We start from the raw sequence: 56,247 nt of genomic DNA on the forward strand, positions 1-56,247 counted from the left end.
AGCGCAACGGCAGCGCATTGATCAGGCGGTTGGCGAAGGTGACGGGCTGATGCGCAGGCAACTGGCGGCGGATTTCTTCGCCAATGTCGCCGCTGATGCACAAGACCTGGTTGCTGCCGTCGGTGGTATCGTTGATGTACTGCAGGAACAGGCGTTCGACGCCGCCCATTTTACCCAGGTTGATAATGTGCAGTTTTTTCATGCTATAACCTTTTGCAACGCCTGCCATGCCGTATCGGCGTCGATTGTCGCCATGCTTTTTTCCGGCGAAATCAACGAGTGCTGATTTTGCCCGTAGCCGCCGATCAGGCCGGGATCGGTCGGCCCGAACAGCGTGATGTTCGGTTTGTCGAGCGCGGCGGTCAAATGGCTGAGCCCGGTGTCGACCGAGACCACGCCCTTGGCGCCGGCCAGCACCTCGGCCACCTGCTGCAGGCTGAGCTTCGGCAGCACTTCGACATGTGAAAAACCTTCCGCCAAGCGCAGCGCGCGCTGATGTTCATGCTCTGCACCCCACGGCAGTTTGATCTTCAACCCGCTGTCCGCCGTCAGCGCGATCAGCTCGCGCCAGTTTTGCTCCGGCCAGTGCTTGTCGTCACGCGTCGTCGCGTGCAAAAACACCAAATACCGCCCGGCATCGGCCGGCGGGCTGCTGAGAAAGCGCGCGGCGATTGCGTAATCGCCGTAGCTGCCCGGTTTATCGTAGCCAAGGCTTTTGGCGAACAGTTCGCGCGTGCGTTCCACCGCGTGCTGCTGCTTGTCTATCTCATGGCGCACGTTGTAGAACCAGCTGGCGAACGGCTCGCGCGCGCTCTTGCAGTCCAGGCCATGTTTATTGCCTTTGGCGATGCGCGTGATCAGCGCGGCGCTTTTGATCAGGCCCTGCGCGTCGATCACTACGTCATAACGGCGTTCTTGCAGCGCGCGCTTGAAGTCGCAGCGCTGTTGCCGGGTGTCGTTGCCGAACCAGTTCTTGCGCCAGCGGCGAATGGCCACCGGGATCACGCGATCCACCGCCGGGTGCCAGGTCGGGATTTGGCTGAAACCTTCTTCCACCACCCAGTCGAAGCGGATATCGGGAATGGCCTGCAGCGCGTCGGTCAGGGCGGGCAGCGTATGCAGTACGTCCCCCATTGAGGAGGTTTTTACGATTAACACCTGCATGACTATTCCTCGCTGGCGACAAGTAGCGGCGTCAGCGCGTCCAACACTTGCTGCGGCTGAATATCGATCAAACTTTGGTGGTATCCCTGCTCGGCATCGCCCTTACGCACCTTGTGGTAGCCGCTGATCAGGCGAATTACCCGCGCCTTGTCCGAGAGCGGCGGCGTGAAGTCGGGGCTGCTTGGGCCGTACAAGGCTATCAGCGGTTTGTTCAACGCTGCGGCAACGTGCATTAAACCGGAGTCGTTGCTGACCACCGCCCGGCAGGCCGCGATCAGGATCACCGCCTGCTCCAGCTGGGTTTTTCCGGCCAGGTTAAGGCAGAAATCGCGGGCGTCTTCCTGCAGCGCGGCGCGGATCTGTTCGCCGGCCTCGTGATCTTTCGCCGAGCCGAACAGCGCGATCTGATAGCCGTTCTCGATCAGCCGCTGAGCCAGCGTCGCGTAGTGATAGTGCGGCCAGCGTTTGGCGGGGCCGAACTCCGCGCCCGGGCAGAAGCCGACGATCGGCCGGCTGTCGGTCAGGTTGAAGGCTGCGGTGGTGTCGGCGATCTCTTCGTCGCTCACCTGCAGCTGTGGCCACAGCAGCGGCTGCGGCAGATCGTCGGCGCGCTGAATGCGGCCTTTGTCATAGGCCAGCGCCACGTAGCGTTGCACCATCAGCGGGAAGGCCGCCTTGTCGAGCACGCGGACGTCGTTCAGCAGGCCGTAACGCATTTCGCCCCGCCAGCCGGTGCGCTGCGGGATATCGGCGAAGAAGGGCACCAGCGCGGATTTGAACGAGTTGGGTAGAACGTAAGCGCGATCGTAACGGTTGGCGCGCAGGGTGCGCCCCAGGCGGCGGCGCTCGCCGAGCCCCAGCGCGCCGTGGCCCAGCGGCATCGCCAGCGCCTGATTGACTTCCGGCATGCGCGCCAGCAGCGGGCGGCACCAGGCCGGCGCCATCACATCGATCTCCGCCGACGGGTATTCGGCCTTCAGGGTGCGATAGAGACTTTGCGACATCATCATGTCGCCAACCCAAGAAGGGCCGATAACCAGTATTTTCATACCCAGCGTTAATTCCTTCAGCTTATGCGGTGCGGTTCAACCAGGCCATATACTCTTTCACCCCTTCGGCGACCGTTTTGAACGGTGCGTCGTAGCCGGCGGCGCGCAGCTTGGTCAGATCGGCCTGGGTGTACGCCTGATAGCGGCCCTTCAGCTTCTCCGGGAACTCGATGTATTCCACCGCGCCCTTCTGGTGGAAGTCCACCACCGCGTCGGCCACCGCCTGGAAGGTTTCCGCCCGGCCGGTGCCGCAGTTGAAGATGCCGGATTTGCCGGTTTCCCAGAACCACAGGTTAACCGCCGCCACGTCGCCGACGTAGATGAAGTCACGCTTGAAGTTTTCGCTGCCGGCGAACAGTTTCGGGTTTTCGCCGCGGTTGATCTGGGTATTCAGGTGGAAGGCGACGCTGGCCATGCTGCCTTTGTGGCCTTCGCGCGGGCCGTAAACGTTGAAGTAGCGGAAGCCGCAGATCTGCGAGTCCGCTTCCGGCAGGATCTCGCGCACGTACTGATCGAACAGGAATTTGGAGTAGCCGTACACGTTGAGCGGCGCTTCATACTCACGCTCTTCGATGAACTCTTCGCGGCCGCCGTAAGTGGCGGCGGAGGAGGCGTACAGGAACGGGATTTCGCGATCCAGGCAGTAGTGCAGCAGGTCTTTGGAGTACTGATAGTTATTGTCCATCATGTACTTGCCGTCCCACTCGGTGGTCGCGGAGCAGGCGCCTTCGTGGAAGACCGCTTCGATATCGCCCAGATCGTCACCGGCCACGATGCTGGCGATAAAGTCTTCTTTATCGATATAGTCGGCGATGTCCAGATCGACCAGGTTGACGAACTTGGTGCCGTCTTTCAGGTTATCCACCACCAGGATATCGCGATATCCCTTGTCGTTCAGTGCCTTAATGATGTTGCTGCCGATCATGCCGGCGCCGCCTGTGACGATAATCATTGGGTTACCCCTGCTAAGCTGCCTGGCGGGGCACAATGCCCCACGCTCAATGGCGGTTATAATAGCATTTCATGCCGCGGCAAACAGCGGAAGGGCTCCGAATATCCCGCATTGCCATTGAAGTCCGCTTTTTGCCGTGATATCTGCTGCAATTTTAATATTCTCTCCCGCGCATTCTCGTCAGTTTGGTTACAAATCAGTAAAATATGCCGCAAATAGCCCAATCCTGGAGATAACCGAATGTCAGCGTCTTTTTATCAGCAGTTGGAACAACAGCTTGCCGCCACTCGCAGTGAAGGGCTGTTCAAGGAGGAACGCATCATCACCTCCGCGCAACAGGCGGATATCGCCGTCGCCGACGGCAGCCATGTGATCAACTTCTGCGCCAATAACTACCTGGGCCTGGCCAACCATCCGGCGCTGATCGCCGCCGCCAAGTCGGGCATGGACAGCCACGGTTTCGGCATGGCGTCGGTGCGCTTCATCTGCGGCACCCAGGACAGCCACAAGCAGCTGGAACAGAAACTGGCGGCCTTCTTGGGCATGGAAGACGCGATCCTCTACTCCTCCTGCTTCGATGCCAACGGCGGGCTGTTCGAAACCCTGCTCGGCCCGGAAGACGCCATTATCTCCGATGCGCTGAACCACGCGTCGATCATCGACGGCGTGCGCCTGTGCAAGGCCAAGCGCTATCGCTACGCCAATAACGACATGGCCGAGCTGGCCGCGCAGCTGAAGCAGGCCAAAGCCGACGGCGCGCGCCACATCCTGATCGCCACCGACGGCGTCTTCTCGATGGACGGCGTGATCGCCAACCTGAAAGGGGTGTGCGATCTGGCGGACGAATACCAGGCGCTGGTGATGGTGGATGACTCCCACGCGGTGGGCTTTGTCGGCGCCAACGGGCGCGGCACCCATGAATACTGTGAAGTGATGGGTCGCGTCGATATCATCACCGGTACGTTAGGCAAAGCGCTGGGCGGCGCGTCCGGCGGCTACACCGCCGCCAGGAAAGAAGTGGTGGAGTGGCTGCGTCAGCGTTCGCGCCCGTACCTGTTCTCCAACTCGCTGGCGCCGGCGATCGTCGCCGCGTCGATCAAAGTGCTGGAACTGCTGGAAGAGGGCGATGCCCTGCGCGATCGCCTGTGGGCCAACGCGCGTCTGTTCCGCGAAAAAATGACCGCCGCCGGCTTCACGTTGGCCGGCGCCGATCATGCCATCATCCCGGTGATGCTGGGTGAGGCGAAGCTGGCGCAGGAATTCGCCAATGCGTTGCTCAAGGAAGGCATCTATGTGACCGGTTTCTTCTATCCGGTGGTGCCGAAAGGCCAGGCGCGCATCCGTACCCAGATGTCTGCCGACCACACCCCGGAGCAAATCGAACGCGCAGTGGCGGCGTTTACACGTATCGGTAAGGATCTTGGCGTTATTGCATAAGGTAAAACCATGAAAGCACTGTCAAAACTGAAAGCGGAAGAAGGGATTTGGATGACCGACGTGCCTCAGCCGGAGCTGGGCCACAATGACATCATGATCAAAATCCGCAAAACCGCGATCTGCGGCACCGATGTGCATATCTACAACTGGGACGAGTGGTCGCAAAAAACCATTCCGGTTCCGATGGTGGTCGGCCATGAATACGTCGGCGAAGTGGTGGCGATCGGTCAGGAAGTCAAAGGCTTCAGCATCGGCGATCGCGTGTCCGGCGAAGGCCACATCACCTGCGGCCATTGCCGCAACTGCCGCGGCGGCCGCACGCACCTGTGCCGCAACACCGTCGGCGTGGGCGTGAACCGTCCGGGCAGCTTTGCGGAATACCTGGTGATCCCGGCGTTCAACGCCTTCAAGATCCCGGATAACATCTCCGACGAACTGGCTTCGATCTTCGATCCGTTCGGCAACGCGGTGCACACCGCGCTGTCGTTCGATCTGGTTGGGGAAGACGTGCTGGTGTCCGGCGCCGGCCCGATCGGCATCATGGCGGCGGCGGTGTGCAAACACGTCGGCGCTCGCCATGTGGTGATCACCGACGTTAACGAATACCGCCTGGAACTGGCGCGCAAGATGGGTGTGACCCGCGCGGTGAACGTCAGCAAGGAAAACCTCAGCGACGTGATGGCCGAGCTGGGCATGACCGAAGGGTTCGACGTCGGTCTGGAAATGTCCGGCGCGCCGCCGGCGTTCCGCACGCTGCTCAATGCGATGAACCACGGCGGACGCATCGCCATGCTGGGCATTCCGCCTTCGGATATGTCGATCGACTGGAACCAGGTCATCTTCAAAGGGCTGTTTATCAAAGGGATTTACGGCCGCGAAATGTTCGAAACCTGGTACAAGATGGCGGCGCTGATCCAGTCCGGTCTGGATTTGAGCCCGATCATCACCCACCGATTCTCGATCGACGAGTTCCAGCAGGGCTTCGACGCCATGCGCTCCGGCAAGTCGGGTAAAGTGGTGCTGAGCTGGGATTAATCTCGGCAGACGTGACAAGGGCCGGAATTCCGGCCCTTTTTTTACGCTTGCGGTTTGGCTTGCGTCCAGTGCTGCCAATGACGCTTGATGAAGGTCACCGGCGGCGAGGTGGCGATGCTGTCGGCGATGACGCCCAACGCGGTGCCGGCGTTGGTTTTTTCCTTCGGCGGTTTGACCTTGCACTGCTTGATGCCGCCGCTGAACGGGTTCTTTGGCTGCGGTTTTTGCGGTTTGACCGCCGGTGGGACGTAGCCGCCGTTGCCCTGCGGTTCGTTCAGCAGCGCGCTTGGCTTGACCAGCACGATATCGGCGGGCAGCGACGGCAGCATCTGCTGCAGCACCTTCACCGTCGCCGGGCGCGGGTGGCCGATGGCGATGGCGGAGCCGTTGCGCCGCGCCAATTCGACCGCGCGGTTGAACTGGCGGCGGATGTCGGCTTCGTTCGCGGTATCGTCGAGGAACACCTTGCGTTTGATCACCTTCACGCCGGTGCCGGCCGCGGCGCGGGTCGCCTGGCTGCTGCCGATGGTCATGCTGTCGAGGAAATACAGTCGGTAGCTTTCGAGCGCCTGCATCACTTTCTGCATGCCCGGCAGGCTGGAGGTCATGGCGCTGCCCATGTGGTTGTTCATGCCGACCGCGTAGGGCACGTTGTTCACCGCGTTGCGGATGATGCGCTGGATCTCGTCGCTGCTCATGGAAGGCTGCAGGGTATCGCGCTCCAGCGGCTGCTTGCTGAGCGGCGCCATCGGCATGTGGATCAAGACTTCGCGGCCCTGGCTGTGGGCGCGGGTGGCCATCAGGCGGGCATGCGGCGCGTTGGGCAACACCGCGACCGAGATCGCCGTCGGCATTTGCAGCACCGCGTTTTCTTCGTGAGGGCGGTAGCCCACGTCATCGATGACGATGGAGAGTTTTCCTGCCTGCGCAGCGTAAACCTGCAGCAGACAGCCTATTAACAGAGCTGTACGGGTTTTGACATAGCGCAAATCTATCTTCCCAACCACGGCAGTGGGTTAACCGCCTGTCCCTGACGACGGATTTCGAAATAGAGCGACGGCGTTCCCTGGCCGCCGCTGGTGCCGACCAGAGCGATCGGCTGGCCGGCGCGCACCTGCGCCCCGACGTTGACCAACGCGCTCTGGTTGTAGCCGTACACGCTCATGTCGCCTTTACCGTGTTCGACCACCACCATCAGGCCATAGCCTTGCAGCCAGTCGGCCAGCAGCACGCGGCCATCGGCGACGGCTTTCACTTCGCTGCCTTCGCGGGCTTCGATCACCATGCCTTTCCAGCGTAGCTCGCCCTGCTGCTGTTCGCCAAAGCCGTGCAGCGTGCGCCCGCGCACCGGCCACATCAGCTGGCCGGCCGGACGACCGAGGCCGCCGGTTCGTGCCATCAGCGAGCGATCGGCTTCGCTAGGTTTGTAGGTGGTGCCGGTTTTCTTCGCCTGCTGCTCCTTGATGCGCACCTGTTCGCGCACCTTGGCCGCTTCACGCGCTTCGCGTTCGGCGCGCGCACGGGCTTCGCGCTCCGCCCGGGCGATCTTGTCGCGCATGCGGGCTTCGTTCTGGCGCAGTTCCACCAGGCGTTGTTGGTCTTTTTCCAGCGAGGCTTCCAGCGCGGTCAGCGTTTTCTTGCGGGCGCCGCGCGCCTGCTCCAGCTTCTGCTGCTGCGTCTGTTGCTCGCTCAGTAAGGATTTTTGCTGGCCCTGTTTGGCCACCAGCGTGGTTTTTTGCTTCGCCAGCTCGGCGCGGGTCTGCTTCAGCTCTTCGATGGTTTTCTGACGCGCTTCGTTCAGATAGCCGAAATAGGCCAGAATACGTTCGCTGCGCTGGCTTTCTTCACCGCTGAGGATCAGCTGCACGGCGCTGTGCTGCCCTTGCCGGAAGGCGGCGTCGAGCTGTTTGGCGAGGAGATTTTGTTGGGTTGATTGCTGCTTTTGCAGTTTGGCTATCGAGGCGTTCAGGCCGGCAATGTCCTTGCCCAACTGGGTGAGCGTGCTCTGGGTGTCGCGCAGCTGGCGGCTGGCCTGGGCGATGGTTTTTTCCTGCTGACGCAGCTGATCCTGCAGCGAGCTGCGCTGCTGTTGCTGCTGCTTCACCGCCTTTTCTTTCTCGGCGATGCTCTGCTGGATGTCTTTCAGCTGGGATTTATTGTCCTCCGCCGCCTGGCCGGCGAGCGGCAACAGCAAGACGCCAGCGCAAAATACGCTGGCGCACATGGCGGTGAACGTCCTTGGCGCGGTGCGTTCAGGCAGCGGCCGGCTGCCTGCGTTTGCGCTTCGGGTTACCCTTGATAGTGCAAAAAACGCCTTCTCCCTCATGGAGAAGGATTATTCCACGATGAACAGCGGCTTACCAGTCATCTCTTGCGGGATTTCCATTCCCATCAGCGTTAACAGGGTTGGCGCGATGTCCGAAAGCTTGCCGCCTTCGACCGCCCGCGCCGGTTTACCGACGTAAATCAGCGGCACCGGCAGGCTGGTGTGGGCGGTGTGCGCCTGGCCGGTGGCCGGATCGCGCATCTGCTCGGCGTTGCCGTGATCGGCGGTGATCAGCAGCTGACCGTCGACGTCGCGCACCGCATCAACCACCTGGGCGATGCAGGCGTCCAGCGTTTCCACCGCTTTGACCGCCGCTTCATACACGCCGGTATGCCCCACCATGTCGCCGTTCGGGTAGTTGCAGATAATGGCGTCGTATTTGCCGCTGCGGATGGCGCTCAGCAGCTTGTCGGTCAGCTCGGCGGCGCTCATCTCCGGCTGCAGATCGTAGGTGGCGACCTTCGGCGAGTTGACCAGCACGCGGTCTTCGCCCTTGAACGGCGCTTCCACGCCGCCGTTATAGAAGAAGGTGACGTGGGCGTATTTTTCGGTTTCCGAGATGCGCAGCTGGGTTTTGTCGTGCTTCATCAGCCATTCGCCGAAGGTGTTGGCCAGCGACGCCGGCGGATAGGCGCAGGCGGTCGCGATGTCGGCGGCGTATTCGGTCAGCATCACGAAATCGCCGAACTGCACCTGTTTGGCGCGCGGGAAACCGTCGAAATCCGCGTTCACGAAGGCGCGGGTGATCTGGCGCGCGCGATCGGCGCGGAAGTTCATGAAGATCAACGCGTCGCCGTCCTGCATCGCGGCATCGGCCTCACCGGCGGCGCGGATCACGGTCGGTCTGACGAACTCGTCGTTTTCACCGCGCTGATAAGCGGCCTGCAGCCCGGCGATCGCATCCTCGGCCACGGCCTCGCCTTTGGCCGCGGTCAGCAGGTCATAGGCCAGCTGCACGCGATCCCAGCGGTTGTCGCGGTCCATCGCGTAGTAGCGGCCGATCAGCGAGGCGATGCGCCCGACGCCCAATGCGGCGAAGGCGTCGCGGCAGCGTTGCAGCGGGGCTTCGGCGCTGCGCGGCGGCGTGTCGCGCCCGTCGAGGAAGGCATGCAGATAAACGGCTTGGGCACCGCGTTGGGCGGCCAGCTTGATCATGGCCAGAATGTGCTCGTCGTGGCTGTGCACGCCGCCCGGCGACAGCAGGCCCATGATGTGCACCGCCTTGCCGGCCGCTACGGCCTTATCGACCGCGGCGGTCAGCACCGGGTTGGCGAAGAAGTCGCCGTCGGCGATCGCTTTGTCCAGCCGGGTCAGATCCTGGTACACGATGCGCCCGGCGCCCAGGTTGACGTGGCCGACTTCGGAGTTGCCCATTTGCCCATCGGGCAGGCCGACATCCAGCCCGGAGGCGGCGATCAGCGTATGCGGCTGCTCCCGCCACAGGCGATCCATCACCGGAGTGCCGGCGTTCAGGATCGCGTTGTCCTGCCGCTCTTCACGGTGGCCGTAACCGTCCAGGATCACCAGAACCATCGGTTTTTTGTTGCTCGACATTGCATTGACCTCTTATGAACTTTTTAAGCTGCGAATAGCCATGCGCCCGCCGCAAGCATGGCTATTCACCCTCGAAAAACCGGCTGATTTTACATCGCCGCCGGCGATAAATAGCCCAAAGAGATCAAGGTTGCGGCGAATCGCGCGGGCTTTTATGCTCTGACGTCGGGAATTTCTCAGCGCAGCCCGCAGTTTCTGCAATCGCGCTTGCTTATTGGCTGTATTTGCCGCACTCGGCAGGTATACTCTGGAACCTTGACTTATTTATCCCTTAACTGACGGGAGTTGTTACACCCCATGCTGCAAGAAATTATGCCATTCGTAAGCAGACACCCTATTCTGAGCCTGGCTTGGATCGCTCTGCTGGTCGCCGTGATCGTCATGACCTTCAAAAGCCGTTTCTCCAAGGTCAAAGAGATCGCCCGCGGTGAAGCTATTCGTCTGATCAACAAAGAAGAAGCCGTGGTGGTCGACACCCGCAGCCGCGACGATTTTCGCCGTGGTCACCTGGCCAACGCCATCAACCTGACCGCCAGCGAAATCAAAAGCGGCAGCCTGGGCGAGCTGGAAAAACACAAAGCGCAGCCGATCATCGTCGTGTGCGCCAACGGCACCGCCTCCCGCGAGCCGGCGGAGAACCTGAGCAAGGCCGGTTTTGAAAAGGTGACTATGCTGAAAGACGGCATTTCCGGCTGGAGTGGAGAAAACCTGCCGCTGGTGCGCGGTAAGTAACCGTTTAACCTATTTGAGGTGGCAATCCATGGCTAACATTGATATCTACACCAAAGCGACCTGTCCGTTCTGCCATCGCGCCAAGGCGCTGTTGAACAGCAAGGGCGCGGCGTTTAACGAGATCGCCATCGACGGCGATAACGCCAAGCGTGAAGTGATGATCGAGCGCAGCGGGCGCACCACCGTGCCGCAGATTTTCATCGATGGCCGGCATATCGGCGGCTGCGATGATTTATATGAACTCGATGCTCGCGGCGGCCTGGATCCACTGCTTTAAGCAGCTTGCCGGTTCACCGAGTGTCAATAAGGACGTTTAACCAAGGGTATTACTCACATGTCAGAACAAAACAGCACCGAAATGGCTTTCCAGATCCAACGTATTTATACCAAGGACATCTCTTTCGAAGCGCCGAATGCGCCGCAGGTTTTCCAGCAGGAATGGCAGCCGGAAGTTAAACTTGATCTGGATACCGCGTCCAGCCAGCTGGCTGACGAAGTGTATGAAGTGGTACTGCGCGTAACCGTGACGGCGACCCTGGGCGAAGAGACCGCGTTCCTGTGCGAAGTGCAACAGGCGGGCATCTTCTCGGTAGCAGGCATCGAAGGCACGCAGCTGGCGCATTGCCTGGGCGCATACTGCCCGAACATCCTGTTCCCGTATGCGCGCGAGTGCATCACCAGCCTGGTTTCCCGCGGTACGTTCCCGCAGCTGAACCTGGCACCGGTCAACTTTGACGCGCTGTTCATGAACTATCTGCAGCAGCAGGCGGAAGGCGAAGGTGCCGCACCACATCAGGATGCCTGATGAACACCGTCAATGCTTCAATGACTGTCATCGGTGCCGGCTCGTACGGCACCGCATTGGCCATTACGCTGGCGCGTAACGGCCACACCGTGGTGCTGTGGGGGCATAACCCCGCGCAAGTTCAAACGTTGCAGCAAGATCGCTGCAATCAGGCGTTTCTGCCCGACGTTCCCTTCCCCGATACCCTGCTGCTTGAAGCCGATTTGGCGCGGGCGCTGGCGGCCAGCCGCGACGTGCTGGTGGTGGTGCCGAGCCACGTGTTCGGCGACGTGCTGCGCCAGCTGAAGCCGCATCTGCGCCCGGACGCCCGCATCGTGTGGGCTACCAAGGGGCTGGAAGCGGAAACCGGCCGGTTGCTGCAGGACGTGGCGCGTGAGGCGTTGGGCGAGGCGATCCCGCTGGCGGTGCTCTCCGGGCCGACGTTCGCCAAAGAGCTGGCCGCCGGCCTGCCGACGGCGATCGCGCTGGCGGCGACCGATGCGCAGTTCGCCGACGATCTGCAACAGCTGTTGCACTGCGGCAAGAGCTTCCGCGTCTACAGCAATCCCGATTTCATCGGCGTGCAGCTTGGCGGCGCGGTGAAGAACGTGATCGCTATCGGCGCCGGCATGTCCGACGGCATCGGTTTTGGCGCCAACGCCCGCACCGCGTTGATTACACGCGGGCTGGCGGAAATGAGCCGTCTGGGTTCTGCGCTGGGCGCCGATCCTTCGACGTTCATGGGCATGGCGGGGCTGGGGGATCTGGTGCTAACCTGCACGGACAACCAATCGCGCAACCGCCGCTTCGGCATTATGCTGGGGCAGGGCAAAGGCGTGCAGGAAGCGCAGGACAGCATCGGTCAGGTGGTCGAGGGCTATCGCAATACCAAAGAGGTGTTGGCGCTGGCGCAGCGGCACGGTGTGGAAATGCCGATCACCGAACAGATTTATCAGGTGCTTTACTGCCATAAAGACGCCCGCGAAGCGGCGCTGAGCCTGCTGGGGCGAGCCCGAAAGGACGAAAAACCCAGCGCGTGACATAAAACGATATGTCGGGGCAGCATGCTGACCCCGCTAATGACCTGGGCCGCTTCGCGCTACCGTGTGAAGCGGCCCGTTTGGCAAGGCAGAGAGGAATGTGATGTCGTCAGAAGAGTTGGAACAGGTCTGGAACAGCATTAAATCAGAAGCGCGAGCACTGGCTGATTGTGAACCGATGCTGGCCAGCTTTTTCCATGCGACGTTGCTCAAGCACGAGAACCTGGGCAGCGCGCTCAGCTATATGCTGGCCAACAAGCTGGCGACGCCGATCATGCCCGCCATCGCGGTGCGCGAGGTGGTGGAAGAGGCCTACAAGTCCGACAACCAGATGATCGTGTCGGCGGCGCGCGATATCCTCGCGGTACGGCTGCGCGACCCGGCGGTCGATAAATACTCCACGCCGCTGCTTTACCTGAAAGGGTTCCATGCGCTGCAGGCTTACCGCATCGGTCACTGGCTGTGGCAGCAAGGGCGGCAAGCGCTGGCTATCTACCTGCAAAATCAAATTTCCGTCGCCTTCGGCGTGGACATCCACCCGGCGGCGACCATCGGCTGCGGCATCATGCTCGACCACGCCACCGGCATCGTGATCGGTGAAACGGCGGTGGTGGAGAACAATGTCTCTATCCTGCAGTCGGTCACCCTGGGCGGTACCGGTAAAACCAGCGGCGACCGTCACCCGAAAATCCGCGAAGGGGTGATGATTGGCGCCGGCGCCAAAATTCTCGGCAATATCGAAGTGGGCAAGGGCGCGAAGATCGGCGCGGGCTCGGTGGTCTTGCAGGCGATACCGCCGCACACCACCGCCGCCGGCGTGCCGGCGCGCATCGTCGGGCGGCCGGAGAGCGATACGCCGTCGATGGATATGGACCAATACTTTAACGGCACCAATCACGGCTTCGAGTACGGCGACGGTATTTGAGCGCCGTCTGTGCAGCCATTCAGGGGGAGCTTCGGCTCCCCCTGTGTTTTCCAGGCGGCGGTCAGCCCTGTTTCGGGAAGTTGGTGATATCGGTGACGATGTCGTCGATCGCCGCCTTGACGTCATCCGCCGTGACCGGCGTGCTGTCGTTGTTGACGGTTTTACCGTAGGCCTTACGTACCACTTCCATCACCGTTTTACCGGTATCCTGGTCGATCAGCTCGCCTTCGATATACAGCGCGGTATTTTGCGTCCGGTGCCCGGTAGCAGCCATGGTGCTGGCGACCACGGCGGCGACCGGCACCACCTCATAGAATTTCATGTCTTCATTTTCGGCGGAAACGGCGGTGATGGCGAGCTTGGCCACCAGCACGCGCGAGCCCGTCGGGCTTGGCAGAATGGTGAAGCGGTTCTGCAGCGCGGTTTTGATCCGCTGGGTCGCGTAGGTCTTAATCTTGTTCAGCGTGTCCTGGCTGACGCGCGCCGTGGGTTTCTCCGCCGGGAAATAGACCACCGGTTGGAAATAGAGGCCGCGATAGTTGGATTCCTTGTAGCTTGGATCTATCCAGCGCAGCGTTTTATGGCCGCTTGGCGAGGTGGTTTCCTGCAGTTTGCTGTAATCGGACAAGAAGCCCGAATACTGCGACGTTTGGGTGACTTTGGACGAACAACCCGCCAGCAACAGGCCCGCTGCCAGAATCGCCATGGCAACGCTCAAGCGTTGTTTCTTCATATGGTTTCCTATGATGAGTGGTGATTACCCTTACAAAACATAGCGCATTATCTACGCCTCATCGGGCATTTTCGGGGCCGGGCGTGCCCTGCCGCGGCCTTTTTTCAGGATCGTGATGCGCCGCCGGTTTTCGCCGCCAGCGCCGATGATAAGGCGGCGAGCAAGTCGTCCGCCTTGGCCAGGGTCTGGCGTTGCTCAGCTTGCCACCGGGGCAACAAGGGCCAGAGATCCGCCTGATGTTCTGCCTGCAGGCACCAGACCTCACGATCGTGCCAGTCGCCGAGGGCGCTTTGCGCCGCCTTGAGGCCCGCCATCGCGGCGGGAGAGAGGGGAAGGCGTTGCGGATAGGCTTCGGCCGCGTAGCGCAGGCGCTTTATCAGCAGCCGCAGGCGGTGGCGATCGTAGCCGGTATCGGCCAATGCCCGGCGCAATTGCTGTTGCTGGCGCTGCAGGCGTCGGTTCAGGCGGTGTTTGGCGGTGCGTCGCGCCGTGCGGCGGAAGCGGCGCGGCCAGGCGTGCAACAGCGAGGGAAAGTCGATGATCTGCGGATGGGCGAGCAGTTGACGGTAGCGGGCCTGAAGATCGCTCTGGCGCACGTTGGCCTGCCAATCCAGGCGATGGCGCGCCAGTTCGGCGATCAGCACCTCGAGATCGCGCAGCGGCGTCGTGAGCCTGCCCAACTCGGCGGCGGCCCGATCGAGCCGCGTTGCGCCGGGGCAGCCGCGCAACGGGCGCAGCAGGCTGCGAATGCGGCGCAGACAGACGCGCAAGTCGTGCAGCGCTTCGGTGTCTTGCGCCTGTTGCAGCCGCAACAGCGCCTCGTTCAGCGCCGGCTCAAGCCGGCGAAGCTGGGTGACAATATCTGCGACGAAAGCCATGTGCCGTGCTCTGGAGAGGATGACCCTTTCAGTATGGCGCGTCGCCGCGGATTACGCCTTGATCAGCGCGCCGGCATAGTCCAGCTGCCGCCAGGCCTCATACACGACCACCGAGACGGCATTCGACAGGTTCATGCTGCGGCTTTGCGCCTGCATCGGGATGCGGATTTTTTGCTGCGCAGGCAGCGCATCGAGGATATCGGCGGGTAACCCGCGCGTTTCCGGGCCGAACAGCAGGTAGTCGCCGGCCTGATAGCTGACGGCGCTGTGCGCCGGCGTGCCTTTGGTTGTGAGGGCAAACAGCCGTTGCGGCTTTTCGGCGGCGAGAAAGGCGGCGTAATCGGCATGACGGCTGACGCGGGTGAACTCATGGTAGTCCAGCCCGGCGCGGCGCAGGCGCTTGTCGTCCCACGGGAAACCCAGCGGTTCGATCAGGTGCAGGTTAAAGCCGGTATTGGCGCACAGGCGGATGATATTGCCGGTGTTGGGTGGAATTTCGGGTTCAAATAAAACGATGTTCAGCATGTTGCAGGCCCCTCGTGAACGAGGGGCGCAGGATAGCAAACTCTTACTGTTCTGTCTTAGTCGACAGACGTTGATGATGCAGCGGCAGCCACAGCACCAACCGCAGGCCGCCAAGCGGACTGTCTTCGGCCTTCACCCAGCCGCGATGCTGGTTGATAGCCGCCTCGACTATTGCCAGGCCGAGGCCGGTGCCGCCGGATTCGCGGTCGCGCGCCTCGTCGGTGCGATAGAACGGACGGAAGATCTGCTCGCGGTCTTCGGCGCTGACGCCGGGGCCGTCGTCGTCAACCTGGATGGTCACGCCCTGATTATCGGCGCTGAACGCCACGGCGATGCGGGTGTGCGAATAACGCAGGGCGTTGCGCACGATGTTTTCCAACGCGCTGTCCAGCGCGCTCGCGTTGCCAAACAGCGTCCATGGGCCGGGCGGCGCGGTGATCTCCAACTGCTTGCCCATCTGTTCCGCTTCGAAACGGGCGTTGTCCAGCACGTCGGCCCACAGTTCGTTGGCCTTCAGCTGCTCGCGCGCCAGCTCGCTCTTCTGCTGACCGCGCGACAGCGCCAGCAGATCGTTGATCATCGAATCCAGCCGCTGCGCTTCGGTTTCGATGCGCGCCAGTTCGTGGCCTTCGCCGTGGCGGCGGCGCATCAGCGCGGTGGCCAGCTGCAGGCGCGTCAGCGGCGTGCGCAGCTCGTGCGAGATGTCCGATATCAGGCGTTGCTGAGCATTCATCATGCGTTCCAGCGCGCTGACCATCTGGTTGAAGCTGGCGCCGGTGGCCAGGAATTCCTGCGGGCCGGCCTCCAGTTCCGGATGCTGCTTCAGGTTGCCGCGCGCTACTTCATCGGCGGCGTTTTTCAGTTTGCGCGCCGGTTTCGCCAGGCTCCAGGCCAGCCACAGCAGCAGCGGGGCGCTGATCAGCATGGTGACGATCAGCAGCAGCAGCGGCCGGTCGAACATCAGGTTGATGAAATCGGATTGCGGGCTGTTGGCGGGACGGATCAGGTACAGCTGGTAGTTGTCTTCGCCGTCGCGCACCGCGAACGGCCCTACCAGCTCGACGCGGCCGTACTTTTTCTTCTTCGGATGATCCGAGTTGTCGGATTGGCCGATGAAGTTGCGGACGATCTGCATTTCATTGCGCTGCGCGCCGATCACCCGGCCTTCGCTGGTGACCAGCAGCAGGCGTTGGCCCGGCGGCGCCCATTTGTCGATGGCGCGGAACAGGCGGCGCCACCACATCAAATCGTTGGCCGGATCGTTTTGCAACTCGGCCTCGACGTGCTGTTCCAGCATCAACCCCTGCCGCTGTTCGCTGTCGAGCAGCGAGGTCATTTGGCGGGAGTCAAGCTTGGGCACCATCAACACCAACATTAGCACCAGGGCTAACGTGAACCAGAAAATGGCGAAGATGCGTGCCGTCAAACTGTTGATCATGTTGCAGATACCATCAAATAACCACGCCCGCGCAGGGTTTTGAACCACGGATGCCCGTCTTTGCGATCCGGCAGCTTACGCCGCAGGTTGGAGATGTGCATGTCGATGGCGCGATCGAACGGGGTCAGGCGTTTGCCCAGCACTTCTTGGCTCAGCAGTTCGCGCGACACCACCTGGCCGAGATGCTGCGCCAGCAGGTAAAGCAGGGTGAATTCGGTGCCGGTCAGATCCAGCACCTGGCCGTCGAAGCTGGCCTCCTGGCGACCGGGGTTCAGCTGCAGGCCATCGACATCCAGCGTCGGGGCGCCGCTGTCGACCTGCTGCTGCTGTTCGCTCCAGTTGGAACGGCGCAGAATGGCGCGAATGCGCGCGACCAGTTCGCGATCGTTAAAGGGTTTCGGCAGGTAATCATCGGCACCCAGCTCTAGGCCCAGCACGCGGTCCAGTTCGCTGCCGCGCGCGGTCAGCATGATGACCGGCGTCTGGTGATGTTGGCGCAGTTCTTTCAGCGTATCGATGCCGTTTTTCTTCGGCATCATGATGTCGAGCAGCAGCAGATCGACGGAGCTGTCCAGCAGCGACAACGCCTGCTCGCCATCGTGCGCGACGACGATATTAAAACCTTCCATTTCAAGCAGTTCTTTTAACAGCGAGGTCAACTCGCGGTCGTCGTCAACTAACAGAATCTTGTTCATTATGATTTACCTCCAGACGCAAAATACGTCATCAACTGTTGCCATTCCATGACTTTACGTAGTTTTACATGCACTGACGCAGGTTTTCAGGTGTAGCGGTACACTGCTCCTCGTTGATTCGCAAAGTGAGAAAGCTTGAGGAGTTGAAATGCGTAAGGTGACCGCATTAGTTATGGCATCACTGCTGGCAATTGGTTCGACCGCTGCCTTCGCTGCCGACACTATACCGGACACAGCCCAATCTCCCGGCAACGACGCGATGACCCGAATACCCGGCCAACACCATATGTTCGACGGTGTCAGCCTCAGCGAACAGCAGCGCCAGCAAATGCGCGATTTGATGCGCCAGGCCCGGCACGATCTGCCTGGTGTCAATGTAGCTGAAATGGAAGCCATGCATAAACTGGTGACCGCAGAGAAATTTGACGAAGCCGCCGTGTATGCCCAGGCGGAAAAGATGGCCCAACAGCAGGTCAAGCGCCAGGTCGAAATGGCCCGGGTGCGCAACCAAATGTATAACCTGCTGACGCCAGAGCAAAAAAGTGTTTTAGACCAGAAACATCAGCAGCGTATGCAGCAGATGGAGCAACAAATTTCTGGTTTGCAGCAAGCTTCTGCCCAGAAGTGAAGTACGACTGAGTAGTCCCCTGTTTTTCCTTGCCATAGACACCATCCCTGTCTTCCCCGCCATGATGGCGGGGTTTTTTTTATCCGACATTTCGCTATATTGAGCGCCACACCTTTTGACCGGGATCCCTTGATGGAACAGCGCTATGCACGCCTGGTAAAGTCCGCTGCGTTGGCCGCTACCGCGCTGGCGTCGTCACTGCTGTTGATCAAAATCGTCGCCTGGTACCACACCGGTTCGGTCAGCCTGCTGGCGGCGCTGGTAGATTCGCTGGTCGATATTGCCGCCTCGCTGACCAACCTTCTGGTGGTGCGTTATTCGCTGCAGCCGGCCGATGCCGAGCATACCTTTGGCCACGGCAAAGCGGAGTCGCTGGCAGCGCTGGCGCAAAGCATGTTTATTTCCGGTTCCGCCCTGTTTTTGTTTCTCACCGGCTTCCAGCATTTGTATGCGCCGCAAACGCTGCGCGATCCCGGCGTTGGGGTGGTCGTGACGGTGATCGCGTTGATCAGCACTCTGATTCTGGTCACCTATCAACGTTGGGTGGTCAGAAAAACGCGCAGCCAGGCGGTGCGTGCAGATATGCTGCATTATCAGTCAGATGTCATGATGAATGGTGCTATTCTTATCGCTCTTGGGCTAAGCTGGTATGGCTTCCGGCGGGCAGACGCGCTGTTCGCGCTGGGCATCGGCGTTTACATCCTGTATAGCGCGCTGCGCATGGGCTACGAAGCGGTGCAGTCGCTGCTTGATCGGGCGTTGCCGGATGACGAACGCCAGGCGATTATCGAGGTGGTTTCCTCCTGGCCCGGGGTGAAAGGCGCGCACGATCTGCGCACGCGGCAGTCGGGGCCGACGCGTTTCATCCAACTGCATCTGGAGATGGAAGACACGCTGCCGCTGCGCGAGGCGCACCGGTTGGCCGATCAGGTGGAACAGGCGCTGCGGCACCGTTTTGCGGGGGCGGACGTCATCATTCACCTGGATCCGTGTTCCGTGGTGCCGCCGGGTAGGCAGGGGCATTGGGAGCTATAATCAGATAGAGGCACAGATCGAAGTATTATCATGAATATCTGAGTTAGCTCAGCGTGCCATGCGGTATTTTTACCGTTATATTGCGTGACTTGAATCAATTCAGCTGGGTGTTTTTGATATAATATCCAGCAATAAGCCGTAAAGCTGGTTTTCTGCAGCCGGAGAGGTTTCAAGACGATCGGCGGAGACAGAATTCTTAAGAAATTGCATCTACACAGTTCAGAGGTAGTCATGATCAAGAAAATCGGTGTACTGACGAGCGGCGGTGATTCGCCGGGTATGAACGCTGCAATCCGCGGCGTTGTGCGTTCTGCGCTTTCAGAAGGTCTGGAAGTTTTTGGTATTTACGATGGCTACCTTGGCTTGTACGAAGATCGCATGGAGCAGCTGGACCGCTATAGCGTGTCCGACATGATCAACCGTGGCGGCACCTTCCTCGGCTCTGCCCGCTTCCCGGAGTTCAGGGATGAAAACGTGCGCGCCAAGGCGATTGAAAACCTGAAGAATCGCGGCATCGACGCGCTGGTGGTGATCGGCGGCGACGGTTCCTACATGGGCGCCAAACGCCTGACGGAAGAAGGCTTCCCGTGCATCGGTCTGCCGGGCACCATCGATAACGACGTTGCCGGCACCGACTACACCATCGGTTACTTCACCGCGCTGGAAACCGTGGTGGAAGCGATTGACCGCCTGCGCGATACCTCCTCTTCGCACCAGCGTATCTCCATCGTGGAAGTGATGGGCCGTTACTGCGGCGATCTGACGCTGGCGGCGGCGATTGCCGGCGGCTGCGAATTCATCGTGCTGCCTGAAATCGAATTCAACCGCGAAGACCTGGTGTGCGAAATCAAGGCCGGTATTGCCAAGGGTAAAAAACACGCCATCGTGGCGATCACCGAGCACATCTGCGACATCGATGAGCTGGCGCGCCACATCGAGCAGGAAACCAAGCGTGAAACCCGCGCCACCGTGCTGGGCCACATTCAACGCGGCGGTTCACCGGTTGCCTACGACCGCATCCTGGCCTCGCGCATGGGCGCCTACGCCATCGAGCTGCTGCTGCAGGGCTACGGCGGCCGCTGCGTCGGTATCCAGAACGAAAAAATGGTGCACCACGACATCATCGACGCGATCGAAAACATGAAGCGTCCGTTCAAGGGCGACTGGCTGGAAACGGCGAAAAAACTGTACTGATACGCCGCTCACCGCACGACAAAAGAGCCTCCGCTTGCGGGGGCTTTTTGATGCCCGCCGGCGATATATTCCGTAATCATCTATCCCAAAATTTTTTATTCTTTAATTGCCGGGAAAGTTTCTGGCAGGCTCTGATGCTAAACCAACCGATTGAGGTTGCGCTTAATTTTCTGGGAGAGCCTGTCGATGCGTAAATGGGGTGTAGGTCTGACATTGGTGCTGTTGGCGTCCGGCGCCATGGCGAAGGATATTCAGTTGCTGAACGTGTCATACGATCCGACGCGTGAGTTCTATCAGGCTTACAACACGGCATTCAGCAAGCACTATCAGGCGGAAACCGGCGACAAGGTGACGGTGCGCCAGTCGCATGGCGGATCCGGCAAGCAGGCGACCTCGGTGATCAACGGCATCGAGGCCGACGTGGTGACGCTGGCGTTAGCTTATGACGTCGACGCCATCGCCGAACGCGGGCGCATCGAGAAAGACTGGATCAAGCGCCTGCCGGACAACTCGGCGCCTTACACCTCGACCATCGTCTTCCTGGTGCGCAAAGGCAACCCGAAACAAATTCACGACTGGCCCGATTTGATCAAGCCGGGCGTGTCGGTGATCACCCCGAACCCGAAAACCTCCGGCGGCGCCCGCTGGAACTACCTGGCCGCCTGGGGCTACGCGTTGCACCACAACAACAACGATAAGGCCAAGGCGCAGGACTTCGTCAAAAACTTGTACAAGAACGTCGAAGTGCTGGATTCCGGCGCGCGCGGCGCGACCAACACCTTCGTTGAGCGCGGCATCGGCGATGTGCTGATCGCCTGGGAAAACGAAGCGCTGCTGGCGGAGAAAGAGCTCGGCAAAGACAAGTTCGAGATTATTACGCCGAGCGAATCGATCCTGGCCGAACCGACGGTGTCGGTGGTGGATAAGGTGGTCGATAAACGCGGTACCCGCGACGTGGCGACCGCCTACCTGAAGTATCTGTATTCGCCGGAAGGGCAGACCATCGCGGCGCAGCACTATTACCGTCCGCGCGATGCGGCGGTGGCGGCCAAGTTTGCCGGGCAGTTCCCGCAGCTGAAGCTGTTCACCGTGGATGACACCTTCGGCGGCTGGACCGAAGCGCAGAAGGTGCACTTCGCCACCGGCGGCGTGTTCGATGAGATCAGCAAACGCTGATGCCGGTTGAGCGGCAATAAAAAACCCCGGCAAGCCGGGGTTTTTTTATGGCAGGCCTAAGGGAATCAGGCTTTTTTCGCTGCGGCAGCGGCTTTGACGATCACGGCGAAAGCGTCGGCTTTCAGCGAGGCGCCGCCAACCAGCGCGCCGTCGATGTCCGGCTGAGAGAACAGCTCCGCGGCGTTCTTGTCGTTCACCGAACCGCCGTACTGGATGATGATTTCAGCGGCAACCGCGGCATCGTGCTTGGCGATGTGGTCACGGATAAATTTGTGCACGGCCTGCGCCTGCGCAGGGGTAGCGGATTTGCCGGTGCCGATGGCCCAGACCGGCTCATAGGCGATCACGGTGCCTTTCATCGCCGGTGCGCCCAGCGTTTTCAGCACGGCGTCGATCTGGCGCGCGCACACTTCTTCGGTTTTGCCCGCGGCGTTTTCCGCTTCGGTTTCACCGATGCACAGCACCGGGATCAGGCCGGCTTCTTTCAGCACGGCGAATTTCTCGGCGATGACTTCGTCGCTTTCTTTGTGGTAGGTGCGGCGCTCGGAGTGGCCGATGATGATGTACTGGGCACCGACGTCTTTCAGCATGTTGGCGGAAACTTCACCGGTGAAGGCGCCGGACAGGTTAACGTCCACGTTCTGCGCGCCCAGCGCGATGCGGCTGCCGGCCAGCGCGTGCTTGGCCTGATCCAGATACATCACCGGCGGGGCGATGGCGACGCCACAGCCGTCAACGCTGCTCAGCTCATTGCGCAGGCCGGCGATCAGTTCGTTGACCATGTGGGTGCTGCCGTTAAGCTTCCAGTTACCCATAACTAATGGATGACGCATGTTTTTTCCTCCAACTAGGGAACGCGAGAGTCGAAATGACAACTGCCGGACCGGCAGTTTACCTGCCCAACAGTATAGAGATCATTAAGCGCGAAGGCTTTGCTTTTCGTCATTAAATGCCGCGCCGTTACGGCTCGGAAAGCGCCAGCTTAATCGGTTCAACCGCGAAGGTTACGCCTTTATCGCCGTTGTCCGAAACGACATAGCGAATGGCGCCGACCTGCTGTTGGTAAAAGCGCGATCCTTTGCCTTTTTCCAGCAGGCTGTTCACCTTGTTCTGGCTCTGTTCCACCGTCAACGCCGGTTCGAACTGGCGCATCAGCGCCGCCATGTAGCTGATGGCGATGGCGCGCGCGGCTTTTTCTTCATTGGCCTGCTGCAGCGGCAGGTGAGTGATCTGCAACGTTTTGATTTTACCGGTGCCTTTCTCCAGCGCGGTGGAGGCGTACAGGTTTTCGTTGAGTTTGCTGGCGGCGCGCGTCAGCAGCGGCGAATCGTCTTCGGCGGCGGGAATGGCGCGGAATTCGCCAATCGGCAGCTTCGGGTTGTCGCGGTTGTATTTTTCGCGGAATTTGACCACCGTCAGATCGAACGTCGGCGCCCCGGCCAGCAGGTAAGGTGCGGCGGGCGTCGCTTCGGTGGGCGGCGGATCGGCCCAGGCGCTGGCGGCCGCCTGCAGCAGGCAGGCGATGACGAGGGTTTTTCTCAGCATGGCGTATGGCATCAAGGACAAAGATGGCTCCGATTAAAGCGATAACCCGCGGGGCTTGTCAAAGATCCCACGCCATTATCGGTTCGCTGACGAGAAAGCTGTGCGGCGCACCGCGTTATGCAAGGCGGAAAACTCGGCCCGGCAGCGCCTATGTTACACTGCGGCGCAGAATATGGGCAGGCTTAGAGCGCAGGAATCGATGACGTTACAACAGTGGTGTTTTTCTTTTAAGGGCCGCATCGGGCGGCGCGACTTCTGGATTTGGATGGGGCTGTGGTTGGCGCTGATGGCGGCGGCGTTTACGCTGGCCAATTATCAGCTGATCGCCATCCAATCCATCGCCTTCTTTATCGTGGCGTTGCTGTGGCCGACGGCGGCGGTGCTGGTCAAGCGCCTGCACGATCGCAACAAGGCCGGCTGGTGGGCGCTGCTGCTGATCCTGGCGTGGATGCTGGCGGCGGGGAACTGGCAGATGCTGGCGCCGATCTGGCAATGGGGCGTCGGGCGTTTCATTCCGACGCTGATTATCGTGATGATGATGATCGATCTGGGTGCCTTCGTCGGTACGCCGGGGGATAACCGGTTCGGCCCGGAAGCCGAACCGGTGAAGTTCCGCTGATCCCCTTCGGGTTACCAGTAGTGTTCGCTGGTGATGTGGCCCGGCTTGCGGCGCAGGTGCTTGCGCATCTGGCGGTGGTCTTTCAGCGTTTGCTGGGTGTCCCGCACCATTTGTGGGTTGCCGCACAGCATCACGTGGCTGGTTTCGGCGTCGATGGTCAAGCCGATCGCCGCTTCCAACCGGCCGTCCTCGATCAGCGCCGGTACGCGGCCGGTCAATGAACCGGGCGCCTCTTCGCGGCTGACGACAGTCTGGATGCGCAGCTTGCCGTTGTAGCGCTGCTGCAGTTGCTGCATCAGCGGCAGGTAGCTCAGGTCACGCGCAAAGCGCGCGGCGTGCACCAGCACCAGGTTGTTGAAGCGCTCCAGCCCGATGCCCTGCTGCAGAATCGATAAATAGGGGCCGATGGCGGTGCCGGTCGCCAGCATCCACAGCGTGTCGCAGTCGGGCACCTCGTCCAGCACGAAGAAGCCGGCGGCTTCTTTGGTTACCATCACGTCCGAGCCCGGCTGCAGTTGATTGAGGCGCGGGCTCAGTTTGCCTTCCGGCACGGTGACCAGATAGAACTCCAGATTGGCGTCGTCGGGGGCATTGACGTAGGAGTAGGCGCGCTGCACCCGTTCGCCGTCGATCTCCAGCGCCAGCTTGGCGAATTGCCCGGCGGTGAAAGGATCGATGGGGGCATTGACCACCAGGCTGAACAGCCCGTCGGTCCATTGTTTTACCTGCGTAACCTTGCCGTTTACCCATTCAGCCATACTCTAAAGCTCCCGTGGTCGAATCAAATAAGCACAATGTCGTGAGCCGGAAATGGCGTGCGCGGTGCACTCTACCCGGTAGTCGTTGCCGAACAGGCGGTGAAACAGCTGCAGCTCGGAATTGCACAGGCTGCTGCAGCTGGAGCTGGCCACGCCGATCGGGCAGTGGTTTTCCACCAGCAGCGCGCCGAGCGGGTGGTCGAGCAATTCAGCCATGTAACCGTCATGTTGCCGCAGGCGCACCAGTCGGGCTAACCGATCTTGGTGGCTACGCTCGGCGGACAGCTCTTCGGCATAACGCAGATAAAGCTGCTCTTCGCGCGCGCTGAGCAACGGTTCCACCCCGGCGCCGCCAAACAGCTGCAGCGCGGATGCCCGCAACCGCTCCTGGTCGGCGGCCGTAAAGGCATGCCCTCGCTCGGTCAGCGACCAGTAGCGCGTCGGGCGGCCGACCTTGCTGCGCGCTTCTTCGTAACAAACCAACTCACGTTTTTCCAGGGATTGCAGATGTTGTCGGATGCCCATCGGCGTGATGTCCAGACGCTCCGCCAGCATTTTGGCCGAGTGCGGGCCGAGAGCCTTTAACTGCAATAAAATCAGCTCAGGTGTTTTCATGAACCAAATCCCTATGGTGTTATTTTATTTCAAGTTGATGAAAATAATTATCGATTAAATGCTAAAGCGCAGCTACTGCAAGGGCGCTATTTTTAACTCCAAAGCGTTAGACGTACAGTTTAATTTACGAGCCTGGTCGGGTTTGCTGCCAGTGTGACCTGGATCAATATCTGCCTGAAACTCGCTAAAAAAATCAGATTTGATTAGTTTATGCCGCCATAGAGGGCTGCTCGCCGTTCTGGCTGCTGCAACGGCCATTCCGGGACGCTGTGACGAGTTGAAACGTTAACGAAGATAATGAGAAAACTAGAGAATTTTCACCTGCTGGTGATGCTTATCCTGTTGGTCGCCGTCGGCCAGATGGCGCAAACCATTTATGTTCCCGTTATTGCTGATATCGCCCACGATCTGTCGGTTCGCACCGGCGCCGTGCAACGGGTGATGGCGGCGTATCTGCTGACCTACGGTTTCTCCCAGCTGATTTACGGGCCGATATCGGATCGTATCGGGCGTCGTCCGGTGATCCTGACCGGCATGATGATCTTCCTGATCGGCGCGCTGGGCGCGCTGCTGTCCACCAACCTGACGATGCTGGTCGCCGCCAGCGCGATTCAGGGCATGGGCACCGGCGTGGCGGGCGTGATGGCGCGCACCATGCCGCGCGATCTGTATGCCGGCACCGCGCTGCGCTATGCCAACAGCCTGCTGAATATGGGGATTTTGGTCAGCCCGCTGCTGGCGCCGGTGATCGGCGGCGCATTGGCGATGGTGTTCGGCTGGCGTGCCAGCTACGCCTTCCTGCTGGCGCTGTGCGCCTGCGTCGCTTTCGCCATGTTCCGCTGGCTGCCGGAAACCCGCCCGGTGCAAACGGAAAAACGCCGCATGCTGGCCAGTTTCCGCCAACTGCTGGCTGACAGCACCTTCAGTTGCTATCTGGTGATGCTGATCGGCGCGCTGGCGGGCATTGCGGTATTCGAGGCCAGCTGCGGCGTGTTGATGGGCGGCGTGTTGGGGCTGAGTGGCCTGACCGTCAGCATCCTGTTCATTCTGCCGATCCCGGCGGCGTTTTTCGGTGCCTGGTACGCCGGGCGCGACGGCAAGACCTTCCACACGCTGATGTGGCATTCGGTGATTAGCTGCCTGTTGGCGGGGGCGATGATGTGGATCCCGGGCTGGTTCGGCGTGATGAACATCTGGACGCTGATCGTGCCGGCCGCACTGTTCTTCTTCGGCGCCGGCATGCTGTTCCCGCTGGCGACCACCGGGGCGATGGAGCCGTTCCCTTACCTGGCCGGCGCGGCGGGCGCATTGGTGGGCGGCATGCAGAATATGGGATCGGGGCTTGCGACCTGGCTTTCCGCCATGCTGCCGCAAACCGGGCAGTTCAGCCTCGGATTGCTGATGTTCGCGATGGCGCTGTTGATCTTGCTGTGCTGGTGGCCGCTGTCCAACCGGATGCAACATCAGGGGCATACCGCATAACGACAGGGCGCCATTCGGCGCCCTCATGCAGTTGACAAAGGGGGAAAAAGCGTGATTTTTCCCCCTTTGTGGTTTTCAGCCGAAAATCAATAAATTGATTTTCCTGGTTTTCTATTCGTTGCTCTCTGCCAACCCGGCAAGGTCATGAGGTTTGTCATCAATCATCAGGGCGCCATTCGGCGCCCTGTTTCGTTACAGCAAAAACTCGTGCAGCGCCGGGTCTTTACGATCCAGATAGTGGGTTGAACGGATGCGGCGGATGGTGCGCGACTTGCCGCGGATCAGCAACGTTTCGGTCGTGGCCATATTGCCCTGGCGGCTGATGCCCTCCAGCAGATCGCCCTTGGTGATGCCGGTGGCGGAGAAGATCACGTTGTCGTTGCGCGCCATCTGATCCAGACGCAGCGCCTGACCGGCTTCGATACCCATCTCCCGGCAGCGCGCCAGCTCCTGTTCGCCGATGCGGCGGTTCTCGGCACTGTCGCCTTTCACCTCATGGCGCGGCAGCAAACGCGCCTGCATGTCGCCGTCCAGCGCGCGGATCACCGCGGCTGAGATCACTCCTTCCGGCGCGCCGCCGATGCCGTACATCACATCGACCTCGCTTTCCGGCATGCAGGTGAGAATGGAGGCCGCCACGTCGCCGTCAGGAATGGCGAACACCCGCACGCCGAGCTGCTGCATCTGCGCGATGACGCCGTCGTGGCGCGGTTTGGCCAAAACGATCACCGTCAGCTGCGACAGCGGTTTGCCCAGCCGGGCGGCGACGTTCTGCAGATTCTCCGCCAGCGGCAGGTTGAGATCGATGGCGCCGCGCGCCGCCGGGCCGACCACCAGCTTCTCCATGTACATGTCCGGCGCGTGCAGGAAGGTGCCGCGATCGCCCACCGCCAATACCGCCAGCGCATTGGACTGGCCCATGGCGGTCATGCGGGTGCCTTCGATCGGATCGACCGCGATGTCGACCGCGTCGCCCTGGCCGGTGCCGACCTGTTCGCCGATATACAGCATCGGCGCTTCGTCGATCTCGCCTTCGCCGATCACGATGCGCCCATCGATATCCACGTTGTTAAGCATGATGCGCATGGCGTGGACCGCCGCGCCGTCGGCGGCGTTCTTGTCGCCGCGTCCCAGCCATTTGTAGCCCGCCAGCGCGGCGGCTTCGGTAACGCGGGAAAATTCGATGGCTAATTCACGTTTCATGGCAAACCTGTCTGTGAGAAAGGGAAGAAAATATCGGCAAAGTCTATCACAGCGCGGCGGCGGCGGGGCGGGGCAAAAAAAAGCGCCGCCCGCAGGCAGCGCTTGTTGGTGAAACGGCAGCTTCGGGATTACTCGTGATCTTCCCACGCCTGAGCGCGCGCCACCGCTTTTTTCCAGCCGCCGTAGCGGTAGTTGCGTTCGGTGGTTTCGATGCTTGGGCGGAATTCGCGTTCAATCACCGCTTTGCTCTTCACTTCATCCAGATCGTTCCAGTAGCCGATGGCCAGGCCCGCCAGGAACGCGGCGCCCAGCGCCGTCGATTCACGCACTTCGGGGCGTTCTACGCGAGTGCCGAGAATATCGGACTGGAACTGCATCAGGAAGTTGTTGGCGACCGCGCCGCCGTCCACGCGCAGCGATTGCAGGCGGGTGTTGGCGTCGGCCTGCATAGCGTCCAGCACGTCACGGGTCTGGAAAGCGATGGATTCCAGCGTAGCGCGGATGATGTGGTTGCTGTTGGCGCCACGGGTCAGCCCGAAGATGGCACCGCGGGCGTACGGATCCCAGTAAGGGGCGCCTAGGCCGGTGAAGGCCGGCACCACATAGACGCCGTTGCTGTCTTTCACCTTGGTGGCGAAGTATTCGGAGTCGGCGGCGTCGCTGATCAGTTTCAGCTCGTCGCGCAGCCACTGGATAGACGCACCGCCGATGAACACCGCGCCTTCCAGCGCATAGTTCACTTCGCCGCGCGGGCCGCAGGCGATGGTGGTCAGCAGGCCGTTTTTCGAACGCACCGCTTCTTTGCCGGTGTTCATCAGCAGGAAGCAGCCGGTGCCGTAGGTGTTCTTCGCCATGCCCGGTTGAACGCACAGCTGGCCGTACAGCGCCGCCTGCTGGTCACCGGCGATACCGGCGATAGGAATACGCGTGCCGCCCTTACCGCCGATGTTGGTCTGGCCGTACACCTCGGAGGAAGGACGGACTTTCGGCAGCATGGCGCGCGGGATATCCAGCACTTCCAGCATGCGTTCATCCCAGTCCAGCTCGTGGATGTTGAACATCATGGTGCGTGAGGCGTTGGTGTAATCGGTAACGTGTACGCGCCCCTGGGTCATTTTCCACACCAGCCAGGTGTCGACGGTGCCGAACAGCAGTTCGCCGCGCTTGGCGCGCTCGCGGGCGCCTTCGACGTTGTCCAGGATCCACTTCACCTTGGTGCCGGAGAAGTACGGGTCAACCACCAGGCCGGTATTGTGACGGATGTACTCTTCCAGGCCGTCGCGCTTGAGCTTCTCGCAGATGTCGGCGGTGCGGCGGCACTGCCAGACGATGGCGTTGTAAATCGGCTTGCCGGTCTCTTTTTCCCAGACGATGGTGGTTTCGCGCTGGTTGGTGATGCCGATGCCGGCGATCTGATCGGAACTGATGTCGGCTTTCGCCAGCACTTCTACCAGCGTCGAACTTTGCGACGCCCAGATTTCCATCGGGTCGTGCTCAACCCAGCCGGCCTTGGGATAGATCTGCGGGAATTCGCGCTGCGATACTGCAACGATGTTAGCGTCGTGATCGAGCACGACGGCGCGTGAGCTGGTGGTCCCTTGGTCGAGTGCGACAATGTATTTTTTTTCTACAGTCATGGTAATTATCCTGCTGTTGTTAACCGTGTAAAACTGCACCCATCATGCTTTGCGCTGCTGGGTCTTGGCGTCGGGCTCTTCTTCCGTCACGCAGACGTCGCACGGCAGGTGGCGGCCAATCAGCGCGCGGTAACCGAAAGCGCCCAGGCCACAGCCGACGATAGGGGCGAAGATCGGCACCAGGAAGTACGGGATGTCGCGTGCGCCGGTGAAGGCGACTTTGCCCCAGCCGGCCAGGTAGGCGAACAGTTTCGGCCCGAAGTCACGCGCCGGGTTCAACGCAAAGCCGGTCAATGGTCCCATAGAGGCGCCGATCACGGCAATCAGAATACCGATCAGCAGCGGCGCCAGCGGGCCGCGCGGGATGCCGTTGCCGTCGTCGGTCAGCGCCAGGATCAGGCACATCAGAATGGCGGCGATCACCATTTCTACCAGGAAGGCCTGGCCGACGGAGATATGCGCGTTAGGGTAAGTCGAGAAGATGCCGGCCAGCTCGAGGCTTTCGTTGCTGCCGCGCACCATGTGGTGAGCCGCTTCGAAGTCGAAGAACAGGTTGTAGTACAGCCCATAGACCAGGGCGGCGGCGCAGAAGGCACCGGCGATCTGCGCAATGATGTAAGGCACCACTTTGCGCCCGTCGAAGCAGGCGAACAGCCACAGAGCGAGGGTGACCGCGGGGTTGAGATGCGCGCCGGAAATGGCGGCGGTCAGATAGATGGCCATGGCGACGCCCAGGCCCCAAATGATGCTGATTTCCCACTGGCCGAAGCTGGCGCCTGCCAGTTTCAGCGCGGCAACGCAGCCTACGCCAAAGAAGATCAGCAGCGCCGTGCCGAGGAACTCGGCGATGCACTGGCCTTTTAATGTCGGACTGGTGGTTTGGCTCATAATGTTGTTGTCCTGCAAAACGGCGGTTGTTGGTTTATAGGCTCAGTTAGGTATACATCTGACCTATGGGCACAGTTTTTTTCATCTCGTCCAATTATTGAATGAGGACGTGATGTAAATTTATCGTTAACGAACATAAACGAGAAATAGCGAAATCAAAATGTGTGTAGCTCGTCATAAAATTGAGCGATTTCGCGTCGTTTAGTGTTCTTTCTGAGCCATAAAAGTGTGATCTGACCAGTGGTTTGGCGAGGGGCGTTAACAACTCGCGGCGGCGGCGGCGGGGATTTTCAGTTTTTGCTGATGGCGGAGGCAGGAAAATTGCAACAGACTGCGCGATGATCCGGTATGTTGCTAGACAGGCGGAGACTGGCTACTTACAATCGTTTTTAACGAATCGAGACTGGCGCGCCTTCCATAACGGCGCGCGTCACTGAGCGCGATGCAATATTCGCAGTAGCTGCAGCCGACGTTGCGGCCGCTACTTATAGATGTACGCCTTGCTATCATGAGGGGACTGAAGCATGTCATTTGAAGTATTTGAGAAACTGGAAGCAAAAGTACAGCAGGCGATTGATACCATCACCTTGTTGCAGATGGAAATTGAAGAGCTGAAAGACAAAAACAACTCTCTGTCGCAGGAAGTTCAGGCTGCCTCCGGCAACCACGAAGCGCTGGTGCGCGAAAACCAACAGCTGAAAGAAGAACAGCACGTATGGCAAGATCGCCTGCGCGCTCTGCTGGGCAAAATGGAAGAGGTCTGATTCCTCACGTCAGGCAGCAACGAAAAGGGCGCCTGCGGCGCCCTTTTTCATGACCGAAAATCACTCGATGTCGAGCGGGTCTTCGGAGAGGATGATGCCGGTGTTGTCGGCATACAGGTGATCGCCGGAGAAGAAGGTGACGCCACCGAAGTTGACGCGGATATCGCTTTCCCCCACGCCTTCGCTTACCGCGCCCGCCGGGATCGCCGCCATCGCCTGAATGCCGATGTCGAGCTCTTCCAGATCGTCCACCTGACGCACCGCGCCGTACACCACGATGCCTTCCCATTCGTTCTGGGCGGCCAGGCGCGCCAGTTCGGCGTTGATCAGCGCCCGGCGTACCGAACCGCCGCCGTCGACCAACAGCACGCGGCCGCGGCCGTTTTCTTCAAGCAGATCGAACAACAGGCCGTTATCCTCAAAGCATTTCACCGTGGTGATCTGCCCGCCAAATGAAGTACGCCCGCCAAAATTGGAGAACAGAGGTTCAACAACGTTCACCTCTTCATGATAGATGTCGCAAAGTTCGGAAGTATCGTATTTCATAGGATTTTACGTCTGTTTGCCGCTGGAATGTTCAGTATATCCCTTTATTCGCCCTGTTGGCAAAATCATCAGTTTTTAACTGAGCGCCACGCCGATGGCGAACAGCAGGTTGGCCAGCAACGCCGCCTTGACCATGTGCTCCAGCATCGGCCGCATGCCGACCGGCGTCGGATCGCGCAGTACGCGCAGGCCGTGGCGCACCAGCAGCGGGATCGCCAGCACGAACAGCCAGCCCCACGGGCTGTGGAGATTGAACAGCGTAAACAGCGCGAAACACAGCACCGCGCCGCCGAGCAGCAGGGCATGGTAAATGCGCGCCTTGTGCGGGCCGAGACGCACCGCCAGCGTGTTCTTGCCGTTTTCGCGATCGCTCTCGATATCGCGCAGATTGTTGATGTTGAGCACCGCCGTCGCCAGCAGACCGCAGGCGGTGGCCGGCAGCATCACGACGCTGTCGAAGGTGTGCGTTTGCAGATAGTAGGTGCCGGCCACGCTCAGCCAGCCGAAGAACACCAGCACCGAGATATCGCCCAGCCCCAAATACCCGTAGGGTTTGTTGCCGACGGTATAGGTGATGGCCGCCACGATAGACAGCCCGCCCAGCACCAGGAAGCCCACCACGTCGCTGGGTTGCTCGCAGGCGACGGCGATCAGCGAACAGCCGGCGAGGGCGATCAGCACCACCGTCACCACCAGCGCCCGTTTCATCTGCGCCTGGGTGATCATGCCTTTTTGCATGCCGCGCAAGGGCCCGATGCGATCTTCTTTGTCGCTGCCTTTGACGGCATCGCCGTAGTCGTTCGCCAGATTGGAGAGGATCTGCAGCAGGCCGGCAGTCAACAGCGCCAGCAGCGCCACTTCGGGTTTCAGGCTGCCGTGCCAGGCGGCGATTGCCGAACCGACCACGATGGAGGCAAAGGCCAACGGCAGGGTGCGGGGGCGTAGACTTTCCAGCCAGGCGGAGATCGGGGTGGTGGGGGTCGATGAGCTCATGTTTCGCTTCTGTCAGTAAGTTGCGGTGTCCGTTAGAAATAATTGTGGGAGGCAATGCCTCCCACACAGATGACTGACAAGACAAAGATTGAGCGATTATAGGATAAAACGACTCAAATCTTCATCCGCCACCAGTTCATCCAGATGACTGCGCACGTAATCCGCATCAATTGTAATGGATTGGCCATTAATTTCACTCGCCTCGTAGGAAATATCTTCCATCAGACGCTCAAGCACGGTGTGCAGACGACGCGCGCCGATGTTCTCGGTGCTTTCGTTGACCTGCCACGCGGCTTCGGCGATGCGGCGGATGCCGTCGGCGGTGAACTCGATGTTGACGCCTTCGGTGCCCATCAGCGCTTTGTACTGCTCGGTCAGCGACGCGCTCGGCTCGGTCAGGATGCGCTCGAAGTCTTCGGTGGTCAGCGCCTGCAGCTCAACGCGGATCGGCAGACGGCCCTGCAGTTCCGGGATCAGATCCGACGGATTGGCGGTCTGGAACGCGCCGGAAGCGATGAACAGGATGTGGTCGGTCTTCACCATACCGTGCTTGGTGGACACGGTGCAGCCTTCCACCAGCGGCAGCAGATCGCGCTGTACGCCTTCGCGCGAGACGTCCGGGCCGGAGCTTTGGCCGCCGCGCTTACAGATTTTGTCGATCTCGTCGATAAACACGATGCCGTGCTGTTCAACCGCTTCGATCGCCTGCTCTTTCAGCTCTTCCGGGTTCACCAGCTTGGCGGCTTCTTCTTCTACCAGCAGCTTGAAGGCTTCTTTGATCTTCAGCTTGCGCGGTTTTTGCTTCTGGCCGCCGAGGTTCTGGAACATCGACTGCAGCTGGTTGGTCATCTCTTCCATGCCCGGAGGCGCCATGATTTCCACGCCCATCGGCGCGGCGGCCAGATCGATTTCGATCTCTTTGTCATCCAGCTGGCCTTCGCGCAGTTTCTTGCGGAATGCCTGGCGGGCGGCGGACGGTTCCTGATTTTCTTCCGGCTGGCCCCAGTTGTTTTTGGCCGGCGGGATCAGCACGTCGAGAATGCGCTCTTCGGCCAACTCTTCGGCACGGGTGCGGTTTTTCTCGATCGACTGCATGCGCACCATTTTGATGGCGGCATCGGTCAGATCGCGGATGATGGAGTCCACTTCTTTGCCCACATAGCCCACTTCGGTGAACTTGGTGGCTTCAACCTTGATGAACGGCGCGTTGGCCAGCTTCGCCAGACGGCGGGCGATTTCGGTTTTACCGACGCCGGTCGGGCCGATCATCAGAATGTTTTTCGGGGTCACTTCGTGACGCAGCATCTCGTTGAGCTGCATCCGGCGCCAGCGGTTGCGCAGGGCAATGGCGACAGCGCGTTTGGCCTTGTTTTGGCCAATGATATAGCTGTCCAGTTCGCTGACGATCTCGCGCGGGGTCATTTCAGACATGGTATTCGATCCTTACGCTTTGGAAGGCAATTCTTCAATGGTGTGGAAATGGTTGGTGTAAATACAGATGTCGCCGGCGATGTTGAGGGATTTCTCAACGATGTCGCGGGCGCTCAGCTCGGTATTTTCCAACATGGCGCGGGCTGCGGCCTGAGCGTAAGGGCCGCCGGAGCCGATGGCGATCAGATCGTTTTCCGGCTGCACCACATCGCCGTTGCCGGTGATGATCAGCGAAGCGTTTTCATCGGCGACCGCCAGCAGCGCTTCGAGCTTGCGCAGCATGCGGTCGGTGCGCCAGTCTTTCGCCAGCTCGACGGCGGCTTTCACCAGGTGGCCCTGATGCATTTCCAGTTTGCGTTCAAACAGTTCAAACAGCGTGAAGGCGTCAGCGGTGCCACCGGCGAAACCGGCGATCACTTTGTCGTTATACAGGCGACGCACTTTCTTGACGTTACCCTTCATCACCGTATTACCCAGGGTTGCCTGGCCATCACCACCGATGACGACCTGGCCGTTGCGGCGTACGCTTACAATTGTTGTCACGAGCAGACCCTCGTTAAAGACGGAAAGAAGCCCCCGCAGCGCCTGCTTTCGCAGACGCTACGAGGCATATTGAGAGTATAGATGGGGGGGGATTGACGCTTTTCAACCCCCAACGGAGAGGGGAATGCAACTCGACATGCCGACGCCCTTCAGGCGCGAAAGGGTTTTGTCCGCGGCGGCGCGGCTGCTGTACGGGCCGAGCACCACGCGATTCCAACCGCCGCCGGCGGTGATGCGGCTCTCGATGCCTTCGAACGCCAGGCGCGCACGCACGGATTCAGCCTGATCGGTGGCGCGGAACGAACCGCATTGCACCATCCACTTCTGTTTTGATTCCGGTTTGGTTTCCTGCTTGGCCGTTTCCTGTTTCACTTCCGGTTTGGGCTCCGGTTTCGGTTGCGGCTTCGGCTCAGGCTGTTTCACCTGTACCGGTTGCTGGGTAGTCGGTTTTGGCTGCGGGTGCGGCTGCACCGGCGCGGTGGTGGCCCCGTTGTTGAACGGGTTGCGCGGCGGCTGGCTGACCTGCTGCTGTTGCTGCACCGGCTGCTGCTGCATTTGCTGTTGTTGCATCTGCTGCTGCTGGCGAGTGCTGCGCGCGTTGGCCTGGCCCGGATCGTTATACGGCACTTCGTTCAGCTGCGTCGGGCGCTGCTGCATGTCGGCCTGCATCTGTTCCAGCAGTTGGCGCTGTTCGGCGGTCAGCTGAGTTTTGGAATTGAGCTCGCCGCCGGCCGTCGGTTCGGTCGGGGTTTGCACGCCGATCTGCCGGTTTTCCAGCTCTTTGATGTAGCGCCAGCGCTCTTCCGGCTTCGGCGGCAGGCCGTTGCCGGGGCGCGTGGTGTGCGCAGGCAACAACGGCGCGTCTTCCGGCTTGTTGTGCGTAATGAAATAGAGGCCACCGACAAAGACAACCAGCAACGCGGCGGCTAACGCCAGCACGGTTTTGGAAACCTTCGGAGAACTGCGTTTTTTACGGCTGGGGGTTTTACGCTTAGCTCCTGCTGCGCGCCCACGGCTTACATAGTCTTTTTGTGCCACTATTATTCCGCTGTGTCCTGATGAAAGGATAAGTCCGTCATGTTACTGAACCCTAAAATATTTGACTAGCGTTTCGGGGCAGCGGTGCTGCCTCTGATAATCAATTCACTGTCCAACAGCCGGGAGCCGCTGGCCACCGTCTGGCCGTTCAACTGCTCCAACAGCAACAACATCGCCTGCTGGCCGATCTGGAAGCGCGGCTGCGCCACCGTGGTCAGCGGCGGATCGCAATACTGCGCCAGCTTGAGGTCGTCAAAGCCGACGATCGACAGATCCTGCGGCACCCGCAGCCCCATTTTCTTCGCCTGGGACAGCACGCCGATCGCCATGACGTCGCTGTGGCAGAACACCGCCGTCGGCGGTTTCGGCTGAGCCATCAGTGCCGTCAGCGCTTGCGCGCCGGCTTCGTAGGTAAAATCACCCCGGGTAATATAGCTGCTTTCGACGGTAATGCCATTACGACGTAGCGCTTGAACGTAACCCTGCAGCCGATAATGGCTCAGCGGCATCTGTTCCGGCCCGGCGACGCAGGCGATCTGCCGGTGGCCCAATTGATGTAAATAATGCACGGCTTCAAAGGCGGCGGTCAGGTTGTCGATGTGCACCGTCGGCAGTTCCAGCTCGGGAGCGAACTCGTTGGCCATCACCATCGGCGGCAGGTTGCGCTGCTCTTCCTTGCTGGCGTCGAACGGCAGGTTGGAGCCCAGCAGCAGCATGCCGTCGATCTGTTTGGTGATGATCAGATTGACGAAGGTGCGCTCCTGCTGGTTTTGCTGCGCGCAGTCGCCGATCAGCACCAGATAGCCTTGTTGGGCGGCGGTCTGTTCGATCCCCTGGATCACATCGGCGAAAAACGGATCGCAGATGTCGGGCACGATCACCAGGATGGTGCGGGATTCGTTGCGCTTGATATTGCGTGACAGAGCATGAGGAGAATAACCCACGGCCAGGACGGCCTGTTCCACTTTCTGGCGCGTCGGCGTTGACACCTTTTCCGGGTTCATCAGCGCACGCGATACGGTAGCCGTTGAAACGCCCGCCATTTCGGCGACGTCTTTCATGGTCGCCATGGATAACTCTTTCTTGTGTTCCAACGCCTTTCTCCTTGCGTCAGCCCCATGCCGACGCCACTACTGCTGTTTGCTCACAATGTCCGGCATGCGGTGGCGAAATTGTTGTCATTGAGCGCCACTCGCGTTCGGGCACTCCGTCGCGCTGCGATGTGGCGACAAAATTTGCCCTCGCAGACATTCTAAACAGAATACGCCCCGCCTTTGTTACCTAATTTGCATAAAAAATGTGACCTGAGAAGGTTTTTTAGCGTTCGCTCGCAATTTCAAGGGTAAACGTTTGCACTGCGGCAGCTAAATCGGACTTTTCCGGGATCAGCTGTCGATCGGATCGACATCCAGCGTCCATTTCACCTTGCGCGTTTGCGGCAGGGTGCCGATCAGCGGCAGCGAGCTTTTCATCAGCTGTTGCAGGACGCGCCGCGTCGGGTGCTGCAGCAGCAGCTGCCAGCGGAAACGGCCGCCGCGTTTGGACTGCAGCGCCGGCACCGGGCCCATCACCCACAGCGAATCGTCCTTCAGCGGGCTGGCTTCCAGCAGGTTGCGCAGCTGCTGCAGGAACAGCGGGGCCTGCTGGTTGTCGTGATCTTCGGCGCGCACGATGATGTGGCTGGTGTAAGGCGGCAGAAACACGCTGTTGCGCTCCGCCAGCGTCTGTTTGGCGAAGGCGTCGTAACCCTGTTGCAGCAGTACCTGCAGCAGCGGGTGCTCCGGATGGTGGGTTTGCAGCAGCACTTCACCCTGTTTGCCCGCGCGGCCGGCCCGCCCGGAGACCTGGGTATACAGCTGAGCGAAACGCTCGGCGGAGCGGAAGTCGGCGGAGAACAGCGCGCCGTCCACGTCCAGCAACGCCACCAGGGTGACGTCGGGAAAATGGTGACCCTTGGCCAGCATCTGCGTGCCGATCAGAATGCGCGCTTCGCCGCGATGGATATCCGCCAGGTGCTGCTCAAGCGCGCCCTTGCGGCTGGTGGTGTCGCGATCGATGCGGGTGATCGGCGTGTCGGGGAACAGCGGCGCCAGCTCCTGCTCCAGCTGTTCGGTGCCGACGCCGACCGACACCAGGTGAGTGGAGCCGCACTGTGGGCACTGGTGCGGCACCGGCCGCTGGCTGTCGCAGTGGTGGCAGCGCAGCTGGCGCTGATGCTGGTGGAAGGTGTAGTAGTGATCGCAGCGCTGGCATTCGGCGATCCAGCCGCACTCGTGGCAAAGCAGCGCCGGGGCATAACCGCGGCGGTTGAGGAACAGCATCACCTGATTGCCGGCTTTTAAATGGTGCTGCATGCTTTTCAAAAGCGGTTGCGACAGGCCGACCTTCAGCGGCAGCCCCTTTAGATCGATCAGGTGCTGCGCCGCCGGTTTGGCGTTGCCCGCGCGCTGGGTGAGCTTCAGCTGGCGATATTTACCCAGCTGCACGTTGTGCAGCGTTTCCAATGCCGGGGTCGCGGAGCCCATTACCATCGGGATGTCCTCTTCCCGGGCGCGGAACACCGCCAGATCGCGGGCGTGGTAGCGCCAGCCTTCCTGCTGTTTATAAGAGCTGTCATGCTCTTCGTCGATGATGATTACGCCCAGCTGACGGAACGGCGTGAACAGCGCCGAACGGGTGCCGATGACGATGGCGGCTTCGCCGCTGCGCGCGCGCAGCCAAACCGCCAGCCGTTCGCTGTCGTTCAGCCCGGAGTGCAGCACGTCTACCGGCGCGTTGAAGCGCTCGCGAAAGCGGGCGATGGTTTGCGGCGTCAGGCCGATTTCCGGCACCAGCACCAGCGCCTGTCGGCCTTTGGCCAGCACGTTTTCCAGCACGCTGAGGTAGACTTCGGTCTTGCCGGAGCCGGTTACCCCCGCCAGCAGCCAGGCGGCGAACTGCTCATCCTCGCTTCTGATCGCCCCGACGGCGGTAGCCTGCTCGGTGTTCAGCCGCAGCCGCTCGCCGAGCACTGCGAAGTTGGGGCGCCAGTCGTGCGTATCCGCGACCTGAGCGCGCAGATCGATCAGCCCTTTGGCGCGCAGCGCCTGCAGGGCGCTTTCCGTCAGCTCAAGCTGGCTGACCTGGTGGCGATAGACCGGGCGTTGCAGCAGCGCCGCCAGCGCCTGCTGCTGTTTCGGCGCGCGTTTCAGGCTTTCGGGCGGGGTGGCGCGCCCCTCTTCGGTGGCGAACCATTGCCACAGCGGCGCGGCCTCGGCCGGTTTGCCTTGCCGCAGCAGGATCGGCAGCGCATGGAACAGCACCTCGCCGATGGGGTAGTGATAGTAATCGCTGGCCCAGCGCAGGATGCGCCACAGGCTGGGGGAGAACAGCGATTCGGCGTCGATCACGCTGTCGATCGGTTTGAGCTTGTCCAGCGGCAGTTCACTGGTGTCGCTGCAGCCGGTGACGATGCCGATCGCATGCTGCCTGCCCCAGGGCACGCCCACGCGCGCGCCGGCCACCGGCTGCATGCCGGGCGGCAGCAGATAGTCGAAGGTGCGGGCGAGGGGGACCGGCAAGGCAACGTGTACGACGGGCATGATCTCATCCAAATTGAAAAAAGTGGGCATCAGTTTACACGGCGCATCGGCAAATGTACGGTTCCGATTGCGCGCCCCGGCTAATGCTGTATAATTTGCCGCCTTTGGTATAATTCGATACCAAAATTCTATTATCAACCACGTGTGGTGTCTGGCGAAACAGGGCTGGATAGCGACACGGCCTTAACTGAGGTTTCCCATGAAACAAGGTATCCACCCAAAATACGAAGAAGTTACTGCTAACTGCTCTTGCGGTAACGTGATGAAGATCCGCTCCACCGTGGGCCACGATCTGAACCTGGACGTTTGTGGCGCATGCCACCCGTTCTACACTGGCAAGCAGCGTGACGTTGCTACCGGTGGCCGCGTTGACCGCTTCAACAAGCGTTTCAGCGTACCAGGCGCTAAGAAATAAGATTTCTTATCGTCCGATGAAAAAGGCGCCTTTGGCGCCTTTTTTCGTTTCTGCCGCCAGCGTTCGCCGGGCGGTTCTCAATATTCCCAGGTATCGGGGTCGACACCCAGTTCGCGCATCAACACTTTCGCGGCTTCCGGAATTTCATCGCTGCGCTCTTTGCGCAGGTCTTCATCGTTCGGCAGCGGCTGGCCGGTAAAGGCATGCAGAAACGCTTCACACAGCAGTTCGCTGTTGGTGGCGTGGCGCAGGTTGTTCACCTGGCGACGGGTCCGTTCGTCGGTGAGGATTTTCAGGACCTTCAGCGGAATGGATACCGTGATCTTTTTGACTTGCTCGCTTTTTTTACCGTGTTCAGCGTAAGGGCTGACATACTCGCCGTTCCACTCAGCCATGGGACACCTTAACTTTGTCAGAAAAATTACATAATTCTAAAAACCGGCCAATTATGCCCGATCTTCACTGTTCTCACTAAATAAATGTCAATTTTACGCGACCAGGGTCACTGAATGCCCCGCCTCGGCCGGGCATTGCGGCTTAACATCTTATCGTCATGTCATATCGGCATAATTTTAGCGGGTATTGTGCCATTGCTCAATCTATACGCAGAGAAGTTTAGATGTCCAGATGTATTGACGTCCATTAATCCTGCGATTACTCTTTAGGCCTCATTCACCGAACCGAGAGCCGAGCGAGCCCATGACGCGTAAACCAGCCACGATTGCCGTACGCAGCGGCCTGAACGACGACGAACAGTACGGCTGCGTTGTCCCGCCGATTCATCTGTCCAGCACCTATAACTTTACCGACTTCAACCAACCCCGAGCCCATGATTACTCGCGCCGCGGCAACCCGACGCGCGACGTGGTGCAACGCGCGTTGGCGGAGCTGGAAGGCGGCGCCGGCGCGGTGATGACCGGCAGCGGGATGTCGGCGATCCATCTGGTGACCACCGTGCTGCTGAAGCCCGGCGATCTGCTGGTGGCGCCGCACGACTGCTACGGCGGCAGCTATCGGTTGTTCGACAGCCTGAGCAAACGCGGTGCCTATCGCGTGCTGTTTGTCGATCAGGGTAATGAAGCCGCCCTGCAACAGGCGCTGGCGCAAAAGCCGAAGCTGGTGTTGATCGAAAGCCCCAGCAACCCGCTGCTGCGGGTGGTGGATATCGCGGCGATCTGCGCCGCCGCGCACGCGGCGGGCGCGTTGACGGTGGTGGACAACACCTTCCTCAGCCCGGCCCTGCAACAGCCGATCGAACTCGGTGCCGATCTGGTGGTCCATTCGTGCACCAAATACCTGAACGGGCATTCGGACGTGGTGGCCGGGGCGGTGATCGCCAAAGATCCCGAGCTGGCGGTCGAGCTGGCCTGGTGGGCGAACAACATCGGCGTGACCGGCGGCGCGTTTGACAGCTATCTTTTGCTGCGCGGCATGCGCACGCTGTCGCCGCGCATCAAGGCGGCGCAGCAAAACGCTGAAGCGATTGTTGACTATTTACAGCAGCAACCGTTGGTGAAAAAGCTGTATCATCCCTCCCTGCCGGAGAATCCGGGGCATGAGATCGCCCGCCGGCAGCAGCGCGGTTTCGGCGCGATGCTGAGTTTTGAACTGGACGGCGATGAAGCGGTGCTGCGCCGTTTTCTCTCTGCCCTTGAGCTGTTTACTCTGGCAGAATCGTTGGGCGGCGTAGAAAGCCTGATCTCGCATGCAGCGACCATGACCCACGCCGGCATGGCGGCGGAGGCGCGGGCAGCGGCCGGCATCTCCGAGAGCCTGCTGCGCATTTCCGTGGGTATTGAAGACAGTGAAGATTTGATTGCCGATCTGGAACGCGCTTTCCAGGCGGCGGCAACGAGGTAAGCATGAATGCAATTGCTGTAGCAGGGCCGGTGAGTGGGCGTCAACTGCACAAGTTTGGCGGCAGCAGTCTGGCGGATGTGAAGTGTTATCTGCGTGTGGCCGGGATTATGGCGGAATACAGCCAGCCGGGCGACATGATGGTGGTATCGGCCGCCGGCAGTACCACCAACCAGTTGATCAACTGGCTGAAGCTCAGCCAGAGCGATCGCCTGTCTGCGCACCAGGTGCAGCAGACGTTGCGTCGTTATCACAGCGATCTTATCAGCGGCCTGCTGCCGCCGGAAAGCGCCGAGCCGCTGATCGCCGAGTTTATTCAGGATCTGGAACGTCTGGCGGTGCTGCTGGACGGCAAAGTCGACGAGGTGTGCTATGCCGAAGTGGTCGGGCACGGCGAGATCTGGTCGGCGCGCCTGATGGCGGCGGTGCTCAACCACCTGGATATGCAGGCGGCCTGGCTGGATGCGCGTGACTTCCTGCGCGCCGAGCGCGCCGCGCAGCCGCAGGTAGATGAAGGCCGTTCTTATCCGCTGCTGCAGCAATTGTTGGCTCAACATCCGGGCAAGCGCCTGGTGGTGACCGGCTTCATTTCGCGCAACGACGCCGGGGAAACCGTGCTGTTGGGGCGTAACGGCAGCGACTACTCCGCCACTCAGGTCGGCGCGTTGGCCGGCGCGGCGCGCGTCACCATCTGGAGCGACGTGGCCGGGGTTTACAGCGCCGACCCGCGCAAGGTGAAAGACGCCTGCCTGCTGCCGCTGCTGCGCCTGGACGAAGCCAGCGAGCTGGCGCGCCTGGCGGCGCCGGTGTTGCATACCCGCACCCTGCAGCCGGTCTCCGGCAGCGATATCGATCTTCAACTGCGCTGCAGCTACCAGCCGGAGCAGGGCTCGACGCGCATCGAGCGCGTATTGGCGTCCGGCACCGGTGCCAAGATTGTCACCAGCCACGATGACGTGTGTCTGATTGAGCTGCACGTCGCCGCTCAGCATGACTTCAAACTGGCGCAGAAAGAGTTGGATCTGGTGCTCAAGCGCGCGCAGATCAAACCGCTGGCGGTGGGCATCCATCCTGATCGCAATCGGGTGCAGCTGTGCTACACCTCCGAGGTGGTCAACAGCGCGCTGGCGATCCTGCAGGCCTCGGCGCTGCCGGGTGAACTGCACCTGCGCGAAGGGTTGGCGCTGGTGGCTATGGTCGGCGCCGGGGTGTGCAAGAACCCGCTGCACAGCCATCGCTTCTATCAGCAGCTGAAAGATCAGCCGGTCGAATTTATCTGGCAGGCGGAAGATGGCATCAGCCTGGTGGCGGTATTGCGCCAGGGGCCGACCGCGCTGCTGATCCAGGGGCTGCACCAAAGCTTGTTCCGCGCCGAGAAGCGCATCGGTCTGGTGCTGTTCGGCAAGGGCAACATTGGGTCGCGCTGGCTGGAGCTGTTTGCCCGCGAGCAGACCAATATTTCCGCGCGCAGCGGCTTCGAATTTATCCTGGCGGGGGTGGTGGACAGCCGCCGCAGCCTGCTGAACTACGAAGGGCTGGACGCCAGCCGCGCATTGGCGTTCTTTGAGGACGAGGCGCAGGCGCTCGACGAAGAGTCGCTGTTCCTGTGGATGCGCGCGCACCCGTTCGACGATCTGGTGGTGCTCGACGTGACCGCCAGCGAAGAGCTGGCCGGGCAGTATCTGGATTTCGCCAGCTACGGTTTCCACGTGATCAGCGCCAACAAGCTGGCGGGAGCCTCGTGCAGCGATACCTATCGCCAAATCCGCGACGCCTTCGCCAAAACCGGCCGCCACTGGCTGTACAACGCCACCGTCGGCGCCGGTCTGCCGGTCAACCACACGGTGCGCGATCTGCGCGACAGCGGCGACAGCATTTTGGCGATCAGCGGCATTTTCTCCGGCACGCTTTCCTGGCTGTTCCTGCAGTATGACGGCACGGTGCCGTTCACCGAGCTGGTGGATCAGGCCTGGCAGCAGGGGCTGACCGAACCGGATCCGCGGGTCGATCTCTCCGGCCAGGATGTGATGCGCAAGTTGGTGATCCTGGCGCGCGAAGCGGGCTACGACATCGAACCTAACCAGGTGCGGGTCGAGTCGCTGGTGCCGGCGGGCTGCGAGCAGGGCTCCGTCGATCAGTTCTTCGAGAACGGCGAGGCGCTGAACCAGCAGATGCAGCAGCGCTTTGAGGCCGCCAGCGAAATGGGCCTGGTGCTGCGTCACGTGGCGCGTTTCGACGCCAACGGCAAGGCGCGGGTCGGCGTGGAGGCGGTGCGTCCTGAGCATCCGCTGGCCTCGTTGCTGCCGTGCGACAACGTGTTCGCCATCGAAAGCCGCTGGTATCGCGATAATCCGCTGGTGATCCGCGGGCCGGGCGCCGGCCGCGACGTAACCGCCGGAGCGATCCAGTCAGACCTTAACCGGTTGGCGCAGCTGCTTTAATCCTCTGCGGGCGCGGGTTCACCGCGCCCCTTTGCTTTTCCTGCCATACTTATCCCTGCCGCCGTCATGAAATTCCCTCGTTGAGCGGGTGAAGATTAATCATCTTATTCCCCTCATTTTCCTGTTGACTCTTTAGCCAACATGCGGCATTTTCTATCTAGACGTCTAAACGTATAGACGCTCATAAAGATGAAAAAAACAGTGATTGATAAGAGGTGAGCAGGGTATGAGTTTTTTCCACGCAAACCAGCGGGAAGCGCTGAATCAGAGTCTGGCGGAGTTGAACGGCCAGATTAACGTATCATTCGAGTTCTTCCCGCCGCGCACCAGCGAGATGGAAGAGACCCTGTGGCAGTCGATCGATCGTCTGAGCATCCTCAAACCCAAATTCGTTTCCGTCACCTACGGCGCCAACTCCGGCGAGCGCGATCGCACCCACAGCATCATCAAGGGGATCAAGGAGCGCACCGGCCTGGAGGCGGCGCCGCACCTGACCTGCATCGACGCCAGCCCGGCGCAGCTGCGCGACATCGCGGCCGATTATTGGAACAGCGGCATTCGCCATATCGTGGCGCTGCGCGGCGATTTGCCGCCGGGCGGCGGCAAGCCGGACATGTACGCGACCGATCTGGTGGCGCTGCTGAAAGACGTGGGCGACTTCGACATTTCCGTCGCCGCCTACCCGGAAGTGCACCCGGAGGCGAAGAGCGCCCAGGCCGACTTAATCAACCTGAAGCGCAAGATCGACGCCGGCGCCAGCCGCGCCATCACCCAGTTCTTCTTTGACGTCGAGAGCTACCTGCGTTTTCGCGACCGCTGCGTCGCCGCTGGTATCGACGTGGAAATCGTGCCGGGTATTCTGCCGGTGTCCAACTTCAAGCAGCTGCAGCGTTTCGCCACCATGACCAACGTGCGGGTGCCAAGCTGGATGACCAGCATGTTCGAAGGGCTGGACGACGATGCGGAAACCCGCAAAATGGTCGGCGCCAACATCGCCATGGACATGGTGAAGATCCTCAGCCGCGAAGGCGTGAAAGATTTCCACTTCTATACGCTGAACCGCGCCGAGATGAGCTACGCCATCTGCCACACGCTGGGCGTGCGCCCGGTGGCAGCCGCCTGACAGGCCTGTTCCATTGAAAAGGGCGTCGCTTACCGCGGCGCCCTTTTTTTGTGGGGAAGACAAGACATAAAAAAACGGCCCCGATAAACGGGGCCGCGATGAGGCTCACTAGCCGGTGTTGCGCATCCCGGCGGCGACGCCGGCGATGGTGACCATCAGCGCCTGCTCGACGCGGGCGTCCGGCTGCTCCTGCTGGCGCGAACGGTGCAGCAGCTCGGCCTGCAAGACGTTCAGCGGGTCGGTATAAACGTTGCGCAGCGCGATGGATTCGGCGATCCACGGCAGGTCTTCCATCAGGTGCGCATCGTTGGCGATGGTCAGCACCACCTTGATGTCGCTTTCCAGCTGATCGCGCAGCTGTTGGCCCAGCGGCCACAGCGATTTATCCACCAGGCGCTGATCGTAGTATTCCGCCAGCCACAGGTCGGCCTTGGCGAACACCATTTCCAGCATGGCGATGCGGGTGGAGAAGAACGGCCAGTCGCGACACATCGCCTCCAGTTCCGCCTGTTTGCCGGCTTTCACCGCCTCCTGCAATCCGGCGCCGGCGCCGAGCCAGGCCGGCAGCATCAGGCGGTTCTGCGTCCAGGCGAAGATCCACGGAATGGCGCGCAGGCTCTCTACGCCGCCGTTCGGCTTGCGTTTGGCCGGGCGTGAGCCCAGCGGCAGTTTACCCAGCTCCAGCTCCGGCGTAGCCGCGCGGAAGTAAGGCACGAAGTCCGGGTTTTCACGCACGTAGCCGCGATACATCCGGCAGGAGGTGTCTGACAGATCGTCCATCAGCGCCCGCCATTCTTTCTTCGGTTCCGGCGGCGGCAGCAGGTTTGCCTCGAGGATCGCGCCAGCATACAGCGCCAGGCTGCTGATGGTGACTTCAGGCAGGCCGAATTTGAAGCGGATCATCTCGCCCTGTTCGGTGACGCGCAGGCCGCCCTTCAGGCTGCCCGGCGGCTGCGACAGCAACGCCGCATGCGCCGGTGCGCCGCCGCGGCCGATGGAACCGCCGCGGCCGTGGAACAGCGTCAGCGCCACGCCGGCCTTTTCACAGGTTTTGATCAGCGCGTCCTGCGCGCGGTACTGCGCCCAGGAAGCGGCCATCACACCGGCGTCTTTCGCCGAGTCGGAGTAGCCGATCATCACCATCTGTTTGCCCTGAATAAAGCCGCGATACCAGTCGATGTTCAGCAACTGAGTCATCACGTCGTCGGCGTTGTTCAGATCGTCGAGGGTTTCGAACAGCGGAGCGACCGGCAGCGCGAACGGGCAACCGGCCTCTTTCAGCAGCAGGTGCACCGCCAGCACGTCGGAAGGCGTGCGCGCCATCGAAATCACGTAGGCGGCGATCGAGCCCTGCGGCGCTTCGGCGATCACCCGGCAGGTTTCCAGCACTTCCTGCGTGTCGGCGCTCGGTTGCCATTTCAGCGGCACCAGCGGGCGTTTGGAGTTCAGTTCGCGGATCAGGAACGCCTGTTTATCGGCTTCCGACCAGCTTTCATAGTCGCCCAGCCCCAGGTAGCGGGTCAGCTCGGCGATGGCCTCGGTATGGCGGGTGCTTTCCTGGCGCACGTCGATGCGTACCAGCGGCACGCCGAAGCAGCGCACGCGGCGCAGGGTATCCAGCAGCTGACCGTTGGCGATGATGCCCATGCCGCAGGCCTGCAGCGATTGGTAGCAGGCATACAGCGGCTCCCACAGCTGCTCGTTGTTCACCAGCAGGTCGTGCGGCTTCAGCACGCGTTCGCCTTTCAGGCGGCCTTCCAGATAGGCCTGGGAGCTCATCAGCTGGCTGCGCAGCTGCTTCATGATTTCGCGGTACGGTTCCTGCACCTCGTCACCGCCGGCGCGGGCGCGCAGCTCCGGGGTACATTCGGTCATCGACAGCTCGGAGACCAGCACCTGAATATCGCGGGTGAACAGGTCGCAGGCTTTCCAGCGGCTGAGCAGCAGCACATGGCGGGTAATTTCGGCGGTCACGTTCGGGTTGCCATCGCGGTCGCCGCCCATCCAGGAGGTGAAGCGCACCGGCACCGCTTCCGCCGGCAGGCTGTAATCGATGGAGTTTTCCAACTGCTCGTTGAACTCGCGCAGGAACGCCGGCACGCCTTCCCACAGGCTGTTTTCCACCACCGCGAAGCCCCATTTGGCTTCGTCGATCGGGGAAGGGCGATGTTTGCGAATTTCATCGGTGTGCCACGACTGGGCCACCAGCTGGCGCAGGCGGCGCATGATCTTGTTGCGCTCGTAGTCGGCCAGATCGTTGTGATCGAGCTGGCTGAGACAGGTGTTGACCTCCACCAGCTTGTGGATCAGGGTGCGGCGGGTGATCTCCGTCGGGTGCGCCGTCAGCACCAGCTCGATGGAAAGTTGCGACACCGCGTGCTGCAGCTCTTTGTCGCTGAGCTTTTTGTCTTTGAGACGGCTGAACAGCTGCGCCAGCGCTTCCGGGTTGCTGGCGGCTTCGCCGTTGGGCGAAATGCTGTGGTACTGCTCGGCGACGTTGGTCAGGTTGAGGAACTGGCTGAAGGCGCGCGCCACCGGCAGCAGCTCGTCGTTGGACAGGTTCTGCAGGGTGGAGAGCAGCTCCTGGCGATGCGCTTCGTTGCCGGCGCGTGAAGATTTGGAAAGCTTACGGATGGTCTCAACGCGATCGAGAATATGCTCGCCCAGCGCTTCTTTGATGGTATCGCCGAGCAATTTGCCGAGCATACTGACATTACTGCGCATTGCCGAATATTGTTCGTTCATATAACCCCTGACCCAGTTCTGTATGATTTTTATCTTGTAAATAAATTTCACGCGTCAGGCGCAGACCGCCTGCCTGATCACATCGCGTTCCTGTCCAATCGTCAATTGACACTATTTTTAGCAAAAAAACATCAAAATCGGCGCATTTTCTGAAATTTAATTACGCCGCATCGGTTATCAGCGTGGCTTATTTCGCCGTTTTCTACTTATTTTGAGTTAGGGGAAGCATAGCGCGTTTCCCCTGTTAAATGTCGGGTTTACTGCCGGCAAAAGTGATTGACCAGCTGGCCCAGCAGTTTGCGCGTCGGTTCGATAAACGCGGTGTCGATGTATTCGTCCGGCTGGTGGGCCTGATCGATGGAACCGGGCCCGAGCACCAACGTCGGGCAGACCTGCTGCACGAACGGCGCTTCGGTGCAGTAGTTGACCACCTGCGTGCGGGTGCCCAGCAGCTCCTCGATCACCGCCACCATGCGGTGGTCGGTCGGGCATTCGTAACCCGGCACCGACGCGTGCAGCTCTTCGATGGTCAGGCGGCCCGGCCAGCGTTGGCTCACCGGCTCCAATGCCTGATGCATCAGCTCGTTGATGTTGTCGAGCGTCATGCCGGGCAGCGGGCGGATATCCAGGTGCAGCTCGCAGCAGGCGCAGATGCGGTTGGCCGCGTCGCCGCCGCTGATATGGCCGAAGTTCATGGTGGGATAAGGCACGGCGAACGCCGGATTGTTGTAGCGCTCCTGCAGGGTTTTGCGCAGCTCCATCAGGTGGCCGATGGATTCGTGCATCAGATCGATGGCGTTGACGCCGCGCGCCGGATCGCTGGAGTGGCCGGACTGGCCGACGATGCGAATGGCGTTGGCCATGTGGCCCTTGTGTGCGCGCACCGGCTGCAGCGAGGTCGGTTCGCCGATGATGGCGAAATCCGGACGAATGGCGGTGGAGGCGGCGAAATAACGCGCGCCGGCCATCGTCGTTTCTTCATCTGCGGTCGCCAGAATGTACAGCGGCTTGGTCAATTTGCTCGCGTCGATGTCGCGCACCGCATCCAGAATAAAGGCGAAGAAGCCTTTCATGTCGGCGGTGCCCAGGCCGTAGAGCTTGTTGTCGTGCTCGGTCAGGGTGAAGGGATCGCGCGTCCAGCGGCCTTCGTCGTAAGGCACCGTATCGGTATGGCCGGCCAGCAGCAGGCCGCCGCTGCCTTCGCCGATGCTGGCCAGCAGGTTGAATTTGTGGCGCGATTCCGGCACCGGCTGCACGTCGACGCGAAAGCCCAGGTCGGCAAACCAGCCGGCCAGCAAGTTGATTAACGCCTCATTGCTCTGATCGAGGCCGGCATCGGTGGCGCTGATCGACTTCGTTGCGATCAACGCCCGGTACAGCTCAATAAATGGAGGTAATTTCATCTTCACTGTTGACAGCCTTTGGTTAGGATAGTATCAATATTCATGCATTTATTTTGAATAAAAATACAGTAAGCCGACGCGTAAGGGAACCCGATACCCGGATGTTTATAAAAGCATCAACGCCAGGCTCCGTGGGTGAACGGCGCAACAACGCTGGCTAGCCCTGTTACCTGGGTCGCAAGCGACCGCACGTCAGTTTAGAAGGTGAAAGGCCACATGTTGAATACGCTGATCGTTGGTGCCAGCGGTTACGCCGGAGCGGAGCTCACGGCTTACCTGAATCGCCACCCACACATGAACATAACCGCTTTAGCGGTTTCAGCGCAAAGTGCAGATGCAGGAAAGTTGCTTTCCGATCTCCATCCCCAGTTGAAAGGCATCGTCGATCTGCCGCTGCAGCCGTTGACCGACGTCGCCAAGGCGGCGCAGGGCATCGACGTGGTGTTCCTCGCCACCGCTCATGAAGTCAGCCACGATATCGCACCGGCCTTCCTGGCGGCGGGCTGCGTGGTGTTCGATCTGTCGGGCGCCTTCCGCGTGCAGGACGCCGATTTTTATAGCCAGTACTACGGTTTCGAGCATCAGCATGGCGCCCTGCTGGAGCAGGCGGTGTACGGCCTGGCGGAATGGCAGAGCGACAAGATTAAACAGGCGCAGCTGATTGCCGTGCCGGGCTGTTACCCGACGGCGGCGCAGCTGGCGCTGAAACCGTTGATCGAAAAACAGCTGCTGAACCTCGACCAGTGGCCGGTGATCAACGCCACCAGCGGCGTCAGCGGCGCCGGGCGCAAGGCCAGCATGACCACCAGCTTCTGCGAAGTGAGCCTGCAGCCGTACGGTATTTTCACCCACCGGCACCAGCCGGAGATCGCCGCGCACCTGGGCGTGCCGGTCATCTTTACGCCGCACCTGGGCAACTTCCCGCGCGGCATCCTTGAAACTATCACCTGCCGCCTGAAGGCCGGCGTGACCGCGCAGGACGTGGCCGCCGCCTATCACGCCGCCTATGACGACAAGCCGCTGGTGCGGCTGTACGACCAGGGCGTGCCGGCGCTGAAAGCGGTGGTGGGGCTGCCGTTCTGCGACATCGGCTTTGCGGTGCAGGGCGAGCATCTGATTGCCGTGGCGGTGGAAGACAACCTGCTGAAAGGCGCGGCGGCACAGGCGGTGCAATGCCTGAATATCCGTTTCGGCTTCCCGGAAACCCAGTCACTCCTTTAAACCAGCGTGAGTAAACAGCAATGAACCCGTTAATTATCAAGTTAGGTGGCGTGTTATTAGACAGTGAAGAAGCGCTGGAGCGTCTGTTTACCGCGCTGGACAGCTACCGGCAGCAGCATCAGCGCCCGCTGGTGATCGTGCACGGCGGCGGCTGCGTGGTGGACGAACTGATGAAGCAACTCTCTTTGCCGGTGGTGAAAAAGAACGGCCTGCGGGTCACGCCGGCCGATCAGATCGACATCATCACCGGCGCGCTGGCCGGCACCGCCAACAAAACGCTGCTGGCGTGGGCGATTAAACACCAAATCAACGCCGTCGGCCTGAGCCTGGCGGACGGCGGCAGCGCAGTCGTGACCCCACTCGATCCGGCATTGGGCCACGTCGGCAACGCGCAGCCCGGTTCCCCCGCGCTGCTCAATATCCTGCTGAGCGCCGGCTACCTGCCGGTTGTCAGCTCCATCGGCATCACCGCCGATGGGCAGTTAATGAACGTGAACGCCGATCAGGCGGCGACGGCGCTGGCGGCGACGCTGGGGGCGGATCTGATCCTGCTGTCGGACGTCAGCGGCATCCTCGACGGCAAGGGGCAACGCATTGCGGAAATGACGGCGCAAAAAGCGGAACAACTGATCGCGCAAGGCATTATCACCGATGGTATGGTGGTGAAGGTGAATGCGGCGCTCGACGCTGCCCGCACCCTCGGCCGCCCGGTGGATATCGCCAGCTGGCGCCATGCCGATCAGCTTCCTGCTTTGTTTAACGGCGTGTCGATTGGCACCCGGATCCTCGCTTAATTTTAGAATTAGAAAGGAATAGATCATGCAAAACCAAGGCATCAAAAAAATCGTTCTGGCGTACTCCGGCGGCCTGGATACCTCGGCCATCATTCCATGGCTGAAAGAGAACTACGGCGGCTGTGAAGTGGTGGCGTTCGTGGCGGACATCGGTCAGGAGCGCAGCGATCTGGAAGGCGTGGAGCAAAAAGCCCTGCAGTCCGGTGCCTCTGAATGTCACGTGGTCGATCTGCGTGAAGAATTTATCCGCGATTACGTTTATCCGGTGCTGCAGACCGGCGCCCTGTACGAGGGCAGCTACCTGCTGGGCACCTCGATGGCGCGGCCGATCATCGCCAAGGCGCAGGTCGAGCTGGCGTTGAAAGTGGGGGCCGACGCGCTGTGCCACGGTGCGACCGGCAAAGGCAACGATCAGGTGCGTTTTGAGACCACCTACACCGCGCTGGCACCGCAGCTGAAAGTGGTGGCGCCGTGGCGTGAGTGGAATCTGCGTTCCCGTGAAGCGCTGCTGGATTACCTGAAAGAGCGCAACATCCCGACCACCGCGTCGCTGGAGAAGATCTACAGCCGCGATGAAAACGCCTGGCACATCTCCACCGAAGGCGGCGTGCTGGAAAGCCCGTGGAATGCGCCGAACAAAGATTGCTGGGTGTGGACCGTCGATCCGCAGGAAGCGCCGGACCAGCCTGAGCAGGTGACCGTGACCGTTGAGAAAGGCCGCGTTGTGGCGGTTAACGGTAAAGCGCTGTCGCCGTACCAGTGCCTGGAAACCCTGAACGCGCTGGGCGCCAAACACGGCGTCGGCCGTATCGACATCGTGGAAAACCGCCTTGTGGGCATCAAATCCCGCGGCTGCTATGAAACCCCGGGGGGCACCATCATGGTGGCGGCGCTGCGCGCCGTCGAGCAGCTGGTGCTGGACCGCGACAGCTTCAAATGGCGCGAGCAGCTGGGCCTGGAGATGTCTTATGTGGTGTACGACGGCCGCTGGTTCGCGCCGCTGCGCCGCTCGCTGCAGGCCTCTGCCGAAGCATTGGCTGAAGAGGTGAACGGTGAAGTGGTGCTGCAGCTGTACAAAGGCCAGGTGACGGCGATCCAGAAAAAATCCGCCAACAGCCTGTACTCCGAAGAGTTCGCCACCTTCGGTGAAGACGAAGTTTACGATCACAGCCACGCGGGCGGCTTTATCCGCCTGTTCTCTCTGTCTTCACGCATCCGCGCGTTGAACGAGAAAAAGAATAAATAATCGATTGGCGTGACTCTGCAAGGGCGCAGCATGCTGCGCCCTTTCGCATAAAAATTCAGGAGTAAGATATGGCACTTTGGGGCGGACGGTTCACTCAGGCGGCGGATCAGCGGTTCAAGCAACTCAACGATTCGCTGCGGTTCGATTATCGCCTGGCGGAGCAGGATATCGTGGGCTCGGTGGCCTGGTCGAAGGCGCTGGTGACCGTTAACGTGTTGACGGCAACGGAGCAACAGCAGCTGGAGCAGGCGCTGAATGCGCTACTGACGGAAGTTCAGGCCGATCCTTTGGCGATCGTCCAAAGCGATGCCGAAGACATCCACAGCTGGGTGGAGCAGAAGCTGATCGAGAAGGTCGGCGATTTGGGCAAGAAGCTGCACACCGGCCGCAGCCGCAACGATCAGGTCGCGACCGATCTGAAGCTGTGGTGCAAACAGCAAGTCGGCGATCTGCATCAGGCGATCGTCCAGCTGCAGCAGGCGCTGGTGGAGACCGCCGAAGCCAACCAGGATGCGGTGATGCCGGGGTATACCCACCTGCAACGCGCGCAGCCGGTGACTTTCGCGCACTGGTGCCTGGCCTATGTCGAGATGCTGGCGCGCGATGAGAGCCGCCTGCAGGATACCCTGAAACGGCTGGACGTCAGCCCGCTGGGCAGCGGCGCGCTGGCCGGCACCGCTTATCCTATCGATCGCGAGCAGTTGGCCGGCTGGCTGGGCTTCGCCTCGGCGACCCGCAACAGCCTGGACAGCGTATCCGATCGCGATCACGTGCTGGAGCTGCTGTCCAACGCCGCCATCAGCATGGTGCACCTGTCGCGCTTCGCCGAAGACCTGATCTTCTTCAACAGCGGTGAAGCGGCATTTGTCGAGCTGTCCGACCGCGTGACCTCCGGCTCTTCGCTGATGCCGCAGAAGAAAAACCCGGACGCGCTGGAGCTGATCCGCGGCAAGTGCGGCCGCGTGCAGGGCGCGCTGACCGGCATGATGATGACGCTGAAAGGCCTGCCGCTGGCGTACAACAAAGACATGCAGGAAGATAAAGAAGGGCTGTTCGACGCGCTCGACACCTGGATGGACTGCCTGCAGATGGCGGCGCTGGTGCTGGACGGCATTCAGGTGAAGCGCCCGCGCTGCCAGGAAGCGGCGGAGCAGGGCTATGCCAACGCCACCGAACTGGCGGATTACCTGGTCGCCAAGGGCGTGCCGTTCCGCGAGGCGCACCATATCGTCGGCGAGGCGGTGGTAGAAGCGATTCGCCAGGGCAAACCGCTGGAAGCGCTGCCGCTGGCGGACTTGCAGCAGTTCAGCGCAACGATCGGCGACGACGTTTACCCGATCCTGGCCTTGCAATCCTGCCTGGACAAGCGTGCGGCCAAAGGCGGCGTCGCGCCGCAGCAGGTGGCCGCGGCAATCGCCGCAGCGAAACAGCGTTTGGCTTGACGACGATAAGGGCGGCCCGGTGCCGCCCTTGAACCTCTATCCCGCCAGGCGTGCGCACAGATAACGGTTCAGGCTCACGCCTTCCTCCATCGCGCCGATCGCCAGCCGCCGATGCTGTTCCGGCGTCATGCGCAACACCAGTTTTCCGCTGAAGTTCTTTTCCGCCAGCGCCTGCGGCGGCGTTTCACCTTGCGCCAACATATCGTCGATCGTTTCGCTCACCACTTTTTCGATACCCTCCAGCGCGCCGGTACGCGTGGCCGCCAGCCAGGACAACGAGGGGAATTCGGCGCACAGCCCGACATATTCACGATCTTCCGCTGACCAGGTGATGCGATAGGTATAGTGTTCATGCTTTTCCATGTTCTTCCTCCATTCTGGCTGCCTGCTTTATTCTAGTATCGTTATTGGTATCACTTCAATGTCGAAGCATAAAAAATGAACGCAGAAGGGCCGTGAGGCAAGAGGAGGGAGGAAAATGTGGAAAGTGCTGCGCAAAAAAACCGGGCCTGAAGGCCCGGTGGGGATGAACGGAGAATGAGAGGTTATTCGCCCGGGCAGCGCTGGCAGCGCTCGATTTCGGCCGTGCCGAGTTTGAGCTTCGCCTGCAGGTCACGCAGCGCGGTGCGCAAGCCTTCCTCGATCACCGGGTGATAGAACGGCATGTCCAGCATCTGATCGACGGTCATCTGTTGCTGATGCGCCCAGGCCAACAGGTGCGCGATGTGTTCGGCGTCCGGGGCGATCATTTCCGCGCCGAGGAAACGGCCGGTGCCTTGCTCGCCGTAGACGTGCAGAATGCCTTTGTTGCGCAGCATCACCCGCGAGCGGCCCTGATTCTCAAACGAGACCTTGCCCACTTCAAAGCAACCGCAGGCGCTGAACTTCTCGCTCAGCTCGCGGAAGGTCGAGCCGACCATGGCGATCTGCGGATCGGAGAACACCACTGAAATCGCGCTGCGGCGCAGGCCCGGATTGATCTCCGGGAAGCTGCCGGCGTTGGCGCCGGCGATGCGCGCCTGATCGCTGGCCTCATGCAGCAGCGGCAGCTGGTTGCTGGCGTCGCCGGCGATGAAAATATGCGGCACGCTGGTTTGCATCGTCAGGCGGTCGGCCAACGGCACGCCTCGGGCGTCGAGCTGTAAGCCGGTGTTTTCGAGGCCCAGCCGATCGACGTTGGGGCGGCGGCCGGTGGCGGCCAGCACGTAGTCCACCAGGATCTCCTGTGGTTGGCCCTGCAGATCCCGATAGCGGATAAATACGCGGTCGCCTTCGCGCTGCATCATCTCTACCTTCACGTCGGCGTCGAGATAGAACTCTTCCCCCAGCGCGTTGGCGGCGTAGTCGCGCACGGCGCTGTCGGTCAGCGGCCCGACGGCGCCGCCGATGCCGAAGACCTTGGTGTCGACACCGAGGCGGTGCAGCGCTTGCCCCAGCTCGAGCCCGATGACGCCGGGGCCGAATACCGCTACGGACTGCGGCAAATCATCCCAGTTGAACAGATCGTCGTTGACGATCAGACGATCGCCCAGTTCGTTCCACGGCGCCGGCCAGCTGGGGCGGGAACCGGTGGCGATCACGATGCGCTGCGCCACGATGCGCGTATGCTCGTCGACCTGCAGCGTGTTGTCGTCGATAAAGCGGGCATAGCCCTGAATTTTGTCGCCGGCCGGGATCTCGTCCACGCCTTCCAGCACGAAGCCGACGAAGCGATCGCGTTCGCGTTTGACGCGCGCCATCACTTCGCGCCCGTCGATGCGGGTTTTACCGGTTGGGTGCACGCCAAAGCCCGGCGCGCGTTCGATTTGATGTACCGCTTCGGCAGCGGCGATCAGCAACTTGGATGGCATGCAGCCAACGCGCGCACAGGTGGTGCCGTAAGGCCCGCCTTCGATCATCACCACGCTGGGGGTAGACAGTTTGGCCGCGCGATAGGCGCCGAGCCCTGCGGTGCCGCCGCCGATGACCGCAACATCAACGTTCAACAGTTTCATATCCGCTCCTGAAAGGTAAAAAAAGGGCGGGCCGTAGCCCGCCAAAGTTCACGTTGGCTTTGTTATTACTTATTAAGCTGACAGGAAAGTTTCCAGATCGTCGCTGCCGCCGATGTGACGGCCGCCGATGAACACTTGCGGCACCGTGGCGCGGCCGCTGACGGCGCGCAGGCTGACGGTGGTGGCGTCTTTGCCCAGTACGATCTCTTCATACTGAATGCCGCGCTCTTGCAGCATTTGCTTGGCTTTGGCGCAGAATGGGCAGCCCGGCTTGGTGAACAGGGAGACCGACTCCTGCACTTTGAATTCCGGCGCCAGGTATTTCAGCATGGTGTCGGCGTCGGACACTTCAAACGGGTCGCCCGGCTTGTTCGGTTCGACGAACATTTTCTCGACCACGCCGTCGCGCACCAGCATCGAGTAGCGCCATGAACGCGGGCCAAAGCCCAGATCCGCTTTCTCGACCAGCATGTTCATGCCTTTGGTGAATTCACCGTTGCCGTCCGGCACGAAGGTGATGTTTTCCGCATGTTGATCGGCTTTCCAGGCGTTCATCACGAAGGTATCGTTCACCGAGACGCACAGAATGCCGTCGACGCCGTGCTGCTTGAATACGCTGGACA

54 protein-coding genes (2 of these 54 only partly in view) are annotated in these 56,247 nt (G+C 60.9%); 22 read left to right on the plus strand and 32 right to left on the minus strand.

What is annotated here, in order from left to right; translation table 11 throughout:
- The 4 genes in view from ABTW55_RS12950 to rfaD are tightly spaced (at most 22 nt apart) and all read right to left on the minus strand, a layout consistent with a single transcriptional unit that may run on beyond the window.
- On the minus strand, nt 1-202 hold the 5' end (the start) of the coding sequence (locus ABTW55_RS12950; RefSeq protein ID WP_033654528.1) for a glycosyltransferase. 965 nt of this gene lie to the left of the window's left edge; 202 of the gene's 1,167 nt are visible here — the first part of the coding sequence; the start codon lies at nt 200-202; its stop codon lies beyond the left edge, outside the window.
- Nucleotides 199-1,164, minus strand: a complete 966-nt coding sequence (gene rfaC / locus ABTW55_RS12955) for a lipopolysaccharide heptosyltransferase RfaC (protein ID WP_033636464.1) — start codon at nt 1,162-1,164, stop codon at nt 199-201. Before rfaC ends, ABTW55_RS12950 begins: the two co-directional genes overlap by 4 nt.
- Nucleotides 1,165-1,166: 2 nt before the next feature.
- The gene (rfaF, locus tag ABTW55_RS12960; protein ID WP_060423724.1) at nt 1,167-2,213 is read right to left on the minus strand and encodes an ADP-heptose--LPS heptosyltransferase RfaF; all 1,047 of its coding nucleotides are present in this window, start codon (nt 2,211-2,213) and stop codon (nt 1,167-1,169) included.
- 22 nt (nt 2,214-2,235) lie between these two features.
- Complete coding sequence (rfaD, locus tag ABTW55_RS12965; protein ID WP_016929696.1) at nt 2,236-3,165, minus strand: ADP-glyceromanno-heptose 6-epimerase; 930 nt, start codon at nt 3,163-3,165, stop codon at nt 2,236-2,238.
- A 240-nt stretch (nt 3,166-3,405) separates the two neighbouring features.
- Between rfaD and kbl the strand changes: the two genes are divergently transcribed.
- The gene (gene kbl, locus ABTW55_RS12970; protein WP_033636462.1) at nt 3,406-4,602 is read left to right on the plus strand and encodes a glycine C-acetyltransferase; all 1,197 of its coding nucleotides are present in this window, start codon (nt 3,406-3,408) and stop codon (nt 4,600-4,602) included.
- 9 nt (nt 4,603-4,611) lie between these two features.
- On the plus strand, nt 4,612-5,637 hold the full coding sequence (gene tdh, locus ABTW55_RS12975) for an L-threonine 3-dehydrogenase (RefSeq protein WP_033649729.1): 1,026 nt from the start codon (nt 4,612-4,614) through the stop codon (nt 5,635-5,637).
- 41 nt (nt 5,638-5,678) lie between these two features.
- Here tdh and ABTW55_RS12980 read toward each other — a convergent pair whose 3' ends face one another.
- From ABTW55_RS12980 to gpmM, 3 genes are read right to left on the minus strand one after another with little or no spacing between them, the layout of a single operon-like run.
- Entirely contained in the window at nt 5,679-6,626 is a 948-nt protein-coding gene (locus tag ABTW55_RS12980; RefSeq protein ID WP_060423728.1) for a divergent polysaccharide deacetylase family protein, read from the minus strand.
- Nucleotides 6,627-6,628: 2 nt separating this feature from the next.
- Nucleotides 6,629-7,963 carry a murein hydrolase activator EnvC gene (gene envC / locus ABTW55_RS12985; RefSeq protein WP_060423731.1) on the minus strand — a complete coding sequence of 445 codons (1,335 nt, stop codon included), beginning with the start codon at nt 7,961-7,963 and terminating at the stop codon, nt 6,629-6,631.
- Between the two features lie 9 nt (nt 7,964-7,972).
- The gene (gene gpmM, locus ABTW55_RS12990) at nt 7,973-9,517 is read right to left on the minus strand and encodes a 2,3-bisphosphoglycerate-independent phosphoglycerate mutase (RefSeq protein ID WP_060423734.1); all 1,545 of its coding nucleotides are present in this window, start codon (nt 9,515-9,517) and stop codon (nt 7,973-7,975) included.
- A gap of 297 nt (nt 9,518-9,814) precedes the next feature.
- Here gpmM and ABTW55_RS12995 point away from each other — a divergent pair, with 297 nt between their 5' ends.
- The 5 genes from ABTW55_RS12995 to cysE all read left to right on the plus strand — a co-directional run bounded on the left by ABTW55_RS12995 (nt 9,815) and on the right by cysE (nt 12,998).
- Nucleotides 9,815-10,249: a rhodanese-like domain-containing protein gene (locus tag ABTW55_RS12995; protein ID WP_033649725.1), complete on the plus strand. Its 435-nt coding sequence runs from the start codon at nt 9,815-9,817 to the stop codon at nt 10,247-10,249.
- Between the two features lie 28 nt (nt 10,250-10,277).
- The gene (gene grxC / locus ABTW55_RS13000; RefSeq protein WP_004931142.1) at nt 10,278-10,526 is read left to right on the plus strand and encodes a glutaredoxin 3; all 249 of its coding nucleotides are present in this window, start codon (nt 10,278-10,280) and stop codon (nt 10,524-10,526) included.
- Nucleotides 10,527-10,583: 57 nt separating this feature from the next.
- Nucleotides 10,584-11,054, plus strand: coding sequence for a protein-export chaperone SecB (gene secB, locus ABTW55_RS13005; protein WP_004931139.1), 471 nt, complete (start codon nt 10,584-10,586; stop codon nt 11,052-11,054).
- Nucleotides 11,054-12,073, plus strand: coding sequence for an NAD(P)H-dependent glycerol-3-phosphate dehydrogenase (gene gpsA / locus ABTW55_RS13010; protein ID WP_033636456.1), 1,020 nt, complete (start codon nt 11,054-11,056; stop codon nt 12,071-12,073). The genes secB and gpsA overlap by 1 nt, the downstream gene beginning before the upstream one ends.
- 103 nt (nt 12,074-12,176) lie before the next feature.
- Nucleotides 12,177-12,998 (plus strand): serine O-acetyltransferase, encoded by an 822-nt coding sequence (cysE, locus tag ABTW55_RS13015; RefSeq protein ID WP_004931135.1) that lies wholly within the window; start codon nt 12,177-12,179, stop codon nt 12,996-12,998.
- A gap of 61 nt (nt 12,999-13,059) precedes the next feature.
- On the opposite strand, the gene ABTW55_RS13020 is transcribed toward cysE, so the two are convergent.
- The 5 genes from ABTW55_RS13020 to cpxR form a co-directional block, all read right to left on the minus strand.
- Nucleotides 13,060-13,731, minus strand: coding sequence for a DUF3313 domain-containing protein (locus tag ABTW55_RS13020; RefSeq protein WP_033649724.1), 672 nt, complete (start codon nt 13,729-13,731; stop codon nt 13,060-13,062).
- 104 nt (nt 13,732-13,835) lie between these two features.
- Complete coding sequence (locus ABTW55_RS13025; protein WP_060423736.1) at nt 13,836-14,609, minus strand: CHAD domain-containing protein; 774 nt, start codon at nt 14,607-14,609, stop codon at nt 13,836-13,838.
- 51 nt (nt 14,610-14,660) lie between these two features.
- Nucleotides 14,661-15,134 (minus strand): tRNA (uridine(34)/cytosine(34)/5-carboxymethylaminomethyluridine(34)-2'-O)-methyltransferase TrmL, encoded by a 474-nt coding sequence (trmL, locus tag ABTW55_RS13030; protein WP_033636451.1) that lies wholly within the window; start codon nt 15,132-15,134, stop codon nt 14,661-14,663.
- A 43-nt stretch (nt 15,135-15,177) separates the two neighbouring features.
- Nucleotides 15,178-16,572, minus strand: a complete 1,395-nt coding sequence (gene cpxA, locus ABTW55_RS13035) for an envelope stress sensor histidine kinase CpxA (protein ID WP_033636450.1) — start codon at nt 16,570-16,572, stop codon at nt 15,178-15,180.
- Nucleotides 16,569-17,267 (minus strand): envelope stress response regulator transcription factor CpxR, encoded by a 699-nt coding sequence (gene cpxR, locus ABTW55_RS13040; protein WP_004931124.1) that lies wholly within the window; start codon nt 17,265-17,267, stop codon nt 16,569-16,571. The genes cpxA and cpxR overlap by 4 nt, the downstream gene beginning before the upstream one ends.
- 148 nt (nt 17,268-17,415) lie before the next feature.
- Between cpxR and cpxP the strand changes: the two genes are divergently transcribed.
- The 4 genes from cpxP to ABTW55_RS13060 all read left to right on the plus strand — a co-directional run bounded on the left by cpxP (nt 17,416) and on the right by ABTW55_RS13060 (nt 21,300).
- Entirely contained in the window at nt 17,416-17,895 is a 480-nt protein-coding gene (gene cpxP / locus ABTW55_RS13045) for a cell-envelope stress modulator CpxP (RefSeq protein ID WP_060423739.1), read from the plus strand.
- Nucleotides 17,896-18,027: 132 nt separating this feature from the next.
- Nucleotides 18,028-18,930: a CDF family cation-efflux transporter FieF gene (fieF, locus tag ABTW55_RS13050; RefSeq protein ID WP_047570041.1), complete on the plus strand. Its 903-nt coding sequence runs from the start codon at nt 18,028-18,030 to the stop codon at nt 18,928-18,930.
- A 231-nt stretch (nt 18,931-19,161) separates the two neighbouring features.
- Nucleotides 19,162-20,124 (plus strand): 6-phosphofructokinase, encoded by a 963-nt coding sequence (gene pfkA / locus ABTW55_RS13055; RefSeq protein WP_004931116.1) that lies wholly within the window; start codon nt 19,162-19,164, stop codon nt 20,122-20,124.
- 186 nt (nt 20,125-20,310) lie between these two features.
- Entirely contained in the window at nt 20,311-21,300 is a 990-nt protein-coding gene (locus tag ABTW55_RS13060) for a sulfate ABC transporter substrate-binding protein (protein ID WP_033636447.1), read from the plus strand.
- Between the two features lie 65 nt (nt 21,301-21,365).
- On the opposite strand, the gene tpiA is transcribed toward ABTW55_RS13060, so the two are convergent.
- The gene (tpiA, locus tag ABTW55_RS13065; protein ID WP_004931113.1) at nt 21,366-22,133 is read right to left on the minus strand and encodes a triose-phosphate isomerase; all 768 of its coding nucleotides are present in this window, start codon (nt 22,131-22,133) and stop codon (nt 21,366-21,368) included.
- Between the two features lie 127 nt (nt 22,134-22,260).
- Nucleotides 22,261-22,845: a DUF1454 family protein gene (locus ABTW55_RS13070; protein WP_033636444.1), complete on the minus strand. Its 585-nt coding sequence runs from the start codon at nt 22,843-22,845 to the stop codon at nt 22,261-22,263.
- Between the two features lie 199 nt (nt 22,846-23,044).
- Here ABTW55_RS13070 and ABTW55_RS13075 point away from each other — a divergent pair, with 199 nt between their 5' ends.
- A complete protein-coding gene (locus ABTW55_RS13075; RefSeq protein WP_033639143.1) occupies nt 23,045-23,464 on the plus strand; it encodes a DUF805 domain-containing protein in 420 nt (139 codons plus the stop codon).
- A gap of 11 nt (nt 23,465-23,475) precedes the next feature.
- Here the strand turns inward: ABTW55_RS13075 and fpr are convergent, their stop codons facing one another.
- Entirely contained in the window at nt 23,476-24,222 is a 747-nt protein-coding gene (fpr, locus tag ABTW55_RS13080; protein ID WP_033636442.1) for a ferredoxin--NADP(+) reductase, read from the minus strand.
- Nucleotides 24,223-24,225: 3 nt separating this feature from the next.
- Nucleotides 24,226-24,837 (minus strand): metalloregulator ArsR/SmtB family transcription factor, encoded by a 612-nt coding sequence (locus ABTW55_RS13085; protein ID WP_033654535.1) that lies wholly within the window; start codon nt 24,835-24,837, stop codon nt 24,226-24,228.
- 297 nt (nt 24,838-25,134) lie between these two features.
- On the opposite strand from ABTW55_RS13085, the gene emrD reads away from it, so the two are divergent.
- Nucleotides 25,135-26,319: a multidrug efflux MFS transporter EmrD gene (gene emrD / locus ABTW55_RS13090; protein WP_033649888.1), complete on the plus strand. Its 1,185-nt coding sequence runs from the start codon at nt 25,135-25,137 to the stop codon at nt 26,317-26,319.
- A gap of 192 nt (nt 26,320-26,511) precedes the next feature.
- On the opposite strand, the gene glpX is transcribed toward emrD, so the two are convergent.
- The 3 genes from glpX to ABTW55_RS13105 all read right to left on the minus strand — a co-directional run bounded on the left by glpX (nt 26,512) and on the right by ABTW55_RS13105 (nt 30,047).
- Nucleotides 26,512-27,522, minus strand: coding sequence for a class II fructose-bisphosphatase (glpX, locus tag ABTW55_RS13095; protein WP_033636438.1), 1,011 nt, complete (start codon nt 27,520-27,522; stop codon nt 26,512-26,514).
- A 128-nt stretch (nt 27,523-27,650) separates the two neighbouring features.
- Nucleotides 27,651-29,159 carry a glycerol kinase GlpK gene (gene glpK / locus ABTW55_RS13100; protein WP_033649890.1) on the minus strand — a complete coding sequence of 503 codons (1,509 nt, stop codon included), beginning with the start codon at nt 29,157-29,159 and terminating at the stop codon, nt 27,651-27,653.
- A gap of 42 nt (nt 29,160-29,201) precedes the next feature.
- Nucleotides 29,202-30,047: an MIP/aquaporin family protein gene (locus tag ABTW55_RS13105; protein WP_004931095.1), complete on the minus strand. Its 846-nt coding sequence runs from the start codon at nt 30,045-30,047 to the stop codon at nt 29,202-29,204.
- A gap of 524 nt (nt 30,048-30,571) precedes the next feature.
- Between ABTW55_RS13105 and zapB the strand changes: the two genes are divergently transcribed.
- The gene (gene zapB, locus ABTW55_RS13110) at nt 30,572-30,811 is read left to right on the plus strand and encodes a septal ring assembly protein ZapB (RefSeq protein WP_004931092.1); all 240 of its coding nucleotides are present in this window, start codon (nt 30,572-30,574) and stop codon (nt 30,809-30,811) included.
- Between the two features lie 60 nt (nt 30,812-30,871).
- On the opposite strand, the gene rraA is transcribed toward zapB, so the two are convergent.
- From rraA to priA, 7 genes are all read right to left on the minus strand, one after another.
- A complete protein-coding gene (gene rraA, locus ABTW55_RS13115; RefSeq protein WP_004931090.1) occupies nt 30,872-31,357 on the minus strand; it encodes a ribonuclease E activity regulator RraA in 486 nt (161 codons plus the stop codon).
- Nucleotides 31,358-31,432: 75 nt separating this feature from the next.
- A complete protein-coding gene (locus tag ABTW55_RS13120; RefSeq protein WP_033636436.1) occupies nt 31,433-32,350 on the minus strand; it encodes a 1,4-dihydroxy-2-naphthoate polyprenyltransferase in 918 nt (305 codons plus the stop codon).
- A 96-nt stretch (nt 32,351-32,446) separates the two neighbouring features.
- Nucleotides 32,447-33,781 carry an HslU--HslV peptidase ATPase subunit gene (gene hslU, locus ABTW55_RS13125; protein WP_060423742.1) on the minus strand — a complete coding sequence of 445 codons (1,335 nt, stop codon included), beginning with the start codon at nt 33,779-33,781 and terminating at the stop codon, nt 32,447-32,449.
- A gap of 12 nt (nt 33,782-33,793) precedes the next feature.
- The gene (gene hslV / locus ABTW55_RS13130; RefSeq protein ID WP_033649891.1) at nt 33,794-34,324 is read right to left on the minus strand and encodes an ATP-dependent protease subunit HslV; all 531 of its coding nucleotides are present in this window, start codon (nt 34,322-34,324) and stop codon (nt 33,794-33,796) included.
- Nucleotides 34,325-34,426: 102 nt separating this feature from the next.
- The gene (gene ftsN, locus ABTW55_RS13135) at nt 34,427-35,362 is read right to left on the minus strand and encodes a cell division protein FtsN (RefSeq protein ID WP_033654538.1); all 936 of its coding nucleotides are present in this window, start codon (nt 35,360-35,362) and stop codon (nt 34,427-34,429) included.
- Nucleotides 35,363-35,427: 65 nt separating this feature from the next.
- Entirely contained in the window at nt 35,428-36,456 is a 1,029-nt protein-coding gene (gene cytR / locus ABTW55_RS13140) for a DNA-binding transcriptional regulator CytR (RefSeq protein ID WP_004931082.1), read from the minus strand.
- A gap of 291 nt (nt 36,457-36,747) precedes the next feature.
- Nucleotides 36,748-38,943 carry a primosomal protein N' gene (priA, locus tag ABTW55_RS13145; RefSeq protein ID WP_033654545.1) on the minus strand — a complete coding sequence of 732 codons (2,196 nt, stop codon included), beginning with the start codon at nt 38,941-38,943 and terminating at the stop codon, nt 36,748-36,750.
- 199 nt (nt 38,944-39,142) lie between these two features.
- Here priA and rpmE point away from each other — a divergent pair, with 199 nt between their 5' ends.
- Nucleotides 39,143-39,358 carry a 50S ribosomal protein L31 gene (gene rpmE, locus ABTW55_RS13150; protein WP_004931078.1) on the plus strand — a complete coding sequence of 72 codons (216 nt, stop codon included), beginning with the start codon at nt 39,143-39,145 and terminating at the stop codon, nt 39,356-39,358.
- A 77-nt stretch (nt 39,359-39,435) separates the two neighbouring features.
- Here the strand turns inward: rpmE and metJ are convergent, their stop codons facing one another.
- On the minus strand, nt 39,436-39,753 hold the full coding sequence (gene metJ / locus ABTW55_RS13155; RefSeq protein WP_006317756.1) for a met regulon transcriptional regulator MetJ: 318 nt from the start codon (nt 39,751-39,753) through the stop codon (nt 39,436-39,438).
- A 304-nt stretch (nt 39,754-40,057) separates the two neighbouring features.
- On the opposite strand from metJ, the gene metB reads away from it, so the two are divergent.
- The 3 genes from metB to metF all read left to right on the plus strand — a co-directional run bounded on the left by metB (nt 40,058) and on the right by metF (nt 44,779).
- Entirely contained in the window at nt 40,058-41,218 is a 1,161-nt protein-coding gene (gene metB / locus ABTW55_RS13160; RefSeq protein WP_033645215.1) for a cystathionine gamma-synthase, read from the plus strand.
- 2 nt (nt 41,219-41,220) lie between these two features.
- A complete protein-coding gene (locus tag ABTW55_RS13165) occupies nt 41,221-43,656 on the plus strand; it encodes a bifunctional aspartate kinase/homoserine dehydrogenase II (protein WP_033649894.1) in 2,436 nt (811 codons plus the stop codon).
- 226 nt (nt 43,657-43,882) lie between these two features.
- Nucleotides 43,883-44,779, plus strand: coding sequence for a methylenetetrahydrofolate reductase (metF, locus tag ABTW55_RS13170; RefSeq protein WP_033636430.1), 897 nt, complete (start codon nt 43,883-43,885; stop codon nt 44,777-44,779).
- A gap of 108 nt (nt 44,780-44,887) precedes the next feature.
- On the opposite strand, the gene ppc is transcribed toward metF, so the two are convergent.
- Together ppc and argE are read right to left on the minus strand one after the other, a co-directional pair.
- The gene (ppc, locus tag ABTW55_RS13175) at nt 44,888-47,524 is read right to left on the minus strand and encodes a phosphoenolpyruvate carboxylase (RefSeq protein WP_033638623.1); all 2,637 of its coding nucleotides are present in this window, start codon (nt 47,522-47,524) and stop codon (nt 44,888-44,890) included.
- Nucleotides 47,525-47,781: 257 nt separating this feature from the next.
- Nucleotides 47,782-48,927 (minus strand): acetylornithine deacetylase, encoded by a 1,146-nt coding sequence (gene argE, locus ABTW55_RS13180; RefSeq protein WP_060423745.1) that lies wholly within the window; start codon nt 48,925-48,927, stop codon nt 47,782-47,784.
- A 216-nt stretch (nt 48,928-49,143) separates the two neighbouring features.
- On the opposite strand from argE, the gene argC reads away from it, so the two are divergent.
- The 4 genes from argC (at nt 49,144) to argH (ending at nt 53,630) form a co-directional block, all read left to right on the plus strand.
- A complete protein-coding gene (gene argC / locus ABTW55_RS13185) occupies nt 49,144-50,148 on the plus strand; it encodes an N-acetyl-gamma-glutamyl-phosphate reductase (protein WP_033636428.1) in 1,005 nt (334 codons plus the stop codon).
- A 20-nt stretch (nt 50,149-50,168) separates the two neighbouring features.
- A complete protein-coding gene (argB, locus tag ABTW55_RS13190) occupies nt 50,169-50,942 on the plus strand; it encodes an acetylglutamate kinase (RefSeq protein ID WP_060423749.1) in 774 nt (257 codons plus the stop codon).
- A gap of 25 nt (nt 50,943-50,967) precedes the next feature.
- Nucleotides 50,968-52,188, plus strand: a complete 1,221-nt coding sequence (locus ABTW55_RS13195; RefSeq protein ID WP_033649897.1) for an argininosuccinate synthase — start codon at nt 50,968-50,970, stop codon at nt 52,186-52,188.
- Nucleotides 52,189-52,256: 68 nt separating this feature from the next.
- Entirely contained in the window at nt 52,257-53,630 is a 1,374-nt protein-coding gene (gene argH / locus ABTW55_RS13200) for an argininosuccinate lyase (RefSeq protein WP_033636426.1), read from the plus strand.
- A 36-nt stretch (nt 53,631-53,666) separates the two neighbouring features.
- On the opposite strand, the gene ABTW55_RS13205 is transcribed toward argH, so the two are convergent.
- The 3 genes from ABTW55_RS13205 to ABTW55_RS13215 form a co-directional block, all read right to left on the minus strand.
- Complete coding sequence (locus ABTW55_RS13205; RefSeq protein ID WP_033649898.1) at nt 53,667-53,993, minus strand: type II toxin-antitoxin system HicB family antitoxin; 327 nt, start codon at nt 53,991-53,993, stop codon at nt 53,667-53,669.
- A gap of 182 nt (nt 53,994-54,175) precedes the next feature.
- On the minus strand, nt 54,176-55,624 hold the full coding sequence (locus tag ABTW55_RS13210; RefSeq protein WP_060423752.1) for a dihydrolipoyl dehydrogenase: 1,449 nt from the start codon (nt 55,622-55,624) through the stop codon (nt 54,176-54,178).
- 72 nt (nt 55,625-55,696) lie between these two features.
- A protein-coding gene (locus tag ABTW55_RS13215; protein WP_019452251.1) for a glutathione peroxidase crosses the window boundary here: on the minus strand, nt 55,697-56,247 show its 3' portion. Its footprint extends 181 nt past the window's final position; the window shows 551 of its 732 coding nt (coding positions 182-732); its start codon lies off the right edge, out of view; its stop codon occupies nt 55,697-55,699.

Source organism: Serratia sp. SM04 (assembly GCF_040280225.1).
Lineage (GTDB): Bacteria > Pseudomonadota > Gammaproteobacteria > Enterobacterales > Enterobacteriaceae > Serratia > Serratia sarumanii.

Coding starts and splice junctions, on each gene's coding strand:
- rfaC (WP_033636464.1), bottom strand. CDS start 1,164: ATGCAGGTGTTAATCGTAAAAACCTCCTCAATGGGGGACGTACTGCAT.
- rfaF (WP_060423724.1), bottom strand. CDS start 2,213: ATGAAAATACTGGTTATCGGCCCTTCTTGGGTTGGCGACATGATGATG.
- rfaD (WP_016929696.1), bottom strand. CDS start 3,165: ATGATTATCGTCACAGGCGGCGCCGGCATGATCGGCAGCAACATCATT.
- kbl (WP_033636462.1), top strand. CDS start 3,406: ATGTCAGCGTCTTTTTATCAGCAGTTGGAACAACAGCTTGCCGCCACT.
- tdh (WP_033649729.1), top strand. CDS start 4,612: ATGAAAGCACTGTCAAAACTGAAAGCGGAAGAAGGGATTTGGATGACC.
- envC (WP_060423731.1), bottom strand. CDS start 7,963: ATGAGGGAGAAGGCGTTTTTTGCACTATCAAGGGTAACCCGAAGCGCA.
- gpmM (WP_060423734.1), bottom strand. CDS start 9,517: ATGTCGAGCAACAAAAAACCGATGGTTCTGGTGATCCTGGACGGTTAC.
- ABTW55_RS12995 (WP_033649725.1), top strand. CDS start 9,815: ATGCTGCAAGAAATTATGCCATTCGTAAGCAGACACCCTATTCTGAGC.
- grxC (WP_004931142.1), top strand. CDS start 10,278: ATGGCTAACATTGATATCTACACCAAAGCGACCTGTCCGTTCTGCCAT.
- secB (WP_004931139.1), top strand. CDS start 10,584: ATGTCAGAACAAAACAGCACCGAAATGGCTTTCCAGATCCAACGTATT.
- gpsA (WP_033636456.1), top strand. CDS start 11,054: ATGAACACCGTCAATGCTTCAATGACTGTCATCGGTGCCGGCTCGTAC.
- cysE (WP_004931135.1), top strand. CDS start 12,177: ATGTCGTCAGAAGAGTTGGAACAGGTCTGGAACAGCATTAAATCAGAA.
- ABTW55_RS13020 (WP_033649724.1), bottom strand. CDS start 13,731: ATGAAGAAACAACGCTTGAGCGTTGCCATGGCGATTCTGGCAGCGGGC.
- ABTW55_RS13025 (WP_060423736.1), bottom strand. CDS start 14,609: ATGGCTTTCGTCGCAGATATTGTCACCCAGCTTCGCCGGCTTGAGCCG.
- trmL (WP_033636451.1), bottom strand. CDS start 15,134: ATGCTGAACATCGTTTTATTTGAACCCGAAATTCCACCCAACACCGGC.
- cpxA (WP_033636450.1), bottom strand. CDS start 16,572: ATGATCAACAGTTTGACGGCACGCATCTTCGCCATTTTCTGGTTCACG.
- cpxR (WP_004931124.1), bottom strand. CDS start 17,267: ATGAACAAGATTCTGTTAGTTGACGACGACCGCGAGTTGACCTCGCTG.
- cpxP (WP_060423739.1), top strand. CDS start 17,416: ATGCGTAAGGTGACCGCATTAGTTATGGCATCACTGCTGGCAATTGGT.
- fieF (WP_047570041.1), top strand. CDS start 18,028: ATGGAACAGCGCTATGCACGCCTGGTAAAGTCCGCTGCGTTGGCCGCT.
- pfkA (WP_004931116.1), top strand. CDS start 19,162: ATGATCAAGAAAATCGGTGTACTGACGAGCGGCGGTGATTCGCCGGGT.
- ABTW55_RS13060 (WP_033636447.1), top strand. CDS start 20,311: ATGCGTAAATGGGGTGTAGGTCTGACATTGGTGCTGTTGGCGTCCGGC.
- tpiA (WP_004931113.1), bottom strand. CDS start 22,133: ATGCGTCATCCATTAGTTATGGGTAACTGGAAGCTTAACGGCAGCACC.
- ABTW55_RS13070 (WP_033636444.1), bottom strand. CDS start 22,845: ATGCTGAGAAAAACCCTCGTCATCGCCTGCCTGCTGCAGGCGGCCGCC.
- ABTW55_RS13075 (WP_033639143.1), top strand. CDS start 23,045: ATGACGTTACAACAGTGGTGTTTTTCTTTTAAGGGCCGCATCGGGCGG.
- fpr (WP_033636442.1), bottom strand. CDS start 24,222: ATGGCTGAATGGGTAAACGGCAAGGTTACGCAGGTAAAACAATGGACC.
- ABTW55_RS13085 (WP_033654535.1), bottom strand. CDS start 24,837: ATGAAAACACCTGAGCTGATTTTATTGCAGTTAAAGGCTCTCGGCCCG.
- emrD (WP_033649888.1), top strand. CDS start 25,135: ATGAGAAAACTAGAGAATTTTCACCTGCTGGTGATGCTTATCCTGTTG.
- glpX (WP_033636438.1), bottom strand. CDS start 27,522: ATGAAACGTGAATTAGCCATCGAATTTTCCCGCGTTACCGAAGCCGCC.
- glpK (WP_033649890.1), bottom strand. CDS start 29,159: ATGACTGTAGAAAAAAAATACATTGTCGCACTCGACCAAGGGACCACC.
- ABTW55_RS13105 (WP_004931095.1), bottom strand. CDS start 30,047: ATGAGCCAAACCACCAGTCCGACATTAAAAGGCCAGTGCATCGCCGAG.
- zapB (WP_004931092.1), top strand. CDS start 30,572: ATGTCATTTGAAGTATTTGAGAAACTGGAAGCAAAAGTACAGCAGGCG.
- rraA (WP_004931090.1), bottom strand. CDS start 31,357: ATGAAATACGATACTTCCGAACTTTGCGACATCTATCATGAAGAGGTG.
- ABTW55_RS13120 (WP_033636436.1), bottom strand. CDS start 32,350: ATGAGCTCATCGACCCCCACCACCCCGATCTCCGCCTGGCTGGAAAGT.
- hslU (WP_060423742.1), bottom strand. CDS start 33,781: ATGTCTGAAATGACCCCGCGCGAGATCGTCAGCGAACTGGACAGCTAT.
- priA (WP_033654545.1), bottom strand. CDS start 38,943: ATGCCCGTCGTACACGTTGCCTTGCCGGTCCCCCTCGCCCGCACCTTC.
- rpmE (WP_004931078.1), top strand. CDS start 39,143: ATGAAACAAGGTATCCACCCAAAATACGAAGAAGTTACTGCTAACTGC.
- metJ (WP_006317756.1), bottom strand. CDS start 39,753: ATGGCTGAGTGGAACGGCGAGTATGTCAGCCCTTACGCTGAACACGGT.
- metB (WP_033645215.1), top strand. CDS start 40,058: ATGACGCGTAAACCAGCCACGATTGCCGTACGCAGCGGCCTGAACGAC.
- ABTW55_RS13165 (WP_033649894.1), top strand. CDS start 41,221: ATGAATGCAATTGCTGTAGCAGGGCCGGTGAGTGGGCGTCAACTGCAC.
- metF (WP_033636430.1), top strand. CDS start 43,883: ATGAGTTTTTTCCACGCAAACCAGCGGGAAGCGCTGAATCAGAGTCTG.
- ppc (WP_033638623.1), bottom strand. CDS start 47,524: ATGAACGAACAATATTCGGCAATGCGCAGTAATGTCAGTATGCTCGGC.
- argE (WP_060423745.1), bottom strand. CDS start 48,927: ATGAAATTACCTCCATTTATTGAGCTGTACCGGGCGTTGATCGCAACG.
- argC (WP_033636428.1), top strand. CDS start 49,144: ATGTTGAATACGCTGATCGTTGGTGCCAGCGGTTACGCCGGAGCGGAG.
- argB (WP_060423749.1), top strand. CDS start 50,169: ATGAACCCGTTAATTATCAAGTTAGGTGGCGTGTTATTAGACAGTGAA.
- ABTW55_RS13195 (WP_033649897.1), top strand. CDS start 50,968: ATGCAAAACCAAGGCATCAAAAAAATCGTTCTGGCGTACTCCGGCGGC.
- argH (WP_033636426.1), top strand. CDS start 52,257: ATGGCACTTTGGGGCGGACGGTTCACTCAGGCGGCGGATCAGCGGTTC.
- ABTW55_RS13205 (WP_033649898.1), bottom strand. CDS start 53,993: ATGGAAAAGCATGAACACTATACCTATCGCATCACCTGGTCAGCGGAA.
- ABTW55_RS13210 (WP_060423752.1), bottom strand. CDS start 55,624: ATGAAACTGTTGAACGTTGATGTTGCGGTCATCGGCGGCGGCACCGCA.